56 protein-coding genes (1 of these 56 cut by a window edge) are annotated in these 56,089 nt (G+C 74.1%); 40 read left to right on the top strand and 16 right to left on the bottom strand.

Features of this window, described 5'->3' with window-relative positions:
- From ACFWA9_RS05920 to ACFWA9_RS05955, 8 genes are all read left to right on the top strand, one after another.
- A partial coding sequence (locus tag ACFWA9_RS05920; RefSeq protein WP_380383510.1) for a toxin glutamine deamidase domain-containing protein occupies positions 1–902 on the top strand: 902 nt, incomplete at its 5' end.
- Positions 903–1,064: 162 nt separating this feature from the next.
- A complete protein-coding gene (locus ACFWA9_RS05925) occupies positions 1,065–2,369 on the top strand; it encodes an SUKH-4 family immunity protein (RefSeq protein ID WP_380383513.1) in 1,305 nt (434 codons plus the stop codon).
- Between the two features lie 211 nt (positions 2,370–2,580).
- On the top strand, positions 2,581–3,441 hold the full coding sequence (locus ACFWA9_RS05930; RefSeq protein ID WP_352286162.1) for a glycerophosphodiester phosphodiesterase: 861 nt from the start codon (positions 2,581–2,583) through the stop codon (positions 3,439–3,441).
- A gap of 108 nt (positions 3,442–3,549) precedes the next feature.
- On the top strand, positions 3,550–4,512 hold the full coding sequence (locus ACFWA9_RS05935; protein WP_329488325.1) for a Ppx/GppA phosphatase family protein: 963 nt from the start codon (positions 3,550–3,552) through the stop codon (positions 4,510–4,512).
- Between the two features lie 654 nt (positions 4,513–5,166).
- The gene (locus tag ACFWA9_RS05940; protein ID WP_352286385.1) at positions 5,167–5,970 is read left to right on the top strand and encodes a sugar phosphate isomerase/epimerase; all 804 of its coding nucleotides are present in this window, start codon (positions 5,167–5,169) and stop codon (positions 5,968–5,970) included.
- A gap of 28 nt (positions 5,971–5,998) precedes the next feature.
- Positions 5,999–6,778 carry a class I SAM-dependent methyltransferase gene (locus ACFWA9_RS05945; protein WP_380383516.1) on the top strand — a complete coding sequence of 260 codons (780 nt, stop codon included), beginning with the start codon at positions 5,999–6,001 and terminating at the stop codon, positions 6,776–6,778.
- A 118-nt stretch (positions 6,779–6,896) separates the two neighbouring features.
- Positions 6,897–8,741 carry a dihydroxy-acid dehydratase gene (gene ilvD, locus ACFWA9_RS05950; RefSeq protein WP_329488323.1) on the top strand — a complete coding sequence of 615 codons (1,845 nt, stop codon included), beginning with the start codon at positions 6,897–6,899 and terminating at the stop codon, positions 8,739–8,741.
- Positions 8,742–8,847: 106 nt separating this feature from the next.
- On the top strand, positions 8,848–9,381 hold the full coding sequence (locus ACFWA9_RS05955) for a hypothetical protein (RefSeq protein WP_380383519.1): 534 nt from the start codon (positions 8,848–8,850) through the stop codon (positions 9,379–9,381).
- 4 nt (positions 9,382–9,385) lie between these two features.
- Here the strand turns inward: ACFWA9_RS05955 and ACFWA9_RS05960 are convergent, their stop codons facing one another.
- Both ACFWA9_RS05960 and ACFWA9_RS05965 read right to left on the bottom strand, forming a co-directional pair.
- Positions 9,386–10,735 carry a hypothetical protein gene (locus ACFWA9_RS05960; RefSeq protein WP_380383522.1) on the bottom strand — a complete coding sequence of 450 codons (1,350 nt, stop codon included), beginning with the start codon at positions 10,733–10,735 and terminating at the stop codon, positions 9,386–9,388.
- Between the two features lie 114 nt (positions 10,736–10,849).
- On the bottom strand, positions 10,850–11,299 hold the full coding sequence (locus tag ACFWA9_RS05965; protein WP_352286170.1) for a hypothetical protein: 450 nt from the start codon (positions 11,297–11,299) through the stop codon (positions 10,850–10,852).
- 187 nt (positions 11,300–11,486) lie between these two features.
- On the opposite strand from ACFWA9_RS05965, the gene proC reads away from it, so the two are divergent.
- The 3 genes from proC (at position 11,487) to ACFWA9_RS05980 (ending at position 14,296) form a co-directional block, all read left to right on the top strand.
- A complete protein-coding gene (proC, locus tag ACFWA9_RS05970; protein WP_329488318.1) occupies positions 11,487–12,314 on the top strand; it encodes a pyrroline-5-carboxylate reductase in 828 nt (275 codons plus the stop codon).
- A gap of 22 nt (positions 12,315–12,336) precedes the next feature.
- Positions 12,337–12,990 carry an HAD family hydrolase gene (locus ACFWA9_RS05975; RefSeq protein ID WP_329488317.1) on the top strand — a complete coding sequence of 218 codons (654 nt, stop codon included), beginning with the start codon at positions 12,337–12,339 and terminating at the stop codon, positions 12,988–12,990.
- A 100-nt stretch (positions 12,991–13,090) separates the two neighbouring features.
- Positions 13,091–14,296, top strand: a complete 1,206-nt coding sequence (locus tag ACFWA9_RS05980; RefSeq protein ID WP_380383527.1) for an MFS transporter — start codon at positions 13,091–13,093, stop codon at positions 14,294–14,296.
- 24 nt (positions 14,297–14,320) lie between these two features.
- Here the strand turns inward: ACFWA9_RS05980 and ACFWA9_RS05985 are convergent, their stop codons facing one another.
- Positions 14,321–14,569, bottom strand: a complete 249-nt coding sequence (locus ACFWA9_RS05985) for a hypothetical protein (protein ID WP_380383530.1) — start codon at positions 14,567–14,569, stop codon at positions 14,321–14,323.
- A gap of 144 nt (positions 14,570–14,713) precedes the next feature.
- Between ACFWA9_RS05985 and ACFWA9_RS05990 the strand changes: the two genes are divergently transcribed.
- The 5 genes from ACFWA9_RS05990 (at position 14,714) to ACFWA9_RS06010 (ending at position 18,895) form a co-directional block, all read left to right on the top strand.
- A complete protein-coding gene (locus tag ACFWA9_RS05990; RefSeq protein WP_359834890.1) occupies positions 14,714–15,910 on the top strand; it encodes an acetoin utilization protein AcuC in 1,197 nt (398 codons plus the stop codon).
- Positions 15,911–16,136: 226 nt separating this feature from the next.
- Positions 16,137–16,346, top strand: coding sequence for a helix-turn-helix domain-containing protein (locus ACFWA9_RS05995; RefSeq protein ID WP_148644250.1), 210 nt, complete (start codon positions 16,137–16,139; stop codon positions 16,344–16,346).
- Positions 16,347–16,536: 190 nt separating this feature from the next.
- A complete protein-coding gene (locus tag ACFWA9_RS06000; protein WP_003948845.1) occupies positions 16,537–16,635 on the top strand; it encodes a 30S ribosomal protein bS22 in 99 nt (32 codons plus the stop codon).
- A gap of 147 nt (positions 16,636–16,782) precedes the next feature.
- The gene (locus tag ACFWA9_RS06005) at positions 16,783–17,877 is read left to right on the top strand and encodes an NAD-dependent epimerase/dehydratase family protein (protein WP_380383640.1); all 1,095 of its coding nucleotides are present in this window, start codon (positions 16,783–16,785) and stop codon (positions 17,875–17,877) included.
- Between the two features lie 7 nt (positions 17,878–17,884).
- Positions 17,885–18,895, top strand: a complete 1,011-nt coding sequence (locus ACFWA9_RS06010; protein ID WP_352286180.1) for a lysophospholipid acyltransferase family protein — start codon at positions 17,885–17,887, stop codon at positions 18,893–18,895.
- A 202-nt stretch (positions 18,896–19,097) separates the two neighbouring features.
- Here ACFWA9_RS06010 and ACFWA9_RS06015 read toward each other — a convergent pair whose 3' ends face one another.
- The 3 genes from ACFWA9_RS06015 to ACFWA9_RS06025 form a co-directional block, all read right to left on the bottom strand.
- Positions 19,098–20,396 (bottom strand): DUF5667 domain-containing protein, encoded by a 1,299-nt coding sequence (locus tag ACFWA9_RS06015; RefSeq protein WP_380383533.1) that lies wholly within the window; start codon positions 20,394–20,396, stop codon positions 19,098–19,100.
- A gap of 280 nt (positions 20,397–20,676) precedes the next feature.
- Positions 20,677–21,561, bottom strand: a complete 885-nt coding sequence (locus tag ACFWA9_RS06020) for an ECF subfamily RNA polymerase sigma factor, BldN family (RefSeq protein ID WP_380383540.1) — start codon at positions 21,559–21,561, stop codon at positions 20,677–20,679.
- Between the two features lie 504 nt (positions 21,562–22,065).
- Positions 22,066–23,082, bottom strand: coding sequence for an HAD family hydrolase (locus ACFWA9_RS06025; protein ID WP_380383542.1), 1,017 nt, complete (start codon positions 23,080–23,082; stop codon positions 22,066–22,068).
- 152 nt (positions 23,083–23,234) lie between these two features.
- On the opposite strand from ACFWA9_RS06025, the gene ACFWA9_RS06030 reads away from it, so the two are divergent.
- The 7 genes from ACFWA9_RS06030 (at position 23,235) to hemB (ending at position 30,627) form a co-directional block, all read left to right on the top strand.
- On the top strand, positions 23,235–23,519 hold the full coding sequence (locus ACFWA9_RS06030) for a glutaredoxin family protein (RefSeq protein WP_329488307.1): 285 nt from the start codon (positions 23,235–23,237) through the stop codon (positions 23,517–23,519).
- Positions 23,520–23,699: 180 nt separating this feature from the next.
- Positions 23,700–24,413 (top strand): exonuclease domain-containing protein, encoded by a 714-nt coding sequence (locus ACFWA9_RS06035; RefSeq protein WP_380383545.1) that lies wholly within the window; start codon positions 23,700–23,702, stop codon positions 24,411–24,413.
- A gap of 101 nt (positions 24,414–24,514) precedes the next feature.
- The gene (locus ACFWA9_RS06040; RefSeq protein WP_380383548.1) at positions 24,515–25,414 is read left to right on the top strand and encodes a redox-sensing transcriptional repressor Rex; all 900 of its coding nucleotides are present in this window, start codon (positions 24,515–24,517) and stop codon (positions 25,412–25,414) included.
- 100 nt (positions 25,415–25,514) lie between these two features.
- Positions 25,515–26,849 carry a glutamyl-tRNA reductase gene (locus ACFWA9_RS06045; protein WP_352286190.1) on the top strand — a complete coding sequence of 445 codons (1,335 nt, stop codon included), beginning with the start codon at positions 25,515–25,517 and terminating at the stop codon, positions 26,847–26,849.
- A 41-nt stretch (positions 26,850–26,890) separates the two neighbouring features.
- Positions 26,891–27,904 carry a hydroxymethylbilane synthase gene (gene hemC / locus ACFWA9_RS06050; protein WP_329488303.1) on the top strand — a complete coding sequence of 338 codons (1,014 nt, stop codon included), beginning with the start codon at positions 26,891–26,893 and terminating at the stop codon, positions 27,902–27,904.
- On the top strand, positions 27,901–29,568 hold the full coding sequence (locus tag ACFWA9_RS06055) for a uroporphyrinogen-III synthase (RefSeq protein WP_352286194.1): 1,668 nt from the start codon (positions 27,901–27,903) through the stop codon (positions 29,566–29,568). Before hemC ends, ACFWA9_RS06055 begins: the two co-directional genes overlap by 4 nt.
- 78 nt (positions 29,569–29,646) lie before the next feature.
- Complete coding sequence (gene hemB, locus ACFWA9_RS06060) at positions 29,647–30,627, top strand: porphobilinogen synthase (RefSeq protein WP_352286196.1); 981 nt, start codon at positions 29,647–29,649, stop codon at positions 30,625–30,627.
- A 68-nt stretch (positions 30,628–30,695) separates the two neighbouring features.
- On the opposite strand, the gene ACFWA9_RS06065 is transcribed toward hemB, so the two are convergent.
- From ACFWA9_RS06065 to ACFWA9_RS06075, 3 genes are all read right to left on the bottom strand, one after another.
- Complete coding sequence (locus tag ACFWA9_RS06065; protein ID WP_329488300.1) at positions 30,696–30,953, bottom strand: hypothetical protein; 258 nt, start codon at positions 30,951–30,953, stop codon at positions 30,696–30,698.
- Between the two features lie 221 nt (positions 30,954–31,174).
- Positions 31,175–31,519, bottom strand: coding sequence for a rodlet layer protein (locus ACFWA9_RS06070; RefSeq protein WP_329488298.1), 345 nt, complete (start codon positions 31,517–31,519; stop codon positions 31,175–31,177).
- Positions 31,520–31,594: 75 nt separating this feature from the next.
- Positions 31,595–31,939, bottom strand: coding sequence for a rodlet layer protein (locus ACFWA9_RS06075; RefSeq protein WP_313764319.1), 345 nt, complete (start codon positions 31,937–31,939; stop codon positions 31,595–31,597).
- A 301-nt stretch (positions 31,940–32,240) separates the two neighbouring features.
- Between ACFWA9_RS06075 and ACFWA9_RS06080 the strand changes: the two genes are divergently transcribed.
- The gene (locus tag ACFWA9_RS06080; RefSeq protein ID WP_380383553.1) at positions 32,241–32,897 is read left to right on the top strand and encodes a hypothetical protein; all 657 of its coding nucleotides are present in this window, start codon (positions 32,241–32,243) and stop codon (positions 32,895–32,897) included.
- Positions 32,898–32,987: 90 nt separating this feature from the next.
- Here the strand turns inward: ACFWA9_RS06080 and ACFWA9_RS06085 are convergent, their stop codons facing one another.
- The 4 genes from ACFWA9_RS06085 to ACFWA9_RS06100 all read right to left on the bottom strand — a co-directional run bounded on the left by ACFWA9_RS06085 (position 32,988) and on the right by ACFWA9_RS06100 (position 34,680).
- On the bottom strand, positions 32,988–33,374 hold the full coding sequence (locus ACFWA9_RS06085) for a hypothetical protein (protein ID WP_329488295.1): 387 nt from the start codon (positions 33,372–33,374) through the stop codon (positions 32,988–32,990).
- Between the two features lie 119 nt (positions 33,375–33,493).
- The gene (locus ACFWA9_RS06090; RefSeq protein WP_329488294.1) at positions 33,494–33,763 is read right to left on the bottom strand and encodes a chaplin; all 270 of its coding nucleotides are present in this window, start codon (positions 33,761–33,763) and stop codon (positions 33,494–33,496) included.
- Positions 33,764–33,874: 111 nt separating this feature from the next.
- Entirely contained in the window at positions 33,875–34,117 is a 243-nt protein-coding gene (locus ACFWA9_RS06095) for a chaplin (RefSeq protein ID WP_329488293.1), read from the bottom strand.
- A gap of 311 nt (positions 34,118–34,428) precedes the next feature.
- Complete coding sequence (locus ACFWA9_RS06100) at positions 34,429–34,680, bottom strand: chaplin (RefSeq protein WP_329488292.1); 252 nt, start codon at positions 34,678–34,680, stop codon at positions 34,429–34,431.
- Positions 34,681–34,911: 231 nt separating this feature from the next.
- Between ACFWA9_RS06100 and ACFWA9_RS06105 the strand changes: the two genes are divergently transcribed.
- The 5 genes from ACFWA9_RS06105 (at position 34,912) to ACFWA9_RS06125 (ending at position 40,776) form a co-directional block, all read left to right on the top strand.
- Complete coding sequence (locus ACFWA9_RS06105) at positions 34,912–35,151, top strand: chaplin (RefSeq protein ID WP_380383558.1); 240 nt, start codon at positions 34,912–34,914, stop codon at positions 35,149–35,151.
- A gap of 251 nt (positions 35,152–35,402) precedes the next feature.
- Positions 35,403–37,088, top strand: coding sequence for an RICIN domain-containing protein (locus tag ACFWA9_RS06110; protein ID WP_380383561.1), 1,686 nt, complete (start codon positions 35,403–35,405; stop codon positions 37,086–37,088).
- Between the two features lie 203 nt (positions 37,089–37,291).
- Positions 37,292–38,563, top strand: a complete 1,272-nt coding sequence (locus tag ACFWA9_RS06115) for a hypothetical protein (RefSeq protein ID WP_380383564.1) — start codon at positions 37,292–37,294, stop codon at positions 38,561–38,563.
- A gap of 113 nt (positions 38,564–38,676) precedes the next feature.
- Positions 38,677–39,165, top strand: a complete 489-nt coding sequence (locus tag ACFWA9_RS06120; protein ID WP_380383567.1) for a MarR family winged helix-turn-helix transcriptional regulator — start codon at positions 38,677–38,679, stop codon at positions 39,163–39,165.
- Positions 39,166–39,258: 93 nt separating this feature from the next.
- On the top strand, positions 39,259–40,776 hold the full coding sequence (locus ACFWA9_RS06125; protein ID WP_380383570.1) for a DHA2 family efflux MFS transporter permease subunit: 1,518 nt from the start codon (positions 39,259–39,261) through the stop codon (positions 40,774–40,776).
- Positions 40,777–41,403: 627 nt separating this feature from the next.
- Here the strand turns inward: ACFWA9_RS06125 and ACFWA9_RS06130 are convergent.
- Both ACFWA9_RS06130 and ACFWA9_RS06135 read right to left on the bottom strand, forming a co-directional pair.
- Positions 41,404–42,648 (bottom strand): helix-turn-helix domain-containing protein, encoded by a 1,245-nt coding sequence (locus ACFWA9_RS06130; protein WP_380383573.1) that lies wholly within the window; start codon positions 42,646–42,648, stop codon positions 41,404–41,406.
- A gap of 111 nt (positions 42,649–42,759) precedes the next feature.
- Complete coding sequence (locus ACFWA9_RS06135) at positions 42,760–42,933, bottom strand: hypothetical protein (protein WP_380383576.1); 174 nt, start codon at positions 42,931–42,933, stop codon at positions 42,760–42,762.
- A 193-nt stretch (positions 42,934–43,126) separates the two neighbouring features.
- Between ACFWA9_RS06135 and ACFWA9_RS06140 the strand changes: the two genes are divergently transcribed.
- From ACFWA9_RS06140 to ACFWA9_RS06155, 4 genes are all read left to right on the top strand, one after another.
- Positions 43,127–44,104 (top strand): ParB N-terminal domain-containing protein, encoded by a 978-nt coding sequence (locus tag ACFWA9_RS06140; protein ID WP_352286207.1) that lies wholly within the window; start codon positions 43,127–43,129, stop codon positions 44,102–44,104.
- Positions 44,105–44,314: 210 nt separating this feature from the next.
- Positions 44,315–45,310: an NAD(P)/FAD-dependent oxidoreductase gene (locus ACFWA9_RS06145; RefSeq protein WP_352286209.1), complete on the top strand. Its 996-nt coding sequence runs from the start codon at positions 44,315–44,317 to the stop codon at positions 45,308–45,310.
- 61 nt (positions 45,311–45,371) lie between these two features.
- On the top strand, positions 45,372–45,692 hold the full coding sequence (locus ACFWA9_RS06150) for a hypothetical protein (RefSeq protein ID WP_329488280.1): 321 nt from the start codon (positions 45,372–45,374) through the stop codon (positions 45,690–45,692).
- Positions 45,689–47,125, top strand: coding sequence for a PLP-dependent aminotransferase family protein (locus ACFWA9_RS06155; RefSeq protein WP_352286211.1), 1,437 nt, complete (start codon positions 45,689–45,691; stop codon positions 47,123–47,125). Before ACFWA9_RS06150 ends, ACFWA9_RS06155 begins: the two co-directional genes overlap by 4 nt.
- 16 nt (positions 47,126–47,141) lie before the next feature.
- Here ACFWA9_RS06155 and ACFWA9_RS06160 read toward each other — a convergent pair whose 3' ends face one another.
- A complete protein-coding gene (locus ACFWA9_RS06160) occupies positions 47,142–48,419 on the bottom strand; it encodes an MFS transporter (protein ID WP_359805103.1) in 1,278 nt (425 codons plus the stop codon).
- 87 nt (positions 48,420–48,506) lie between these two features.
- Here ACFWA9_RS06160 and ACFWA9_RS06165 point away from each other — a divergent pair, with 87 nt between their 5' ends.
- From ACFWA9_RS06165 to ACFWA9_RS06195, 7 genes are all read left to right on the top strand, one after another.
- Positions 48,507–49,484: an ArsR family transcriptional regulator gene (locus ACFWA9_RS06165; protein ID WP_380383582.1), complete on the top strand. Its 978-nt coding sequence runs from the start codon at positions 48,507–48,509 to the stop codon at positions 49,482–49,484.
- 53 nt (positions 49,485–49,537) lie between these two features.
- Positions 49,538–50,824 (top strand): MFS transporter, encoded by a 1,287-nt coding sequence (locus ACFWA9_RS06170; protein WP_352286217.1) that lies wholly within the window; start codon positions 49,538–49,540, stop codon positions 50,822–50,824.
- Between the two features lie 355 nt (positions 50,825–51,179).
- Positions 51,180–51,881 (top strand): hypothetical protein, encoded by a 702-nt coding sequence (locus ACFWA9_RS06175; protein ID WP_352286218.1) that lies wholly within the window; start codon positions 51,180–51,182, stop codon positions 51,879–51,881.
- A gap of 89 nt (positions 51,882–51,970) precedes the next feature.
- A complete protein-coding gene (locus ACFWA9_RS06180) occupies positions 51,971–53,227 on the top strand; it encodes an ATP-grasp domain-containing protein (RefSeq protein ID WP_380383586.1) in 1,257 nt (418 codons plus the stop codon).
- Positions 53,220–54,461, top strand: a complete 1,242-nt coding sequence (locus ACFWA9_RS06185) for an acetyl-CoA carboxylase biotin carboxylase subunit family protein (protein ID WP_380383589.1) — start codon at positions 53,220–53,222, stop codon at positions 54,459–54,461. Before ACFWA9_RS06180 ends, ACFWA9_RS06185 begins: the two co-directional genes overlap by 8 nt.
- A complete protein-coding gene (locus ACFWA9_RS06190; RefSeq protein ID WP_380383592.1) occupies positions 54,458–55,198 on the top strand; it encodes a GNAT family N-acetyltransferase in 741 nt (246 codons plus the stop codon). The genes ACFWA9_RS06185 and ACFWA9_RS06190 overlap by 4 nt, the downstream gene beginning before the upstream one ends.
- Positions 55,199–55,341: 143 nt before the next feature.
- A protein-coding gene (locus ACFWA9_RS06195; protein WP_329488269.1) for a hypothetical protein crosses the window boundary here: on the top strand, positions 55,342–56,089 show its 5' portion. The gene runs 593 nt beyond the window's last position; only the first 748 of its 1,341 coding nucleotides appear in the window; the start codon lies at positions 55,342–55,344; its stop codon lies beyond the right edge, outside the window.

A 56,089-nucleotide genomic window follows, 5' to 3' on the forward strand; every position in this document is an offset into this window, starting at 1 on the left:
CGCGGGGGGCCACCGGCACCCCGCACCCGGTCACCGCGCCCGGCCCGGTGACCGTCCTGCCGCCGTCGGCCCCGCCGGTCGCCGGCCCCGGCCGCCCCGAGGAACACCCGGAGGACCACCGCCGGCGCCCCGGCGGCTCCCCGGCCGAGGGCGGGGACAGCCTGGCCTGGGCCGCCGTGCCGGTCGCCACCGCGCACGCCCTGGCGCTCCAGCTGGCCCGGCGCGCCCTGCGCGGCGGCGGCGCCGAGGAGGAGTTCCAGGCGCGCCTGCGGACCATCGCCGACAGCCGCCCCTACGGACTGCCCGGCGGCCTGGCCCCGGTCGATCCGGAGCACCAGCGCGAGGTCGAGCGCCGGGCGCCCCGGGACGCGGCCGGTCTGCCCGTCCGCCACCCCGACCCGGCGGCCGGCGGCTGGACGGAGGTGGTCAACGCCGACGGTCCGCACGCCCCGGGCCGGGCGAACAACAGCCTGGAGATCGCGCTGTCCGCCGTCGACACCTTCACCGGCCGCCCGACCTGCGCCGCGCCCCGGATCCCCACCGAGGGCGACGCGGGGGAGCGCGGCGGCCGGGACCGTGCCGAACGCGAACTCGGCGCGCCCTTCCGCGACCTCGGCGACGGCGGCCCGGCCTTCGGCCGTCTCACCGGCGAACTGCGGCGGGCCGGCCACGGCGCCCAGGCCGTGCTGCTCACCCTGGACGGCTTCGGTCGTCCGCACGCCTGGAACGCCGTCAACCACCGGGACACCGTGACCTACCTCGACCACCAGGTCGGCCGCCGGGGGGCCGAGCCGCTGCACGACGCCGCCCACGGCCTCTGGGCGATCGCCCTCGACCCGGACGGGTGCCCGCTCGACCTTGCCGCGCGCCGTCCGGAGCCGGCGACGAGCGGCGCCCGGTGACCGCCGTCCTGAGCCGTCCCGAGCCGACGGCGACCGCCGGCCGGTGGCCCGCCACCGGGCGCAGCGTCGGGCCGCCGGCCGGCGGTGCCCGGTGACCCTCCGTCCGCCCCTCTCCGCCCGCGCGCCCCTCCCGGCCCGCGTCCATGCAAGGAGCACCACCCTGTGACCACCCGCGCGCAGGCGGTCGAGGCCGCCCACCGCTGGATCAACGGCGAGCTGCCGAGGGCCTCCGCCGACGGCTCGACCGGGAGCCGGCGGGTGCACTCGCACGAGTTCGACCTCGGCTGGGTGGTCTGGGCGGAGCCCTCGCCGGTGGGGGTCGACCCGCTGACGGGGGAGCGGCGCGCACCCGAGGAGGTGGGGGCGGCCTGTGCGGTGGTGGACCGGATCACCGGGCGGTTCACCGTCTGGCCGTCCGTACCGGTGGACGAGGTGACCGCGCTCTACCGGGACTTCGTGGGCGCCGGCGCCCACGACCCGGCCCTGCCGCCGGCCACCGGCCGGGGCACCCGGGCCGAGCTGACCTACCGGGACGACCTCGGCGAGGTCCGCTCGCTGGCGCTGCGCTCGGCGCCCGGGCTGCCGCACCCGGCGCTGCGCGGCTGGTGGTGGCTGCGCGAGCGGGGCGTCCGCCCGGAGGACGTGCTGGCCGTCCGCACCGACCTGCGGCTGAGCGCGCTGCCCGGCGGCTACTGGGCGTACGCGCTGGCCGCCGAGCTGCCGGGCGCCCGGGTGGAGGCCGAGCTGTCCTACGGACCGCGGTTCGACCACCGGGCGGCGGCCGTCCGCGCGCTCCCGGCCGAGCCCGGCGGACCGGTCCGCAACCGGGTGCCCTTCCCGCGCGGCGGCCCGGCCCCGGCCGCCGGAGCGGACGACGGGCTCGCGGCGCTGCTGGTGGAACGCTTCGGCGCCGGCGGCGTCCGGCGCTTCGACCCGGCCGACGTCGCCCGGGCCGACCTGCCGGAGGCCACCGCCCGGGTACTGCTGACGGTCGGCGTGCCCGTCGCGGTCGAGGGGTTCTTCGCGCTGCACCACCCGCGGCCGGACGCCATCGCCGACGGCACCCGGCCCGGTACGGTGCTGCCGCCGCTCGCCGCCCACCTGGCGCAGACCGGCCGCGGCACCCGGGTGGCCGAGCGGGAGCGCCTCGCACTGGCCCCGCAACTGCTGCTCGGGACGGACGGCTGGGCGCTGATCGCCCTGGACACCGCCCGCGGCGCCGTCCGGGCCGTCGACCCCGACTACGCCACCGCCCGGCACTGCAACGCCGGGCCGGCGGCCTTCGTCCGCAGCCTGGCCCTGTTCGCCGGGTGGCTGCCCGGTCTGCCCGGGCTGGACCCGCGGGCCGCCGGCACCGCCGTCGCCGAGCTGCAGCGCGCTCTGGCGGCGATCGACCCGACGGTCTTCGACGACCCGGAGAACTGGTGGGCCGTCATCGTCGAGCAGCTGTGGGACGGTCTGCTGTGACGCCGGGGCGGCGCGTCCGGGTGACCCGCGGTGCGCCGCCGCCGGGCCGGAGCGGGCGGCGGGCGCACGCTGGAGGCGACCGCCGGCACGGTCAGGTTGTCGGACCGGTTCGCTGATCCCCCGCCGACGTGTCGACGATGTCCCGGACGCCCGGCACCCCGCCGGACACCCGCGTCCGCCCGGCGTCCGAACCAGAGCTGGAGCCCGAGCCGTGACCGCCTCGCCCCGCACCGCCCACGCGGCCGTCCTCGCCGCCCTCGCGGTGCTGGCCGGCGGCTGCGCCCCCGCCCCCGAGCTCCGCGCCCACCCGGTCGCGGCCGAGCGGAGCTGCGACGCCCCGACGGTGATCGGCCACCGGGGCGCCCCGCTCGACGCCCCCGAGAACACCATGGGCTCCTTCGAGACGGCCCTCGACCAGGGCGCCGACTGGCTGGAGACCGACGTCCAGACCACCCGGGACGGCGTGCCGGTCCTGATGCACGACCCCACCGTGGACCGCACCACCGACGGCCACGGCGCCGTCGCGGACCTGACCGCCGCTCAGGTCGCCGGGCTGCGGGTGACCGTCGGCCCCGGCCCGGCCGAGGCCGTGCCGACGCTGGAGCACCTGCTGAACCGGCTCGCCGGCAGCCCCGTGACGCTGCTGATGGAGATCAAGTGGCAGCGGGCCGAGGACGTCGCCCGGATCGCCCGGATCGCCGCCGCCAGCGGCGCCCGGGTCTACCTGTACTCGTTCTCCGCCGAGCACCTGCGCCAGGCCCACGCCGCCGCCCCCGCCCTGCCGGTCGTCCTCATCCAGGGCGCCTCGCTCGCCGACGATCCCGGTGACCTGCCGCTGCACGGCATCGCCCTGGAGGGGGCGCTGGCCACCGCCGACCGGATCGCCGCCGAGCGCGCGGCCGGCCGCGAGGTCTACGTCTGGACGCTGGACGACGAGGCGTCCTGGCAGCTGATGACCGACCGGGACGCCGACGGCCTGATCACCAACGCCCCCGGCCGGGCCCGCCGCTGGGCCGACGCCGGCTGCCGCACGCTCCACCCGGCCGCGCCGCGGGGCACCCACGGGCCCTGAGCCGGCGCCGCTGGTCCGGACCAAGTCACCGGGCCCGGACCGCCGGACCAGCACGAATACCGACGCGCCAGGTCTGTCCGGAGGCGGGATCGCGTAGCGTGAAGGGCTATGCGACTCGGTGTTCTCGACGTAGGTTCCAACACGGTCCACTTCCTCGTGGTGGACGCGCACCCCGGTGCCGCCCCCGTCCCCGCCTACTCCCACAAGGCGGAGCTGCGGCTCGCCGAACTCCTCGACGACCGGGGCGCGATAAGTGAGCCCGGGGTGGCGAAGCTGGTCGGCATGGTCGCCTCCTCGCTGCGGGTCGCCGAGGACAAGGGCGTGCTCGACATCCTGCCGTTCGCCACCTCCGCCGTCCGGGAGGCCGCCAACGGCGAGGAGGTGCTGCGCCGGGTCGCCGAGGAGACCGGGGTCGAACTGCGGGTGCTCTCCGGGCAGGACGAGGCGCGGCTCACCTTCCTCGCCGTCCGCCGCTGGTTCGGCTGGTCCTCCGGCCGGCTGCTCAACCTGGACATCGGCGGTGGCTCGCTGGAGATCGCCTGCGGCCTGGACGAGCAGCCCGACGTGGCCTGTTCGCTGCCGCTGGGCGCCGGCCGGCTCACCGGCCGCTGGCTGCCCGGGGACGTCGCCGACCCGGAGGGCCTGCGCGAGCTCAGACGCCACATCCGGGCCGAGATGGCCACCGTCGTCGGCGAGATCGCCCGGCTGGGCTCCCCCGACCACGCGGTCGCCACCTCCAAGACCTTCAAGCAGCTCGCCCGGATGACCGGCGCGGCCCCCGCCGACGCCGGCCCGTACGCCGACCGCCGGCTGACCCGCAGCAACCTCTCCGCCTGGCTGCCCCGGCTCTCCGCGATGACCGTCGCCGAGCGGGCGCAGATCCCCGGTGTCTCCGAGGGCCGCGCCAAGCAACTGCTGGCCGGCGCCCTGGTCGCCGACGCCGCGATGGACCTCTTCGGCCTGGACGAGCTCGACATCTGCCCGTGGGCGCTGCGCGAGGGCATCATCCTGCGCCGCCTGGACACCATGGACGGCGCGGTCGACCGACGCCGGCCCGCGCTCGCCACCTGAGGGGCGGTCCGGCCGGCCCGCGCCGGGAGGGCCGCTCCCCGTTCCGGGCGCGGTCCGCTTACGCTGTCTCCCGTGGCGCAACCAGCGGACGAGGACGGGACGCGGGAGGGCCGCGCTCCCGGGGACGGGCAGCCGCGGCCGGACACCCCGCGCCGCACGGACCCGCCGCCCGCGGCCGCCGGCGGCGAGCCGGCCGGGACCGGCGGTGCCGGACGGGCCCGCAAGCTGGGCAAGGCCGTGAAGGGCGCGAAGAGCGCGCGGAGTGCCAAGAGCGCCGGGTCGGCCGGGGAGGCCAGGACGGCCGGGGCTTCCGGGGCTTCCGTGGCGTCTGAGGATTCTGGTACTTCTGGGGCGGCGGCCGCGGCGAAGTCCGCCCGGGCGGCTCGGAAGGCCACCGGCGGAGCGGTGAAGAAGGCGGCGAAGAAGGCCGCCAAGAAGGCGGCGAAGAAGGCCCCCGGGCAGCCGCCCGCGGCGGGGACCGCGACCGGCGGGACCGGCGCGGCGCCCCGCGGGACCCGGACCGCCCGGGCGGCCGGCGCCGCCAAGGCCGCCGTCCAGTCGGTGAAGTCCGTCAAGGCCGCCCGGCAGGCCGCGGCCCACCCGGCCCCGCTGCTGCGCACCACCGACCGCCTGGTCCTGCCCCCGCACCCCGGCCTGCGCATCCCCGACACCAAGGTCGCCCTCTCCACCGCCTCGGTCTACCCGGCCAACACCGCCATCGCCTTCGAGCTGGCCGAGCGGCTCGGCTACGACGGCGTCGAGGTGATGGTCTGGAACGACCCGGTCAGCCAGGACATCGAGGCGCTGCGCCGGCTCTCCGACGCCCACCGGATGCCGATCCTGGCCGTGCACGCGCCCTGCCTGCTGATCACCCAGCGGGTCTGGACCAGCGACCCGTGGACCAAGCTCGTCCGGGCCCGCGCGGCGGCCGAGAAGCTCGGCGCGAGCGCCGTCGTCGTCCACCCGCCGTTCCGCTGGCAGCGCCAGTACGCCCGGGACTTCGTCGAGGGCATCAACCGGATGGCGGGCGAGACCGACGTCCGCTTCGCCGTCGAGAACATGTACCCCTGGCGCTACCGCGACCGCGAGATGCTGGCCTACGCACCCGGCTGGGACGTCACCGAGGAGGAGTACCGGCACTTCACCATCGACCTCTCGCACGCCGCGACCTCCCGGATCGACGCGCTCGCCATGGTCGACCGGATGGGCGACCGGCTCGCGCACATCCACCTGGCCGACGGCAGCGGCTCCGGCAAGGACGAGCACCTGATCCCCGGCCGGGGCAAGCAGCCCTGCGCCGAACTGCTGGAGCACCTCGCCCGGACCGGCTTCGACGGCCACGTGGTGCTGGAGGTCAACACCCGGCGCTCCGCGTCCCCCGCCGAACGCGAGGCCGACCTCGCCGAGGCGCTCGCCTTCACCCGGCTGCACCTGGCCACCCCCGCCCGGGTACGCTGACCACGAACTGCCGTACCGAGGGGGACATATGACGGACAGCACGGACTACCGTCGGCTCGCCGGCTCGTTCGGCGGGGTGGCCGCCGAGTACGACCGGGCCCGTCCCTCGTACCCCGACGAGCTCTTCGACGCGCTGGAGCGCCTGGCCGGCCGCACCCTGAAGGGCGCCCGGGTGCTGGACGTCGGCGCCGGCACCGGCATCGCCACCCGGCTGCTGGCCGGCCGCGGCGCGGACGTGATCGCCGTCGAGCCCACCCCCGGCATGGGCGCCCAGTTCCTCACCTCCTCGCCGGGCCTGCCGCTGGTCCGGGGCGACGGCGACGACCTGCCCTTCCACGACGGCTCGGCCGACTTCGTCACCTACGCCCAGGCCTTCCACTGGACGCACCCCGAGCGGTCCGTCCCCGAGGCGATCCGGGTGCTGCGCCCCGGCGGCGCGCTCGCGACCTGGTGGAACGTGAAGGACAGCGGCGTCGCCTGGGTGGCGGCGATGGGCGAGCGGCTCGCCAAGGCGCTCACCGGGACGTACCACGGCTACGGCGCGGTCAACGAGATCGTCTCGCACCTCGCCCCCCACGACCTGCGGATCGGCACCGCCACGCTGCGCTGGGAGCGCCGGGTCACCGTCGACCACGTGATCACCGACCTGGTCTCGCGCTCCTACCTGGCCTCCCTCGCCCCCGAGGAGCGGGCGCCGCTGCTGGCCGTCGAGCGCGAGGCGCTGCTGGCGGAGTTCCCGGACGGCTGGGTGGTCGAGCCGTACGTCCTGGACCTCACCGTGGCCCGGACCCAGGACGCCACGGCCTGACCGCATCGCGGACGCGGTGTCCGCCCGCCGGACGGCGGGCGTAGTCTCGAAAGACACAGCGGCCGCGCACCCTCCTCACCGGCGGGGCCGCCAGCAGCCTCCGAAGGAGTGGAGCACAGTGCCCGAGCTGAAGTCCCGTACGGTCACCCACGGTCGCAACATGGCAGGCGCCCGGGCGCTTCTCCGGGCCGCCGGCGTAGCCCGCGAGGACTTCGGCAAGCCGATCATCGCGGTCGCCAACTCCTTCACCGAGTTCGTCCCCGGGCACACCCACCTCCAGCCGGTCGGCCGGATCGTCTCCGAGGCGATCAAGCAGGCGGGCGGCATCCCGCGCGAGTTCAACACCATCGCGGTGGACGACGGCATCGCGATGGGCCACGGCGGCATGCTCTACTCGCTGCCCTCGCGGGACCTGATCGCCGACTCGGTGGAGTACATGGTCAACGCGCACTGCGCGGACGCCCTGATCTGCATCTCCAACTGCGACAAGATCACCCCGGGCATGCTGATGGCCGCCCTGCGCCTCAACATCCCGACCGTCTTCGTCTCCGGCGGCCCGATGGAGGCCGGCAAGGCCACCCTGGTCGACGGCACCGTGCGCAGGCTGGACCTGGTCGACGCGATCTCCCAGGCGGTCAACGAGAACGTCTCCGACGAGGACATCGCGATCATCGAGGAGAACGCCTGCCCGACCTGCGGGTCCTGCTCGGGCATGTTCACCGCCAACTCGATGAACTGCCTGACCGAGGCGATCGGCCTCTCGCTGCCCGGCAACGGCTCGGTGCTCGCCACCCACACCGCCCGCCGGGCGCTGTACGAGAAGGCCGGGCGGACCGTCGTCGAGATCACCAACCGGCACTACCAGCAGGACGACTACAGCGTCCTGCCCCGCTCGATCGCCACCCGGTCCGCGTTCGAGAACGCCATGGCGCTGGACATCGCGATGGGCGGCTCGACCAACACCATCCTGCACCTGCTCGCCGCCGCCCAGGAGGCCGAGCTGGACTTCGACCTGCGGGCCATCGACGCGGTCTCCCGCCGGGTGCCCTGCCTCTCCAAGGTCGCGCCCAACGGCTCGTACTACATGGAGGACGTCCACCGGGCCGGCGGCATCCCCGCCATCCTCGGCGAGCTCTACCGCGGCGGCATGCTCCACGAGGACGTGACCACCGTCCACTCCGACTCGCTCGCCGAGTGGCTGAAGACCTGGGACGTCCGCGGCGGCTCGCCGTCCGCCGAGGCCGTCGAGCTCTGGCACGCCGCCCCCGGCTGCGTCCGCTCCGCCGAGGCCTTCTCCCAGTCCGAGCGCTGGGAGTCGCTGGACACCGACGCCGCCAACGGCTGCATCCGCAGCGTCGAGCACGCCTACTCGGTCGAGGGCGGCCTGGCCGTGCTGTACGGCAACCTCGCCGAGGACGGCTGCATCGTGAAGACCGCCGGTGTCGACGAGTCGATCTGGACCTTCAGCGGCCCCGCGGTCGTCGTCGAGTCCCAGGAGGACGCCGTCGACGCGATCCTCACCAAGCGGATCAAGGAGGGCGACGTCGTCGTCATCCGCTACGAGGGCCCCAAGGGCGGCCCCGGCATGCAGGAGATGCTCTACCCGACCTCGTTCCTCAAGGGCCGGGGCCTCGGCAAGGCCTGCGCCCTGGTCACCGACGGCCGCTTCTCCGGCGGCACCTCGGGCCTGTCGATCGGCCACGCCTCCCCGGAGGCCGCCTCCGGCGGCACCATCGCGCTGGTCGAGGACGGCGACATCGTCGCCATCGACATCCCAGGCCGGACGATCTCGCTGGAGGTCCCCGCCGAGGTGCTGCACGAGCGCCGGCTGAAGCTGGAGGCCGGGGGCGGCTACCGTCCGAAGAACCGCGAGCGCCAGGTCAGCCAGGCGCTGCGGGCCTACGCCGCGATGGCCACCTCCGCCGACAAGGGCGCCGTCCGCGACGTCTCCAAGCTCGGCTGACACCCCCGCGCCACGAGGAGCCGTCCCGCCCCGGGCGGGACGGCTCCTCCCGCGTCGGCCGCCGGATGCTGTCTCGCGGGCGGGGCGCCGGGTGATAATCGGCCGTGTGAACGAGGACCCCACCCCCACCCCCAGGCCCGCCGGCGCCCCCGAGCCGGAACCGATCCGCTGGTTCGGCACCAGCTGGGTCGGCCGTGGCACCGACTACCGGCTGCGCCGGGTCGTGGTGCCGCTCGGCGCCCTGCTCGCGGCGGTGGCCGGGGCGTTCGTCCTGCGCTTCGCCGTCGAGGGCGTCCAGCTGTCCGACAACGGCGGGTTCGTCAACGGCCTGCTGGTCGCCGCCGTGGCGATCTGCTCCTGCCTGGCCGGGCTGCGCAACTGGAAGCTGCTCAGCGAGGGCAGGGACCAGCTGACCGGCTGGATGGCCGAGGACAAGTCGCTCGGCGTGGTCTGGGTCATCGGCGGGGTCGGCGCGCTGTTCGCCTACTTCCTGCGCGGCCTGGTCGAGGCCCCCGGCGAGGCCGTCAAGCGCGCCCGGTACGAGCGCGCCACCGCCCAGTACGAGCGGCGGCAGGCGGGCCGCGGCGGCCGGCCCGGCGCGAAGAAGGCGGCGCCGGGCCGGGGCGGGCGCAAGCGCTGAGCGCTCAGCTGCGGGTGATCGTGCCGCACTCGCCCCGCGCGGTCAGCTCCTTGGAGCGGTCGTACGGGTCGGTGGCCGGTCCGGTCCGCTCCGGGTCCGGCTGGGCGAACTGGGGGAACCGCGGGTGGAGGAAGCCGTCGTAGACCTCGCAGGCGGTGTTGCCGACCTCGGACCGGCGCTTGCCGAAGTTGATCTTCTTCGGGTTGTTCTGGTACTTGCCCGGGTCGTAGAACCGGAAGTCCTCCGTCTTGCGCACGATGGTGCGGGCGGTCCGGGTGTCCCCGGGGACGTCGGCCACCGGGAGCAGCAGGCCGACCGGCTTGACCGCGCCGTCCCCGGGCGCGGGCGGCGCGGGCGGCGCCGACCGCGGGGACTGCGCCGGGGCGCCCGGCGTCGGCCGCTGGGCGGTGGCGCGCTGGGCCGCCTCCGGGCCGGGACGCAGCGCGTAGACGTAGGTGAAGTCGGTGTGCACCACGACCCCCTTCTCACCGTCGCCCTCGACGCTGATCCGGCCCTGCAGCCTGACCCCGTCGGCCACCTGGACCGCCTCGCGCGGATCGAAGCGGTCGAACGCCGAGGTGGGGTCGTCCTCCTTGCTGGGGCGGGCCAGCGCGATCTCCAGCTTGTCCCGGCTCTCCCGCTCCAGCATCGCCAGCGCGGCGTCCGGCCGGCCGCCCGCGATCACCTTCGGATCCAGGTTGGCCGCCGCCAGGTAGTCCTTCACCAGCTTGACCTGGGCGGCCACCTGCTCGGCGCCGAACACCCCGATGGCGCCGGGGGCCTGCGGCAGGTCGAAGGCGTCCATCGTGGTCGGCCAGTCCTTGGCGGGGGAGCCGGCCCACGGGCGGTCGACGGTGGGCTGTTCCTCGTCGACCGCTGAGGGCGCGCCGGTCGGCCGCGCGGTCTCCGGGGCGACCGGCGCGGCGGACGTGCCGGACCGGTCCGGGGCGGCGCCGAAGGTCGTCGAGAACCAGGAGCGCACGCCGTCGACGTTGAGCGCGCCCAGCAGCACGACCACCGTCAGCAGCACGTACAGCGGTGCCTGCCACCGCGGCCGCGGGCGGGCGTTGCCCCAGGGGTCGACCGGCTTCGGGGCGCGCCCGAAGCGCCCGGCCTTCCTCGGGCCGTCGTTCACCGAGCGCCGGCCGCCCGGGTCGACCGGCGGGGTGTGCTGCCACCGGGCGGAGAGCATCCGGGTGCGGCCCGCGGGCTCCTTGACGGCGGCCCCGCGGACGAACTCCTCGTCCAGGACGAGGTCGGCGAACGGGTCCTTCCCGCCCGCTCCGGACGGGTCCGCCCCGTCCGGGGCGCGGCCCTCGGACGGGCGCGGTTCTGGATCTTCGGCTATCGGCATCGCGCCAGTATGCCGACGGGGTGTGACAGGGAATCGATCGGGGGCACACCGTGTGGTGAACTCGGGTGCGGCGTGCGGGAATCACCCCGTTTTGTCCGGCTCGCGGGCCGGTACTCAGCCCTTGCCGCGGGCCTGCTTCACCGAGCCGACCACGCCCGCGACGGCCAGCAGGAGACCGGCCGGCAGCAGCGAGAGGAAGAACGCGCCGAACAGGCCCGCGTCCCCGAGGATCGTCTGCGCCAGCATGTTCAGCACCAGCAGCCCGCCCGCGGCCGGCAGCGCCGACTTCCACGGATGCGCGTCCGCCCACCGGCGCAGCCGCCGGTCGGCGGTGTCCTTGCGCAGCTGGCCGCCCACCGTGCCGACCAGGAAGAAGAAGAACAGGGCCCAGCCGGCCGGTCCGGCCAGCATGCTCAGCGACCAGTCGCCGGTGATCGCGTCGATCCCCAGGGCGGTCGCCCCCACCACCGCACCGACTCCCGCGGCCGTCCGCCACGGCCCCAGCGTCGCGGCGGCGACGGCGGCTTGCCGGTTCTCACGTCGGGACATCTCTCCGTGTGCCATGCCTCCACGGTGCGCCCGCGCACGGCCCGAAGCCATAGGGGAGAACCCCGAGTTTCTCCCTAGGGCGGACGCCCCCGGGCCCGGCCCCGGGGCGGACGCCGCCGTGCCCTTCCGCAGGGTGGACGGTCCCGCCGCGGGCGGGGGACCGGTGCGAGGATGGCGGCAGGAACGGATGCAAGGAGCGGGCATGGGCAGCGGCGCGGCGCACGGGCAGAAGATCGCCTTCCTCGGGACGGGCAAGATCGGGGAGGCCCTGCTCTCCGGTCTGCTGCGGGCCGGCAAGGACCCGGCGGACGTCCTGGTGACCGCCCGCCGGCCGGAGCGGGCCGCCGAGCTGGCCGCGAAGTACGGCGTCGGCGTGGTGGCCAACCACGAGGCCGCCAAGCTCGCCGACACCCTGATCCTCGCGGTGAAGCCGCAGGACATGGGCACCCTGCTGGACGAACTGGCGCCGCACGTCGGCGCGGACCGGCTGGTCATCTCGGCCGCGGCCGGCATCCCCACCGCCTGGTTCGAGGAGCGGCTGGCGCCCGGCACCCCGGTGGTCCGGGTGATGCCCAACACGCCCGTCCTGGTGGACGAGGGCATGAGCGTGATCTCCGGCGGCTCGCACGCGACCGAGGCGCACCTGGAGCGGGCCGAGGAGATCTTCCGCTCGGTCGGCAAGGCGCTGCGGCTGCCGGAGTCCCAGCAGGACGCGGCGACCGCGCTCTCCGGTTCGGGCCCGGCGTACTTCTACTTCCTGGTCGAGGCGATGACGGACGCCGGCATCCTGCTCGGCCTGCCCCGGCACGTGGCGCACGACCTGATCGTGCAGTCCGCGATCGGCGCCTCGGTGATGCTGCGGGACTCCGGCGAGCACCCGGTGAAGCTGCGCGAGGCGGTCACCTCGCCGGCCGGCACCACCATCGCGGCCATCCGCGAGCTGGAGAACCACGGGGTGCGGGCCGCGCTGCTGGGCGCCCTGGAGGCGGCCCGGGACCGCTCCCGGGAGCTGGCCTCCGGCGGCCGGTAGGCCGCCCAGTAGGCTCGGCCGCATGGCCTACGACCTGGTGATCTTCGACAACGACGGCGTGCTGGTGGACAGCGAGCCGCTCTCCAACCGGTTGCTCGCCGAGTACCTCACCGAACTCGGCTACCCGACCACGATCGAGGACTCGTACCGGGACTTCATGGGCACCGCGGCCCACCGGATCCATGACGTGATCGCCGAGCGGCACGACGGCGCGAAGCTGCCGGAGGGCTTCGACGAGCTGTTCCACGGCCGGGTGTTCGCCGCCTTCGACGCCGAACTCACCGCCGTGCGGGGCGCGGAGACGCTGCTGAAGGAGCTCGGGCAGCGCTCCGTGCCGTTCTGCCTGGCCTCCTCGGCGCACCACGCGTGGATCCGCACCGCCCTCGACGTCACCGGTCTGCGCGGGTACTTCGCCGAGGAGCGGATCTTCAGCGCGCAGGACGTCGGCGTCGGCAAGCCGGCCCCCGACCTCTTCCTGCACGCCGCCCGCGCCCTCGGCGTCGACCCGGCCCGCTGCCTGGTGCTGGAGGACAGCGTCAACGGCGTGCTGGCCGCCCGGGCGGCCGGGATGGACGTCTACGGCTACACGGCGCTGACCGACCCGGCGCGGCTGACGGCGGCGGGCGCCACCGGTCTGATCGGGGACCTCGCCGAGGCCGCCGCGCTGCTCGGCTGAGCGGCCGGGCCCGTACCGGCGTGCGCACCCCCTCCCCAAAAGCCGCGCCACCCCCTACGCTCTCGCCAACATCGTTGTACCGGCCAGTAGCGAGGTGTGCGTGAAGATCGGGACGGCGCCCGGTGCCGCGGCACCGCCACGGCTGCGGGCGGGCCGGGCCGCGCTCACCGCGAGCTTCCTGCTCCAGGGCGTCACCTTCGCGCTGCTGGTCACCTGCATCCCCGAGATCCAGGACCGGTACGGGCTGAGCGACGCGCTGCTGCCGATCTTCCTGGCCGCCGTGCCGATCCTGGCCGGCGTCGGGTCGATCGTCTCCGAGCAGCTGGTGCGGCGGGCCGGCGCGCGGGCGGTGCTGCGGGTCGTCCAGCCCGCCGTCTGCCTCAGCCTGGCCGGCGCCGGGTTCGGCCGCACGCTCTGGCAACTCGCGCTCGCGCTCGGCGCGTTCGGCCTGCTGGTCGGCGCGCTGGACGCCAGTATGAACATGCTCGGGGTCGGCCTGCAGCGCCGCTACGGGCGCTCGATCATGCTCGGCTTCCACGCCGCGTTCAGCCTCGGCGGCATCCTCGGCACGGTGGTCACCGGCCTCGGTTCGCACTACCACCTCGGCCTGCCCGTGCTGTTCGGGACGGCCGCCCTGGTGATCGCTCCGCTCGCGGTGCTGGCCGGGACGCGGTTCGCCGGGCCCGCCGAGCTCGGTGACGCCGTCCGGGAGGCCGCCGAGGCCGCGGCCCGGAGCGTCCCGTGGCGGCCGCTGCTGCCGCTCTGCCTGGCGATGGCCTTCGCGTACATCGCCGACGCCTCGGTCTCCAACTACAGCGTCAAGTACCTCACCGACGGCCTGGGCAGCGCCGAGGACGTGGCGAAGCTGTCCTACCTCGGCTACATGGTGGCGATGCTGCTCGGCCGTGCGCTGGGCGACCGCGCGGTGCAGCGCTGGGGCGCCGTCCCGGTGGTCCGCGGCGGCGCCGCGCTGGCCGCGCTGGGCTTCGCGATCGCCGCCGCCGCGCCCGGTGCGGCCGCCGGCATCGCCGGGTTCACCGTGCTCGGCTTTGGGATCTGCGCGATCATCCCGCAGGTCTTCGCGGCCGGCGGGCGGCTCCTCCCGGACGACTCGGACGCCGCCGTGGCCCGGCTCAACCTCTTCAACTACGTGGGCTTCCTGATCGGTTCGCCGCTGGTGGGCGCGATCGCCGATGCCAGTTCGTACCGCTGGGCGCTGCTCGCCCCGATGCTCCTGGTGCTCGCCGTCCTCCCGCTGGCCGACCGCTTCGCCCCCGCCCCGGCGCTCGTCCCGGCGCGGGCCTGACGGCGACGCCGCGCCGCGTGGCGCTCAGCCTTCGCGGATCTCGTCCAGCGACTCCCGCAACAGGGCCTTGGCGCGGGTGAACCAGTCCGCGAGCACGGCGATCTCGTCCGGGGTGTAGTCGGCGAACAGGCGGCCGAACCGCTCGTACATCGGGCCGTAGACCCGGAGGATGCGGGCCTGCGCGGAGTCCTCCATCACCACCCGTACCCGGCGGCGGTCGGCCGGGTCGGCCTCGCGGCGGGCGTACCCGGACTTCTCCAGCCGGTTGAGCACGCCCGTCACCGCGCCGGCGCCCGCACCGGGCCCGGCCGCCCGGCTCTCCCGGAGGTAGGCCCGCGCCCGGGCGGGCCGTTCACCGACCCCCGGGGGTGTGACCTGGCGGCGGTCGCGGCGCGCGCACGCACTACCGTGGACGCCATGCCCGAAGCCGAGCGTGACACCCCCTGCGGCCTGCACCTCTTCTGGGACGAGGCCGTCACCGCCTACGACTTCGGTCCCGGCCACCCGATGGACCCGGACCGGCTGGCGCTCACCATGCGCCTGGTGGAGTCCCTCGGGCTGAGCGCGGGGCCCGGCGTCACCGTCCGGTCCGCACCGCCCGCCGGCGACTCCACCCTGCGGCTGGTGCACACCCGGGAGTACGTCGCGGCGGTCAAGCACGCGGCCGCCCACCCCGAGGAGGTGGACCTGCGGCACGGGCTCGGCACCGACGACAACTGGGCCTTCCCCGCCGTCCACTCCGCCTCCGCGCTGATCGCCGGGCAGTCGGTCGCCGCCGCCGAGGCGGTCTGGCGCGGCGAGACCCCGCACGCCGTCAACTTCGCGGGCGGACTGCACCACGCGATGCCCGCCCGGGCGTCCGGCTTCTGCATCTACAACGACCCCGCGCTCGCCATCGCCCGGCTGCTCGAACTCGGCGCCGAGCGGGTCGCCTACGTCGACGTGGACGTCCACCACGGGGACGGCGTCCAGCAGGCGTTCTGGGACGACCCCCGGGTGCTCACCGTCTCGCTGCACGAGCACCCCGCGACGCTCTTCCCGCAGACCGGCTGGGCCACCGAGACCGGCGGCCCGGCCGCGCCCGGCTCGGCGGCCAACCTGCCGCTGCCGGCCGGTACCGGTGACTCCGGCTGGCTGCGCGCCTTCCACGCCCTGGTGCCCGAACTGCTGGCCGCCTTCCGCCCGCAGGTGCTGGTCACCCAGCACGGCGCGGACACCCACCTGGAGGACCCGCTCGCCCACCTCGCCGTCACCGTGGACGCCCAGCGGATGATCGCCGAGGAACTGCACGCCCTGGCCCACGAGCACGCCGACGGCCGCTGGATCGCCCTGGGCGGCGGCGGGTACGCCGTCGTGGACGTCGTCCCGCGGACCTGGACCCATCTGGTCGCCACCGCCGCCGGCCGGCCCGTCGACCCGGCCACCGAGACCCCGGAGGCCTGGCGCGCCGAGGTCTACCGGCGCACCCGCCGGCCGGCCCCGCTGCGGATGACCGACGGCGCTCGGCCGGTCTGGCGGGACTTCGACGCGGGATACGATCCGGCCGACCGCCTCGACCAGGCGATCCTGGCCAGCCGCCGCGCCGTGCTGCCGCACCACGGCCTGCTGCCCTGAACCCCGGCCCCCGGTTGTGGAGGCGCCGGGCGGTGCGCACGACCCCTGCGACAGACCGCCGAGTGACTACGTAATGCAACAGGACTATCTCTCACCGTACGAGGACTGGGCTTCTCCCTCTTCCCACTGGTACCACCCATAACTACTCTGGGGATACACGTGTGCCGGTGGAGTCACCGGAGGGGAAGCCGGTGCCTTGCACACGGGTAAGGGTCGGGTGATGGTCATGAGTTCCGGCGAACGCCCCCTGCAGGAAGTCGTCTTCCTGACCGTGGCCGAAGTGGCCGCGGTCATGCGGGTGTCGAAGATGACGGTGTACCGATTGGTGCACAGCGGAGAGCTGCCGGCCATCCGGGTCGGTCGGTCCTTCCGGGTGCCCCAGCAGGCGGTGCACGAGTACCTCAAGGAGTCCTACGTGCGGCTCGAAAGCGCGTAGGACTCGGCTGACGTGGGCGGGGGTCACAGCCGGTGGCCCCCGCGCTCGTTTGCCGCGGATTTCCCGCGAGTTTCCCGGTCCGGGGAGCACGATTACGGCCCTGGCCGCGTGGACGGTAGGCTAGGCCCTCCGTCAGTCGTATGGACTCCGTCTCTCACGGACGGGAGTCTCAGTGAGCGAGGGTTGTTCCGTGGGCTCTGTCATCAAGAAGCGTCGTAAGCGTATGGCCAAGAAGAAGCACCGCAAGCTTCTGAAGCGCACCCGCGTGCAGCGTCGCAACAAGAAGTAAGCGCCCGCCGCGCCCTGCGCGCCCGGTGCTTCCACCGCCCGTCCAGGCCCTCGTGGCCCGGGCGGGCGGTGTCGTCTCACGGCCCGCCACGGCGGCGCGGTACGGTGCACGCAGGCCCGCCGAGGCCGAGGAATGGGGTGCAGCACTGTGGGCATGGTCGTGCTCGTCACCGGCGTGGCGCGCCACCTCGGAGCCCGGTTCGTCGCGGAGCTCCGCCGCCGGCCCGACGTCGACCTGGTGGTGGGCGTGGACGTGCAGCCGCCCCGGCACCCCGTCGAGGAACCGGACGGCCCCGCCGCCCCGTACCGCTTCCACCAGCTGGACCTGCGCCGCCCGGCGGTCGCCCGGGTGATCGCCGAGCACCGGGTCGACACCGTCGTCCACCTCGCCGTCAGCGCCACCGGACTGGGCTCCACGAACCGCTCCTCGGTCAAGGAGTCCAACGTCATCGGCACCATGCAGCTGCTCGGCGCCTGCCAGAAGGCCCCCGGAGTGCGCCGGCTGGTGGTGAAGTCGACCACCGGCGTGTACGGCTCGGCGCCGCGCGACCCGGCCGTGTTCACCGAGCGGACCCAGCCCAAGAACCTGCCGGGCGGCGGCTTCGCCAAGGACGCGGTGGAGGTCGAGGGCTACGTCCGCGGCTTCGCCCGCCGCCGCCCCGACGTCGCGGTGACCGTCCTGCGGTTCGCCAACATCGTCGGCCCCGGCGCGGACACCCCGCTCGTCGAGTACTTCGCGCTGCCGGTCCTGCCCACCGTCCTCGGCTACGACCCCCGGCTGCAGTTCGCCCACGAGGACGACGTCGTCGAGGTGCTCTGCCGGGCGGCGCTGCCGCCGGAGCCGGACACCGTCAACACCGGCACCTTCAACGTGGCGGGGGAGGGCGTCCTGCTGCTCTCCCAGTGCGCCCGCCGGCTCGGCCGGCCGACCCTGCCGCTGCTGCTGCCCGCGATCAGCTGGATGGCGGCGCTGGCCCGGCAGACCAGGATGGTCGACTTCTCGCCGGAGCAGCTGCGGCTGCTCACCCACGGCCGGGTGGTGGACACCGCCCGGCTGCGCGAGACCTTCGGCTACCGGCCGCGGTTCACCACCGCCGAGGCCTTCGCCGACTTCGCCGCCGCCCAGTCCGCCGGCCTGCTGCCGCCCGCGCGGCTCGCCGCCGTCACCGACGGGCTGGCCGCGCTGCTCGGGCCGGAGTACGCGCGGGCCGCCCGTTCCCATGCCAGCCGACCCAGGAGCTGAACCCGCGATGAGTGCCGCTGCCGAGAACGCGCCGGGCCAGGCCAAGGTCATCCCGATCGAGTCCGCGCCGAGCTGGAGCGAGCCCGACCGCCCCGCCGGCCTGGCCGACCAGCTCGCCGACGCCGTCGGCGGGGCGCTGGCCGGCCGGCTCGGCCCGGCCGCCACCCGGCTGTTCGGCAAGGGCTGGGAGGGCCGGGCCGCCGAGCGCCTCGCCTTCCTGCGCCGCCGGGTCACCGGTGACTACGAGGTGGACGAGTTCGGCTTCGACCGCGAGCTCACCGAGGAGGTGCTGCTCTCGCTGCTGCGCCCGCTCGCCGAGAAGTACTTCCGGGTCGAGGTGCGCGGGATCGAGAACATCCCGGCCGAGGGCGGCGCGCTGATCGTCGCCAACCACTCCGGGACGATCCCGTTGGACGCCCTGATGACCCAGGTCGCCATCCACGACCACCACCCGAGCCGGCGGTACCTGCGGATGCTCGCCGCCGACCTGGTGTTCGTGCTGCCCGGCATCAACGAGCTGGCCCGCAAGGCCGGTCACACGCTGGCCTGCAACGAGGACGCCCAGGCGCTGCTGGAGCGCGGCGAGCTGGTCGGGGTCTGGCCGGAGGGCTTCAAGGGCATCGGCAAGCCCTTCTCCGAGCGGTACAAGCTGCAGCGCTTCGGGCGCGGCGGCTTCGTTTCCTCGGCGCTGCGGGCCCGGGTGCCGATCGTCCCCTGCGCGATCGTCGGGGCGGAGGAGACCTATCCGATGATCGGCAACTTCCGGACGCTGGCCCGGCTGCTGGGGCTGCCGTACGTGCCGGTGACGCCGACCTTCCCGTGGCTCGGACCGCTCGGCGCGGTGCCGCTGCCGACCAAGTGGACGATCCAGTTCGGCGAGCCGATCGCCACCGACGGCCACCCGGTGGAGGCGGCGGACGATCCGATGCTGACCTTCGACCTCGCCGACGAGGTGCGCGAGACCATCCAGCACACCCTCTACAAGCTGCTGGTGCAGCGGCGTTCGGTGTTCTTCTGAGGCCGTCCGCGGGTGCCCGTGAGGCACGGACGCGGGAGGGGCTCGGCGGATGCCGCCGGGCCCCTCCCGCGTCGCGGGGCCGGTGGTGCGGGGCGGCTCACGCCGTACCGCACCACCGGCCCGTCGACCGTCCGGCAGTTCGGCCGGATCGGCCCGTCCGGCCGGTCGAGCTGATTCAGCCGATGCAGCCGAGGCAGCCCGTTCAGCCGCCGAGGATCCGCAGACCGGGCAGCAGCCCGGGGATCAGCGGCGGCACGTCGACACCCTGCGGTGCCGTGCCGGGCGCGGCACTGGGCGAGCCGGACGGCTGCGGGGCCGCCTGGTCCGGTGCCGGGTCCGCGCTCGGCGAGGGCTTCTGACCGGTCAGCCCGCTGGTGAGGTTGTCGACCAGCCCGCCGACCGCGCCCGCCGCGTTGCTCGGTGCGCTGCTGGGCGCACCGGCGCCGCCACCGGGCGTGCTCGCCCCGGCGGACGGTGCCCGCTCGGTGCTGCCGGGCTTGCCACCGTTCGCGCTGCCCGCGCCGCCCTGGGCCGTCCCGGCGCCCGGTGCGGCGTTGCCGCCGACGGCCGGGGCGTCGCCCTGCGAGCCGCCGTCGGCCGGATGACCCGCGCCGCCGCCCGCCCCGCTGCCGGCCGGTCCACCGCTCTTGGCGGGGGGCTGGGCCAGTCGCAGGGGCGCGACGTCCTCGCTTATGTCGTCGAACAGCTGGTCCACCAGGTGGGCCTGCGAGGTCAGCTGGACCGGCAGCTTGCTCTGCAGCTCCGTCCAGTGGCCGTCCTCGTCCTGGGCGAAACCGGCCAGGGCCCGCATCGGGTCCAGCGAGCCGTTGCTGCGGTAGACCGAGCGCAGCAGGTCGCGGCCCTTGAGGGCGTCGGCGTGCATGTCGTCGAGCGCCCTGCGGACCTGGTCGACGGTGCCCGGGCTGAGCGAGCCGCCCGGGTCCGTCCGGCCGACCAGGCTCTTGGCCTCGCCGAGCCGGGTGGCCGCGTTGTCCAGCAGCAGCTCGCCGCGCTCGCTGTCGGTGTCCGCGAGGTCGAGCCGGAGCCCTTCCAGACCGCGCTTCATGCCGTACAGCGTGTCCCCGGGGAGGGCGTTGGCGCTCGCGGCGGCCGCGCCGGCGAGGCTGCCGACGGCGAGCCCGGCGACCAGGCCGCCGATCGCGAACCGGCGGCTCCAGCGGCCGCGGGGGGCGGTCCGGACCGCCCGGTGGCCGCGCTGGCGGGGCACCGCGGCACCCGGCCCACCGGCGAAGACCTGCTCGAACGCGGCCATCAGCTGAGCGCGTTGGACCGTTCGGACCTCCTGGTCCAGTGCCGGTCCGGGCAGCGCGCCGAGTGCGCCGACCATGCCGACCAGCTCCGCCATCGCGGTCGAACCGGCGCCGGTGGAAGCGGCGTTGGCCGCCGCGGAACCGGCGGCGCCGCGTTCCTCTGCCTGGTGGGCCTCCAGCGCCTCGGCGAAGGCCTTCGCCCGCCGGTGCTCCAGCACGTTTGCCGTCACGGGCCACACCTCCCTTCGTCGTTGTCGACACCCCGGCCTGCCGGACGGTTGCCTCGGCGGGCCAAAGCCACTCCATCGGGTGAGAGGTCGCAATTCGACTTGACCGTACGCCTGGTGGAGGCTTGCACGCTGGCCAACGAGCGGTGCGGGCGGTCGGTTACGCACGGCTGATCATCGGATCGACCGTTCACCCGGACGTGTCGGACCGCCGCCGTCGGTGACGGCCCGCCGGATATCTCGCCGGTGCCGTCCGCGGCACCGCCCCCGGTCCTCGCGCCGCTCACCGCGCGTCGGGCGGCAGCAGCCGGGCCAGCGTCCGTACCGCGCGGTACTGGAGCGTCTTGATGGCGCCCTCGTTCTTGCCCATGATCCGGGCCGTCTCGGCCACCGAGAGCCCCTGCAGGAAGCGGAGCGTGACGCACTCCTGCTGCTGCGGGTTGAGCCGCCGCACCGCGTCCAGCAGCGCCGCGTTGGAGAGCGACTCCAGCACCGAGTCCTCCGGGCTGCGTTCGCACTCGTTGGAGTCGAGCATCTCCCCGGTGGTGACCTCCAGCCGGAACCGGCTGGACTTGAAGTGGTCGGCCACCAGGTTGCGGGCGATGGTCACCAGCCAGGCGCCGAAGTCGCGGCCCTGCCAGGTGAAGGTGCCGATCCGGCGCAGGGCGCGGAGGAAGGTCTCGCTGGTGAGGTCCTCGGCGGTGGCCCGGCTGCCGACCCGGTAGTAGATGTAGCGGTAGACGGTGTCCGCGTAGTGGTCGTAGAGGCTGCCGAAGGCGTCGCTCTCGCCGGCCTGGGCCCGCTCGACCAGCTCCATGATCGGGTTGTGCTCGGTCTCGTAGCCGGGGGCCGGGGCCGTCCGGGCCCGGCTGCGGCCGCTGCTGCCGGTGGCTCCGGTCCGTCCGCGCGAGCCGGTTCCGGTGGAGCCGGCGGCCGTGGTGCGCAGGGCGAGACCGGCCGGCTGCGGCTGCTGGCCGCACGGGACTCCGGCGGGCACCAGTTGGGGTGAGGTGGCGAGCTGGCTGCGGAGCAGGGTGCGCAACAGGTCCAGGCCGGTGGAGATCTGCCGGGCCGAGGCCGGGCGGCCGCGCAGGCTGGTGCGGGAGCGCAGGGTGGCGGGCGACGGGCGGGAGGGTGCAGGCGCGTCGTTCCGGACGGGTGGGTACACGGGACTCCCAGAGGCAGAACTGTGGACGGATCACCTCCGCCTGCGCGGAGAGCACGCCCGCGCCGCCCGTTCGAGCGGGGCGCGTGGGTGACGTGCATCCAGGAGAGAATAACGCTTTGTGCAATGACAGCTACACCGTGTGGTCGAAGTGGTCGTTTGGGATCCACATGGCGTGCATATTCGGCTGACACTGACCGAACGTGTCATCGTTCATCCGGCTCAACGTGATCGAACATGTGCACCGGGTGACCAATTAGGCGGTCGGACGGCCGGTTTCCCCTTGGTTGGCCTTGGTAATCCCCGACTTTCCCCGTCTGACGAACGATCAGAACCGGTCATCCAGTGGCAGCTTCGTTCAGGCTCTTCGGGCTCCCGGCCGGCGGAGGGGAGTTAGCCCGTACGGGGGCCGTGTTCGGTGTACGGATTGACGGCCGGTCACCCTCGCAGGGGGGTGGTTCGGCGGTGGCCGCCGGGCGTGGCCCCCACCCCGGTCCGGTCCGCGGTTCAGGCGCGGTGGCGGCGCTGCAGGGCGATGCCGGCGGCCGTCGCCCCGGCGGCCACCCCGAGCGCGGCGGCGGCCGGGAGCCCGACCCGGGCCGCCTTGCGCCCGGTCCGGAAGTCCCGCACCCGCCAGCCCTGGGCCCGGGCGTGGCGGCGCAGCGCGCCGTCCGGGTTCACCACGTACGGATGGCCGACCAGCGAGAGCATCGGGATGTCGTTGGCCGAGTCGCTGTACGCGGCGCAGCGCTCCAGGTCGAGCCGCTCGCGCCGGGCCAGCGCGCCGACGGCGGCCGCCTTGGCGGGCCCGTGCAGCAGGTCGCCGACCAGCCGGCCGGTGTACAGGCCGCCCCGGGCCTCGGCGACGGTGCCGAGCGCGCCGGTCATGCCCAGCCGCCGGGCGATCACCCGGGCCACCTCCAGCGGTGCGGCGGTGACCAGCCAGACCCGCTGGCCGGCGTCCAGGTGCATCTGGACCAGGGCCCGGGTGCCGGGCCAGATCTTCTCGGCGATGACCTCCTCGAAGACCTCCTCGCAGATGGCTTCGAGTTCGGCGGTGCGCTTGCCGGCGACGAGGCCGAGCGCGGTGTGCTGGGCGTCGGCCATGTGGTCCGGGTCCTCGGTGCCGTGCAGCCGGAACCAGGCCTGCTGCCAGGCGAACCGGGCGATGTCGCGGCGGGTGAGGAAGCCGCGGCGGTAGAGGCCGACGCCGAGGTAGAAGATCGCGGCGCCGCGCAGGATGGTGTTGTCGCAGTCGAAGAAGGCGGCGGCGCGCGGGTCGTCCCGCTCGGGGGTGTGGTTGCCGGCGGGTGCCTTGGGGGCCTTCGCGGGCCGCTCGTCGGAGCCAGCCGGGGCGGTCGCCGCCTGCGCGGCGGTCGGCGTGGCGGGGGCGTCCGGGTCGTGCGGGGCGTCCGTGGCGGCCCGCAGGGCGGCCTCCGCGGCCTCGGCGGCGGCCTCGCCGGCCAGGGCGTTCCGCTCGGTGGTGGAACGCCTTGACTGGGTGAGCCTTCGGAGCACGGCCATGCCGTCGAGCATATCGAGCCGGGCCGGGAGGGGCCGTGACGGCGACGTGCCCACCGGGTGAACAGCGACCGGTCCGGCGCCGGGTCCCGGGCGGGCGGTGCCCGGGCCGGCCGGGCGTCGGGGCCGGGGTGGGGCGGGCGCACAATGGCGGGGTGAGCCCACTGCTGCGACGTGACAAGAACCAGAGCCCCGAGCCGGCCGACCGTACCGTGACCCTGGTCGGCAAGCCGGGCTGCCACCTCTGCGACGACGCCCGGGAGGTGATCGTGCGGGTGACCGGCGAGCTGGGCGCGACCTTCGAGGAGAAGGACATCACCCAGGACGAGGAGCTGTACCGCGCGTACTGGGAGCAGATCCCGGTCACCCTGATCGACGGGCGTCAGCACGACTTCTGGCGGGTCGACGAGCGCCGCCTGCGCGCCGCGCTCGGCGCCTGACGGCGGCGGACCGCCCCCGCCGACCGGCGGGGGCGGTTCGCCGAATCGTTGTGAAGAATCCCGTACCGGGCCTGGGAACGGCGATGTTCGTCGGCTTACGATCGAACTCGTCTGCGCCCATGGGGGGCTGAGCACACGAGGAGTGCCGCCATGCTTCCCGGTCCGACCCCAGGGACGCCCGTGCCCGCAGCCGGCGGGGGCTTCGCGGTGGTGGACGTGGAGACGACCGGCCGCAGCCCGTGGCGGCACCGGGTGGTCGAGGTCGCCGTCGTCCTGCTGGACGAGCGGCTCCGCGCCGAGGGCGAGTTCTGCACCCTGCTGGATCCGGCCGGTCCGGTCGGCCCCACCCATGTGCACCGGATAGCCCAGGCCGACGTGGTGGGCGCCCCCCGGTTCCGCGAGGTCGCGCCGCGGCTGCTGGAGCTGCTGGCCGGCCGGGTGCTGGTCGGCCACCACGTGACCTGCGACCACGCCTTCCTCGATCGCGAGTTCGCCCGGATCGGGGTGGCCCTGCCGCCGGTCCCGCTGCTCTGCACGATGCGGCTGGCCCGCGCGCACCTGTCGGAGGCGGGCGGCTTCGGCCTGGCGGCCTGCACGGAGGCGGCCGGGCTGGGCCGGTTCCCCGCGCACACCGCGCTGGGCGACGCCCGGGCCACCGCCGGGCTGCTCCGGCACTGCCTGGACGCGCCGTCCTGCCCGCCCGACGACTGGGCGGCGCCCCTGCGCGAGGCGGCCCGGGTGCCGTGGCCGAGGCTGGGCCGGGCCCGCTCGGACGCCGCCGGGGCGGTCGTCCCGCAGCTCCGCCGGGAGCCGCCGTACGGCCTCCGGCCGCCCGGTGCGCAGCCCCCGGCGGCGGTGCCGACGGGGACCGGTGCTATGGACTCGTCGGCGTGATGCGCATCACTGTGCGGGGACAAATCGGACACCATCTTTGTGCACACGTTCACAAACGCATAGCCTGGCTGCCAAAGCCCAGCTTCACCCACAGGAGCACCGTGGCAATCGGCCGATCATCACAGAGCAGTTCGCAGACGCCCGACCAGGGCGCCGCGCGCCGACCCTCGCGTGCCCGGGGCATCCCGGAGGCGACCGTCGCCCGCCTTCCCCTCTACCTGCGGGCACTCACCGCGCTCTCCGAGCGTTCCGTGCCGACCGTCTCCTCGGAGGAGCTGGCGGCCGCCGCCGGCGTGAACTCCGCGAAGCTGCGCAAGGACTTCTCCTACCTGGGCTCGTACGGGACCCGCGGCGTCGGCTACGACGTCGAGTACCTCGTCTACCAGATCTCCCGCGAGCTGGGCCTGACCCAGGACTGGCCGGTCGTCATCGTCGGCATCGGGAACCTCGGCCACGCGCTCGCCAACTACGGCGGCTTCGCGTCCCGCGGGTTCCGGGTGGCGGCCCTGCTGGACGCCGACCCGGCCGTGGTCGGCAGCAGCGCCGCCGGGCTGCCGGTGCGCCACATGGACGAACTGGAGTCCATCGTGGAGAACCAGCACGTCTCGATCGGCGTCATCACCACCCCGCCCGGCGCCGCCCAGCAGGTCTGCGACCGCCTGGTCGAGGCCGGTGTCACCAGCATCCTGAACTTCGCCCCGACGGTGCTCACCGTTCCGGACGGCGTGGACGTGCGCAAGGTGGACCTCTCCATCGAGCTGCAGATCCTGGCCTTCCACGAGCAGCGCAAGGCGGGCGAGGAGCCGGACCGCACCGAGTCGGTGCTGGACCGCGCCCCCGGCCCGGTCCGCGCGGCCGCGGCCAAGCTGCGCCGCGCCGCGGCCGGCTCCGGCAAGGCCCGTCCGGCCGCCGAGCCGGCCAAGGACGACGAGGCGCCGGCGAAGGCCAAGCCCGGCAAGGCCGGCGGCGAGGGCGAGCTCTCCGCGGTGATGCCGGCGTGAGCGAGCGAACCATCGGGAAGGTGCGCGTGGTGCGGAGCGGTCGTCGGTCGCAGCGGGCCGGGCGCGTGCGGTGCGGGATCCGTGGCACCGGGGGGCGGGCATGAGCCTCCTCGTCGTAGGCCTGAGCCACCGCACCGCCCCGGTCGGCGTGCTGGAGCGCGCCGCCCTGACCGGTGACGTCCCGACCCGGCTGCTGCACGACGCGGCGGCCACCGCGACCGTCGCCGAGGCGGCGCTGCTGAACACCTGCAACCGGATCGAGCTGTACGCGGACGTGGACAAGTTCCACGCCGGCGTCGCCGAGCTGTCGCTGCTGCTGGCCCACCACAGCGGGGTGGACCTGGAGGAGCTGACCTCCCACCTCTACGTCCACTACGAGGACCGCGCCGTCCACCACCTCTTCTCGGTGGCCTGCGGCCTGGACTCGATGGTGGTCGGCGAGGGGCAGATCCTCGGCCAGCTGCGCGACGCGCTGGCCAAGGCCCAGGAGCAGCACACCGCCGGGCGCGGCCTGAACGAGCTGTTCCAGCAGGCCCTGCGGGTCGGCAAGCGGGCGCACAGCGAGACCGGCATCGACAAGGCCGGCCAGTCGCTGGTCACCTTCGGCCTGGAGCAGGTCGCGGCCGGCGCGGGCGAGATCGCGGGCAAGCGCGCCCTGGTGGTCGGGGCGGGCTCGATGAGCTCGCTGGCCGCCGCCACGCTGGTCCGCGCCGGCGTCACCGATCTGCTGGTCGCCAACCGGACCCCCGAGCGCGCCGAGCGCCTGGTCGAGATCCTCGGCGCCGACGTGGCGCGGACGGTCGAGCTGGCCAAGGTGCCCGAGGCGCTGGCCGATGTCGACCTGGTGATCTCCTGCACCGGCGCGGCCGGCGTGGTGATCGGGGCCGAGGACGTCGCCGCGGCGGTCGCCGCCCGCGCCGGCGGGACCCCGCTCGCCCTGCTCGACCTCGCCATGCCGCGGGACGTCGACCACGCCGTGCACGAGCTGCCCGGCGCGCTCCTGGTCGACCTGGAGAGCCTCTCGCAGGCCCACGCCGCCACCCCCGGCGCGGGCGACGTCGACGCCGTCTCCGGCATCGTCGCCGACGAGGTCGCCGCCTTCGGCGCCGCCCAGCGGGCCGCCCGGATCGCCCCGACCGTGGTGGCGCTGCGGGCGATGGCCTCCGACGTGGTCGCCGCCGAGCTGGGCCGTCTCGACTCGCGGCTGCCCGCCCTGGACGAGCGGTCCCGCGCCGAGATCACCCAGACCGTCCGCCGTGTCGTCGACAAGCTGCTGCACGCCCCCACCGTGCGGGTGAAGCAGCTCGCCGCCGAGCCGGGCGGCGCGTCCTACGCGGACGCGCTGCGCGAGCTGTTCGACCTCGACCCGGCGGCCGTGCACGCGGTCTCGGGCACCCCGATCGGCACCCAGCCTTCGGGCGGGGGCGCCAGATGAACCGTCAGCCATCCCACGAGTACCACCGGGACGATCACCTCATGAATGGTCAACCGCTCACCGACCAGGCCCCGGCCGCCACCGCAGCAGCGCTGCGGCTCGGCACCCGGCGCAGCGCGCTCGCCATGGCCCAGTCGGGCATGGTCGCCCGCGAGGTGACCAGGGTCACCGGGCGCCCCGTCGAGCTGGTGGAGATCACCACCTACGGCGACACCTCCAAGGAGGCGCTGGCGCAGATCGGCGGCACCGGCGTCTTCGTCTCCGCCCTGCGGGACGCGCTGCTGGAGGGCCGGATCGACTTCGCCGTGCACTCGCTGAAGGACCTGCCCACCGCCGAGCCCGAGGGCCTGGCGCTGGCCGCCGTCCCCGCCCGCGAGGACGCCCGCGACGCCCTGGTGGCGCGCGAGGGCCTGGCCCTGGACGAGCTGGTGGAGAAGCTGGCCGGCGCCGGGCGCACCGCCCGGATAGGCACCGGCTCCCCGCGCCGGATGGCCCAGCTCAACGCCTGGGCCCGCGGCCGGGGCGCCCAGATCGAGACGGTGGCGATCCGCGGCAACGTGGACACCCGGATCGGCTTCGTGGCCTCCGGCGAGCTGGACGCGGTGGTGCTGGCCACCGCCGGCCTGAACCGGCTCGGCCGCGCCGCCGAGGTCACCGAGCACCTCGACCCGGAGCTGATGCTCCCGGCACCCGGCCAGGGCGCGCTCGCCATCGAGTGCGCCCGCGCCGACGGTGAGCTGGCCGCCGCGCTGTCGGCCCTCGACCACGCCCCCACCCGGGCCGCGGTCGCCGCCGAGCGCGCCCTGCTGGCCACCCTGGAGGCCGGCTGCTCCGCACCGGTCGCCGCGCTGGCCACCTGGGGCCACGAGTACGAACTGCGGCTGGAGGGCGTGGTCGGCACCGTCGACGGCGCCACCCTGCTGAAGATGTCCGCCAACGGTCCGATCGTCCTCGACGAGACCGCCGAGCGGCAGGCGGCGGCCCTCGGCCGCGCGCTGGCCGCCCGGCTGCTCGACGCGGGCGCGGCCGCCCTGATGGGGGAGCGAGCCCGATGAGCCCCACCGCCGCCACCGAGACGCCGTTCCCGGCCGACAGCCCCTTCCCGGGCGGGACGCCCGCCGCGGGCCGGTGCACCTTCCTGGGCGCGGGCCCCGGGGACCCGGGCCTGCTGACCCTGCGCGCGGTCGAGGTGCTGTCCTCGGCCGACGTCCTGGTCGCCGACCCGCTCACCGCCGCCGCCGTGCGCAGCCACTGTCCGGCCGGTGTGCAGGTGCACACCCCCGGCGCCGAGGGCCCGGAGTTCGACCTGGCCGAGCTGGTCGCCGAGGCGGTCCGCTCGGGCAAGCACGTCGTGCGCACCGTCGACGGCGACCCCGGCCTGGACGGCTGCGCCGCCGAGGAGATGCTCGGCTGCGCGGGCCACGGCATCCACTTCGAGGTGATCCCGGGCGTCGCCCAGTCGGTCGGCGTGCCGGCCTACGCGGGTGTCCCGCTGCGCGGGGTGGGCGGTACCGACGTCCGCTTCGTGGACGGCGCCGCGCTGCTCGCCGGCAGCCCGGTGGACCTGGGCGCGCCGGAGACGACCCTGGTGGTGCGCACCACCCTGGGCCAGCTGCCGGCCACCGCCAACGCGCTGGTCTCCAACGGCCGCAAGCCGGAGTCGGCGCTCAGCGCGACGCTCTCCGGCACCACCACCCGCCAGCGCACCTTCACCGCCACCCTGGCCACCATCGCGGCGGACCTCAAGGCGGCCCGGGTACTGCCCTCGCCGGTCTCCGCCCCGGTGGACCCGGCGACCTCGGTGATAGCCGTGGTGGGCGAGCAGGTCGCGCACCGCGCCTCGCACTCCTGGTTCGAGACCAAGCCGCTGTTCGGCTGGAACGTCCTGGTGCCGCGCACCAAGGAGCAGGCCACCGGCCTCTCCGAGCAGCTGCGCTCGTACGGCGCGGTGCCGCAGGAGGTGCCGACCATCGCGGTCGAGCCGCCGCGCACCCCGCAGCAGATGGAGCGGGCGATCAAGGGCCTGGTCACCGGCCGCTACGAGTGGATCGCCTTCACCTCGGTGAACGCGGTGCGCGCCGTCCGCGAGAAGTTCGAGGAGTACGGCCTGGACGCCCGGGCGTTCGCCGGGATCAAGGTGGCGGCGGTCGGCGAGACCACCGCGCAGGCCCTGGTGGACTTCGGCGTGAAGCCGGACCTCGTGCCGTCCGGCGAGCAGTCCGCCGCCGGGCTGCTGGAGGACTGGCCGCCGTACGACCCGGTGTTCGACCCGATCGACCGGGTACTGCTGCCGCGCGCCGACATCGCGACCGAGACCCTGGTCGCCGGCCTGGTCGAGCTGGGCTGGGAGGTCGACGACGTGACGGCCTACCGGACGGTGCGCGCCTCGCCGCCGCCGGCCGAGACCCGCGAGGCGATCAAGGGCGGCGGCTTCGACGCGGTGCTGTTCACCTCGTCCTCGACCGTGCGGAACCTGGTCGGCATCGCCGGCAAGCCGCACAACGTCACGGTCATCGCCTGCATCGGCCCGGCCACCGCCAAGACCGCCGAGGAGCACGGCCTGCGGGTCGACGTGATGGCCCCGGCGCCGTCGGCGGCCGCGCTGGCCCAGGCCCTGGCAGACTTCGGGGCCAGGCGTCGCGACACCGCGACCGCGGCGGGCGAGCCGGTCTACCGGCCCAGCGAGCGCCGTCCCGGTTCGCGCCGCAAGGCGCGCTGAGGCCGGCGCCCACCAACCGGGGCCGGGGGCGGCCGACCGTCGCCCCCGGCGCCGCCCAACCGTTCGGAGAGAGAAGCCGTGTCCGCTGAATTCCCGTACGTTCGCCCGCGCCGGCTGCGCTCGACCCCGGCGATGCGCCGGCTGGTCGCCGAGACCCGGCTGCACCCGGCGGAGCTGATCCTGCCGCTGTTCGTCCGCGAGGGCGTGCGCGAGCCGGTCCCGGTGTCGTCGATGCCCGGCGTGGTCCAGCACACCCGCGACACGCTGCGCAAGGCCGCGGTCGAGGCGGCCGAGGCGGGCCTGGGCGGCCTCATGCTGTTCGGCGTGCCCGCGGTGCAGGACGCGGTCGGCAGCGAGGGCACCAACCCGGACGGCATCCTGCAGCAGGCGATCCGGGACGTGGTCGCCGAGGTCGGCGACTCCCTGGTGGTCATGTCCGACCTCTGCCTGGACGAGTACACCGACCACGGCCACTGCGGCGTGCTGGCCGCCGACGGCAGCGTGGACAACGACGCGACCCTGGAGCGCTACGCCGAGATGGCCCGCGTGCAGGCGGACGCGGGCGTCCACCTGGTCGGCCCGTCCGGGATGATGGACGGTCAGATCAGGGTGATCCGCAAGGCCCTGGACGAGGCCGGGCACCAGGACACCGGCATCCTCGCCTACACCGCCAAGTACGCCTCGGCGTTCTACGGCCCGTTCCGCGAGGCGGTCGGCTCCTCGCTGAAGGGCGACCGCAAGAGCTACCAGCAGGACCCGGCGAACGCCCGGGAGTCGCTGCGCGAGCTGGAGCTGGACGTCGCCGAGGGCGCCGACCTGGTGATGGTCAAGCCCGCGATGGCCTACCTGGACATCCTGCGCCAGGTGGCCGACGCCTCGCCGGTGCCGGTCGTCGCCTACCAGGTCTCCGGCGAGTACGCGATGGTCGAGGCCGCCGCGGCCAACGGCTGGATCGACCGGGAGCGGATGATCCTGGAGACGCTGACCTCGATCCGCCGGGCCGGGGCCGAGCAGATCCTCACCTACTGGGCGCTCGAAACCGCCGCGATGATCAAGTAGTCGGAGCCGTGAGCACGACGGAGGCCGGACCCCGGGCGGGGTCCGGCCTCCGTCGTACCACCCGGGCGTCAGCCGACGTGGGCGAAGCCCTCCAGGCCACCGAGCGCGTCGGTGGAGGTGGCGGCGCCGAACGCATGCGCGCCGGTGTGGATGTGCGAGGTGTGGGCGAGGCCGTACCACTCACCGGCGGCGAACACCGGGTGCGCGGAGGCGACGAACTCGCCGCCGCCGGCCAGGCCGACGTGCGCGAACGCCGGGGTGGCGACACCCGCGAGCGCCAGCGCGCCGAAGGCGGTCAGCGCGGCCTTGCCCAGCTTGTTCTTCATTGGATCTGCCCTCTCTTCCGGAGCGCTCGGTCGGAGCGCCCTGCCACTGACACGTGAACACACGCTGCCGTCGGCCGCGGCGCTCCACGCGCCGCCCCGACGGCCTGTCACCCGGACGGCCCGCGCCCGTGGGTACGGGCCGACCGGACAGTCGATCCACCGAAGCCCGGAGGGCCCGGGGACACGTCCCCGGGCCCTCCGTCGCTGTCCTGTGGCGGCAATCAGCCGATCAGGTGCGAGACGCCCGCGTCGCCCGAGGACTGGGTGTTCTGGCCGACGTTGCAGATCTGCTTCGGGGTGCTGTTCAGGACCGGGACCTCGACCGGAACCGCGACGCCGATGACGGCGACCGCGATGTTGTGGACCTCCGGCAGGCAGATGTTCGCGTTGTCCAGGGTGTGGAAGTTCGGCGAGCTGTTGCCGTGGGTGCCGGTCTGGTTGGTGCCGCCGTTGCCCTGGGCGGAGACGGCCGAGCCGTCCGAGTCGGCGATGGCGGAGGCCGAACCGGCGGACATCGCGATGGCGGCGGCGGCCAGGCCGGCGGCGGCGAGGGTCTTCTTGATCATTTCGGGTTTCCTCTCGGGGGATGAATCGGGGAGCGATTCGAAGGGTGGTTCAGGAGGTGGTGCGGGGTCGGCAGGTCAGCCGATGAGGTGGGAGACGCCGGAGTCGCCCTTGCTCTGGGTGCCCTGGCCCTGGGTGCAGTACTGCTTGCCACCGCTGTTGGCGATCGGGACCTCGACCGGGACGGCCACACCGAGCACGCCGACCGCGATGTTGTGGATCTCGGGGAGGCAGACGTTCGCGTTGTCCAGGAAGTGGAAGTTCGGGCTGTTGTCACCGACGGTGCCGGTGAAGTTGGTCCCGCCGTTGCCCTGGAGGGACGCGGCGGAGCCGTCCGAGTCCGCGATGGCCGAGGCCGGCGCCGCAGCGGCGGCCAGCGCGGCGACGGCCAGGCCGGCGGCGGCGAAGGACTTCTGGATCATGGGGAGATCCCTCTCTGGAATGCTTTTGGTTTCCGTGCGTACAACGCGTAGAACGCTCAGGCCCGGTCTGCGGTCACTGACATTCAGATCAAAGAATGACGCCACGGAAGGTTACGGGGATTCTTGAAAAGAGTCCGGGAGGCGCGACTTCCGGGGGATTCCGGTCGGATTATTAGGCCGAACCGGTTAACGGCCGCAATCAGGGCTCCGGGTGTCTCGTTGAGACAGAGTGCTTTCGGCTGCGCCCTGCGCGCGGCCGACCCCCAGATCCCCAGTACGGACAGGCAGAACGGTGAAAAGCATGAAGTTCTCCAAGCGGGCCGGCGCGATGCTGCTGGCGGTCGGTGCGGGCGTGCTCGCCTCCCAGGGCGCGGCCTCCGCCGCCGCGGTCAGTCCCGACCAGGTCGGGGCCCTGGAGGACCGGCTGGCCACCCAGCAGGTCCCCCTCGACGTCCCGCTCGCACCCCTGGACAGCCGGATCTCCGGCGGCATCCCCACCTCCCTGGTGATGCCGGCCGTGCCCGGCCGCACCACCGGCAACGAGCTGCTCCCGGAGCGGATCGTGCCCCAGCTCGGCACCGGCAAGGTGGGCCCCTCGGCCAAGGCGGAGCTCCCGCTGCCGCTGGTCGACCAGGGCGCCGACCTCGGCGAGCTGCTGCTGGAGGCCCCGGCCGCCCCGCTGCGCGCCGACACCCCCGGGATCGGCCTGGGCAAGCCGCTCGCGCTGGCCCAGGACGGCACCGGGCAGCTGGCCGACGGCACGCTCAAGGTCGGCGAGATCGACCCGCGGCTGGTCACCGGCGCGGTGCAGGCCGTCCCGGGCGCCAAGGCGACGCTCGGCAACGAGGACGAGCGGATCTCCGTCACCGACTCGGTGGGGGACCTCGCCACGACCGCCACGGCGACCACCACCGGTGTCGTGGAGCAGAGCGGTCTGACCGGGCTCGCCCAGCTCTGAGCCGGTCCGGACCGACCCGGCGCGCACGGGAGCCCGGCGCCCCCTCCCCGCGGAGGGCGCGCCGGGCTCCCGGCCGTGCGGCGCCGGTGCTCAGCCCGGCAGGGCGCCGAGCAGCTGACCGACGACCGGCAGGTCGCGCGGACCGCCGCCGGCGCTCAGCGGACCGGTCAGCGTGCTGGTGCTGACCGGGGCCAGGCCGGTGTCCTCCGGCTGGACGGTCGCGCCGTTGTTCAGCACGTCGGCGGAGGAGTTGGCCCAGGGGTCGACGCGCAGGTCCTTGACCGGCGCGATGCCGTAGCCGAGACCGGTGGTGGTGCCGCCCAGCGCCTGGGCGAGGTCGGTCTTGGCCAGGCTGGCGCCGCCCTCGGCCGGCGCCGCGTGCGCCGTGCCGGCGCCGGCGCCGAGCAGCATCGCGGCGCCCAGGGCGGCGGCCAGGCCGGCCCCGCTCTTCATCGAAACCATGCTCTTCGCAACCATGCTCAGTCACCTTCGGGAGATCGGGTCCCCGGGCGGCCGTACTGCGCCCGGGTATGCCGAACTGCCCCCCGACCGGCTGGACGGGGGGCAGTTCGGCCGGTACGCGTGCCGATCGGGGATCAGCAGTCGTCGGCGGGCTGCGGGTGCGCCTCGACGTTGGCGCAGCTGTTGCCGAACGCCGGGTTCAGGGCGCCGATCACGTTGACGGAGTTGCCGCAGAGGTTCACCGGGATGTGCACCGGGATCTGCAGCTGGTTGCCGGAGAGCACGCCGGGCGAGCCGGCGGCCACGCCCTCGGCACCGGAGCTGGCGGCGGCGGAGCCCGCCGCGCCCAGCACCAGGCCGGCAGCGGCGGCGGAGAGGACGGCGGCCTTCTTCACGTTCTGCATGGGGGTTGATCTCCTCGATCACACACGGGTTGAGCGGGCCGCACCCCGCCCGGGGGCGGGATGCGGCGCGGACTCGGTGGAACTGCCGTCGCCGGTGCGGCGACCGCCGGTTCAGCCGATGTTGGCGCAGTTGTTGCCGAACGCCGGGTTCAGGATGCTGATGACCCCGATGGAGTTGCCGCAGACGTTGACCGGGATGTGCACCGGGATCTGGATCTGGTTGCCGGAGAGCACACCGGGGGAGCCGGCGGCGACGCCCTCGGCACCGGAGCTGGCGAACGCGCCGCCGGCCGCGCCGACGACCAGGCCGGCGGCGGCGAGGGACAGGGCGGCGGCCTTCTTGAGGTTACGCATGTGGTTCTTCCTCCGTTTTCTGCCCGACCGTAAATGGAATGAGTCGGGAGCCGGGCGAAGGGAAATCATCGCCCGCTGGTTTCTGGTATTGCCGTGATTGTCACTCTGGCGGCCCAAGTGGCGCGTGTCGCCCGTGGCTTGGACGATGGGAGGCCGCCGCTGCACCCGCGCGTCGCGGGGAATTCCCGCACGGCCGGGAACAACTCGCGCAGACGCGCGACCAGGAGCGATTCCGGACGGGCTCGGACCGGCGGCGGATCTCCCGGAGTCGATGGGTCGCCCGGTGGGCCGGGCGGCCGTTCCGCGCCGGCTCAGGCGTTCGCGCAGTGGTTGCCGAAGGCCGGGTTGAGCAGGCCGGCGACGTCGACGGAGTTGCCGCACAGGTTCACCGGGACGTGCACCGGGATCTCGAACTGGTTGCCCGAGGCCACCCCGGGCGAGCCGGCCGCGACGCCCTCGGCGGACGCGCCGTGGGCGTGGTGGGCGACGGCGACGCCGGCGCCGGCGGCCAGCAGGGCGGCGGTGGCCGCCGTGCCGAGGGCGCCGTGGGCGAGCTTGCGCATGTGCGGTACTCGATTCGTCTCGTGGGCCTGTGCGGAACGGGTTCCGAGAGGGAGAACGAGGCAGTGGCCGGAGGGAAACGGTCGGGTCCGGTGATCACCCGAATGCCGGGAGGCCCGGGCCTGTTGGGCCAGTCGGGTGACAAAGGGGGCGGTGCAGCAACCGGGCCGGACGGGTGTCGTTCTAGATGTCGCACTCCCCGTGCAGTTCTGTCGATCAGTCAGGAGGCTCCTATGAGCATCAAGAAGACGGCCGCCGTCGGTGCCGCCGTGGTAGGCATCGTGGCGGCCGGTGCCGGCACCGCGATGGCCAGCTCCGGCGCCGAGGGTGTCGCCGCGGGTTCCCCCGGCGTCATCTCCGGCAACCAGGTCCAGGTGCCGGTCCACGTTCCGGTCAACCTCTGCGGCAACACCATCGACATCATCGGTCTGCTGAACCCCTCGTTCGGCAACCACTGCGTCAACGCGGGCTGACCGACGCCCGGTTCGGCCGGCGCGAGCCGCCGTTCCGCGCTTCCCTCCTGGGGCGCGGGGCGGCGGCTCTCCGCGTTCTCCGGCGCCGCCGGCGGACGCGGGCCCGGCCCGGGGGCGTCCCGGCCGGTGCTGTCCGGAGCCTTGTTGCGTTACTTGTCAGTACCTAGAATATGAGACCTGCTCACCTTTCTTTGCTCCGAACCGTCCGGCGTCCCCGGTCGGGCGGTCCCCCACCCCGCAAGGAGTCACGAGTGATCAGGTCACCCCTGTCAGGCACGCGCGGATCCCGGTCGGTCGCGCGCCGCTCCCCCTACGGCGCACTGCTCGCGACGGGCGCCCTCGTCGCCGCCCTCGGTCTGGTCGGCGCCCCCACCGCCCTCGCCGACTCCGGCGCCTCCTCCGCGGCCTCCGCCACCGGCCGCCCGGCCGCGGTCGTCGCCCTCGGCGACAGTGCCATCTCCGGGGAGGGCGCCGGCACCGACACCGGTGACGGCTACTTCCCCGAGACCGACTCGCCCACCAACTACTGCCACCGGCACCCCAAGTCGGAGATCTTCGTCACCGGCATCCCCGACGTCACCCCGATCGACCTGGCCTGCTCCGGCGCCCAGACCGGCGACCTGGTCAGCGACCCCGCACTGGCCGCCATCACCGGCTCCGGCAGCGGGGACTTCGGCGAGCCCAAGCAGGACGTCCAACTCGCCGACGTGGCAGGCCGGTACGACGTCAAGATGGTCGTCGTCACGATCGGCGCCAACGATGACTTCGACTTCAGCGGGATCATGATGCACTGCCTCGCGCAGTACTTCCCCGTCCCCAAGGACCAGGGCTGCCGCGACACCATCGGCAGCGCGGAGATCGCCGAGCGGGCCAGGGCGGTCCAGCCCAAGGTGGTCGCGGCGCTGCGCGACATCCGGCAGACCATGCGCCGGGCCGGCTACGCCGACAACGCCTACCAGCTGGTCTACCAGTCCTACTTCAACCCGATCACCCCGGACATCCGCCGCAACGACTACGTCGGCAAGGTCGCCGACGGCTGCCCGGCGTTCCCCGAGGACCTCGCCTGGGGCCACAACTGGGTGGTGCCGCTCTTCAGCGACACCCTGCGCGCCGCGGCCGAACAGGTGCCCGGTGTCCGGTACCTGGACCAGCGCCGGGTCGCCTTCGGCCACGAGGTCTGCGCCGAGTGGACCAGCTCGCCGTACGAGTACACCAACGGCGATGTGATCAACCTCGCCGAGTGGATCCGCAACGGCTGCGACCAGCAGATCGGCATCCCCGGCCTCTGCATGAACATGGTCCGCCAGTCCTACCACCTGCGGGTGGCCGGCTACCGCGGTGAGGGCGTCTGCCTCGGCCAGTTCTACGCCAGGCCGGACCAGCAGCAGGCCTACTGCACCCTCGACCAGCGGAACACCACCTCCATCCAGCCGCTCACCCCGGGGAAGCCGTTCGGCGACGGGCCGGAGGACGGCGCCTGGTACCAGCTCACCTCCGCCGCCGACGGCAAGGCGCTCGACTTCTCCGGCGGCGGCACCTACGGCGACTCCACCAACGGCCGCGGCGCCCTCACCTACACCCCCACCGGCGGGCTGAACCAGTCCTTCGTCCTGGAGGCCCAGCAGGGCGGCGGCTACGAGCTCGACTTCAGCGGCAACCGGAACATGTGCCTGGACGCCGACGCCGGCTCCACCGCCCCCGGTACCCGGCTCCAGCAGTGGGGCTGCAACGGCGGCGGCAACCAGCACTGGGTCTTCGAGCCGGCCGGCGACGGCCTCTACAAGCTGGCCGACTCCCAGGACCGCACCAAGGTCGCCACCGCCGGCGGCAGCCGCGACGCCAAGGGCAACACCCTGGTCGAGCTCGCCGCCGACACCGGCGCCGCCAACCAGCTCTGGCGGCTCACCAAGCTCGGCATCGTCTACCTGCACGGCTGACCCGCCCCGCCCACCCCGCCGCCGCCCCACCCGGGCGGCGGCGGCCCGCTGCCCGGGGCCGCGCCCGGTCCGGGGCGGGTCCGCGACCGGCCCGGGGCGGCACCGGAAGGTCGGCCGGAGAGGCCCGATCCCGTGCCGTAGGCTCGCTCGGCGGCACGATCGTGGCCGCGCCGACCACGAGCGGGGGCGGGAGTCCAGAGCTGATGAGCACGGCATCGAGTACATCGAGCGCGGAGCCGGCGAGCGCCGAGCCGTCCGGCACCGGCGCCCCCTCGGCCGAGGCCGGGCGGCAGGGCCGCCTCGGCGCCGTCGTGGACCGGTTCGCGCCCGCGCTCGGCGCGTACGCGGTGGTGAAGGCCACCGGCCTGGCCGTGCTCCTGCTGCTGCTCTCGCACACCGGTGACTTCCTCCGGAAGGAGCCGGGCCGCGGCGGGGGCGCCCAGCCCTGGGACGTGCTCGGCACCTGGGACGGCGTCTGGTACCAGCGGATCGCCGAGAACGGCTACCACCCGCAGCTGGTCCCGCTGCACGGCTTCCCGCTCGCCACCTACTACGAGAACTCGGCCGCGTTCTTCCCGCTCTACCCGTGGCTGATGCGCCTGGTCGGCGCCGTCACCGGGCTCGGCCCCTACGGGTCGGGCATCGCGGTCTCGGTGGTGGCCTCGTTCGTCGCGGCGGCCGGCGTCTTCGCCGTCGCCGAGCGGCTCGGCGGGTTCCGGGCCGGGGTGATCGCGGCGGTGATCTGGGGCCTCTTCCCGGGGTCGGGCGTCGAGTGGGCGGTCTACTCGGACTCGTTGTTCGTCGCCATCTCCGCCTGGGCCTGCTACTGCGTGATGACCCACCGCTGGCTCACCGCCGGCCTGCTCGCCTTCGCGGCCGGCCTCAACCGGCCCACCGCGGCCGCGCTGATCGCGGCCGTCTCGATCTCCGCGCTGGTGGCACTGGTCCGGCGCACCGACGGCGTCGCGCGACCGCTGACCGCGATGCTGATCACGCCGTGGGGCCTGGTCTGGTACGTCGGCTGGGTCGGCTACCGGATGGGCGACTGGGGCGGCTACTTCAAGCTGCAGCGGGGTGCCTGGAACCGCTACTTCGACTGGGGCGCCTCCACCTCGCGCACCTTCCTGGACGTGATCACCGGGCACTGGGACTTCTGGCAGTCCAACCCCGCGCCCGACCTGATCGCGGTGGCCCTGCTGATGCTCCTGCCCGCGCTGCTGGTGCTGCTGCTGCGCATCCGGCCGCCGCTGGTCCTGGTGGTCTACACGCTGCTGACCGTCTTCACCGCGCTGAGCAGCAACCAGATCTTCGGCAACATCTCGCGCTACCTGCTGCCCGCCTTCCCGCTCTTCATCGGGCTGGCGGTCGCGCTGCGCCGGGTGAAGGTGCCCACCCTGCTGGGCCTGGGCGCGATGCCGACGCTCGCGGCGGGCTGGTACGCCGGGTACGCGCTGTTCGAGCTCGGCATTCCGTAGACCGGGCCGCGCCCGCCGCCCTGCCTCGCCCGCCGGTACCGTGGGCCGCCGCCCCGCGGGATCGTTGTTCACGGGATCATCTGCCGGCAGACGGCCTTGCTACGCTCGGACGTATGACGACGAGCCCGCCGGTGCGCCGGATCCGAGACCTCTCCGGCCTGCTGGACCACGCCAGCCATGTCCTGGCGACCCGGATGGCGGCCGCCTTCACCGAGCTCGGGGTCACCCCGCGCGCCTACTGCGTGCTGTTCCACGCGCTGGAGACCGAGCGCACCCAGATCCAGCTGGCCGAGCTGTCGGACCTGGACAAGACCACCATGGTCGTCACCGTGGACGAGCTGGAGAAGGCGGGCCTGGCGGAGCGCCGCCCGTCCGCCACCGACCGCCGGGCCCGGATCATCTCGGTCACCGAGGCGGGCGAGCGCGCCGTCGAGGAGGGCACCGCGATCGCCGACCGGGTGCACCGCGAGGTGCTGGAGTCGCTGCCCGAGCCCGAGCGGACGGTCTTCGTCTCGGCGCTGACCCAGCTGGTGGGCGGGCATCTGGCGGAGCCGGTGGAGAGCGACCGGACGGTCCGGCGAGCCCGTCGCTCCCGGAGCTGAGCATCTCGAAAGAGACCTTCCCGAGAAAGATAGTCCTGAACAAAACAATCTGCTAGCGTCATACCCGGTACTCGACGAACCGGGAGACCCGCCATGACCACGCACGCCCCCAGCACGCCCACCCCGGGCGCACCGGCCCGGAGCGCATCCGCCCCGGACGCGCCCGCCCCGACCCGGGCCGGCTCGGCCCGTTCCCGTGCGCTCGCCCTGGCGGTGCTCTGCGCGGGGATGCTGATGATCATCCTGGACGGCTCCATCGTCACGGTGGCGCTGCCGGCCATCCAGGCGGACCTCGGCTTCTCGTCGGCCGACCTGACCTGGACGGTCAACGCCTACCTGATCGCCTTCGCCGGACTGCTGCTGCTGGCCGGCCGGCTCGGCGACCTGATCGGCCGCAAGCGGGTCTTCGTCGCCGGGCTCGCCCTCTTCACCGCCGCCTCGGTGCTCTGCGCGGTGGCCACCGGCCAGGGCATGCTGATCGCGGCCCGCTTCCTCCAGGGCGTCGGCGGGGCGATGGCCTCCGCGGTCAGCCTCGGCATGATCGTCACGCTCTTCCCCGAGCCGGGCGAGCGCGGCCGGGCGATCGGCGCCTTCAGCTTCGTCGGCGCGGCCGGCGCCTCGATCGGCCAGGTCCTCGGCGGCGTCCTCACCCAGGCCCTGAACTGGCACTGGATCTTCCTGATCAACCTGCCGCTCGGCCTCGCCGCCGTGCTGCTCGCGGTGCGGGTGCTCGACACCGACCGCGGCCCGGGCCTGCGGGCCGGCGCCGACACCCTCGGCGCCGTGCTGATCACCGCCGCCCTGATGCTCGGCATCTACACCATCGTCGGTACCGGCGAGCACGGTTGGGCCTCCGCCCGCACCCTCGGCCTGGGCGCGCTCGCCGCCCTGCTGCTGGCCGGCTTCCTGCTGCGCCAGGCCCGCGCCGCCCAGCCGCTGCTGCCGCTGCGGATGCTCCGCTCCCGGACCGTCGCCGGGGCGAACGTGGTGCAGGTCCTCGCGATCTCCGGGATGTTCGGCTTCCAGATCCTGCTCGCGCTCTACCTGCAGAACGTGCTCGGCTACGGCGCGGCCGCGACCGGTCTGGCCATGCTCCCGGCGGCGGTGTCCATCGGAGCCGTGTCGCTCTTCCTCTCCGCCCGGCTGAACGCCCGCTTCGGCGAGCGCAACGTCCTGATGGCCGGACTGGCCCTGCTGGTCGCCGCGCTCGGGCTGCTCGTCCGGCTGCCGGCGGACGCCGACTACGCCGTCCACCTGCTGCCGACCATGCTGCTGATCGGCGGTGGCGGGCTGGTGCTCTCCGGCCTGACCGCGCTGGGCATGTCGGGCGCCGGCGCGGCGGACGCGGGCACCGCCTCCGGCCTCTTCAACACCACCCAGCAGGTCGGCGCGGCCCTCGGCGTCGCCGTCCTCACCACCCTCGCCGCCGCCCGGACCGGAACCCTGAGCGGTGCCGGACACTCCGCGGCCGAGGCGCTGACCGGCGGGTTCCGCCTGGCCTTCGCGGTCGCGGCCGGGCTGCTGGCGCTGGCCCTGCTGGTCACGGCCGTCGTCCTGAAGCCCGCCGGGGCCGCGAGCTCCGCCGAACGGCCCGCGGCGGCGGTGCTCTGACCCGCCGAACCGGACGGGCCACCGGGGCATCCGCCCCGGTGGCCCGCAGGGCTGTCGCGGCGTGGACGGGGCCGGCTGTCAAGGATTCGGAAGGGATTCCGGGGCAATTCTCATGTCGCCCGTCGGGACATGTCGGCTATGCCGGTCTTCGTGGGTTCGCGGAACGGTGCTAAGTGGCCGGAGATCTTCCGGATATGGGCATTAGGTGTGATCATCGCCAAATTCAGGACGGAATCCGTGGCGAGGGGAAAAGGCACCCGGCCGTCCTCCCGCTCCGGAGCGCGGCGCGGCGGCGGGGGAGCCGCAGGGAGCGCGGAGGAGCGCGGGAGCGCACGAAAGGGCACCGCGAGCCGTGCGACGGGGCAGTACGCGAGGGCAGCGTGAGGGCGGTGCGGGGGCAGCACGAGACGACCGGCGGCGAGGAACGGCGACGGCGGAGGAGGCGGGGTGCTGCGCGGGTGGCGGCCGGCGGGGTCGGCACGGGGGCCACCGAGGGGGCGCGGTGCGCGAGTGCTGAGCCGGGTTCTCCGGCCGCCGGCACATCGCGTCGCGACGTTCGAGCGGGGTCCGTACTCCACCGGTGGGTCGGATCGTGACCGACGGCGACCGGAAGGCGGACCGGTCGGCTCAGGCGGGGCGTTCGGCCTGGGCCAGCGTGACGGCGAGGGAGCGCCAGACCTCGGAGGCGAGGTCGATGTTGGCCGCTTCCTGGGCCTGTTGGGCGAGTTGTTCGAGTGCCCGGATGGCGGCGTCGCGCTCACCGTTCAGGATGCGCAGCTGGTTGCGCAGCATGAGGTGCCGGACGCGGTCCCGAAAGGACAGGTGCTCGGGGTGGTCGCCCAGCCGTTCGCAGAGCTCCCGGGCGGCCGGGTGGTCGTCCTGGTGGAAGGCCAGGTGGGCCCGGAGGGTGAGGAACTCCTGCTGGTGGACCGGCAGGTTCAGCAGCTCGACGGCCGGGGCGGCCTCGCGGAGCCGGCGTTCGGCCTGGTCGGTGCGGCGCGGGTCCATCCGCAGGTAGAGCGAGGCGGCGGCGAGTCTCAGCCGCATCCAGAGCACGAGTTCCTCGTTGCCGGCGCCCAGCAGGTCCATGGCCTGTTCCAGCAGGGCGGCGGCCTCGGCGTGCCGGCCCTGGCGGATCCGGATGCTGCCGGCCGTCCAGAACGTCTCGGCGCGCAGGGTGACCGGGAGTTCGTCGACGAGCCGGAGCACCTGGTCGGTGTGGTCCAGGGCCTCGACCAGCCGGCCGGTCTCGGCCTCGACGGAGATCAGGACGAGCAGGGTGCGGGTCAGGTCGCTGCGGGAGAGCTGGTGCTCGGTGGCGAGTGCGTAGGCCTCGGTGGCCATCCGGTGGGCGGCGGGGACGTCGCCGGTGGTCCTCTGACATCGGGCGAGCTGGACCCTGGCTCTGACCTGCAGATGCGGGTGTTCGATCTGGTCGCTCAGCTCGGTGAGCGACTGCAGGGTGCGCTGCTGGTCCTGGCGGGCGCCGCTCTTGCGCTGGTTCTCGGCCAGCATCCAGAGGGACTGCCAGCGCAGCGCGGGGTGGGTCGGGACGCCCTGCTGCACGGTGTCCAGCAGCATCCGGGTGGCGTCCTCGGCGTCGCTCCCGGAGACCACCATGGCGAGCGTCTCGGCGGTGCGGTCGGTCGGTTCGGCCTGGAACGACGAGAGCGGCAGGTCCAGCTTGTCGCAGAGGTAGGCCACCGCGCGGTCGGTCGGCGGGCGGCTGCCCGACTCCAGACGGGAGAGGTAGGCGGCGGACATGCCGGGCCCTGTCAGCTGGGCCTGCGAGATGCCTCGGTTCTGCCGGATCGTCCGTAGCCGGATGCCGAAGTAGGGCTGTGGCAGGGTTTGGAGGGACGTCTGGAGCATGGCGACGACACTGCCACAGCGCCACCGTCATTTGTCAAGCCCGCACCGGGGCCCCGGCAATTCTGTCAACCGGGGCCCGCGCGCAGTGGAATCAGGGCTGGTCGGAGCGGCTCACGGCCACTCGATGTCGCCCTCCTTGCCGTCCGGTACGACGATCGTGATGTCCTTTCCGGCCGTGGCGGCGGAGCCCGAGTGGGCTGTCAGGGCATGGATGCTCTGGGCGGCGCCGAATGCGAGGACCACCGCCAGTCCGGTGAGCGCGAGCGTGCGGCGGAGTGTGTTCATCGTGCTTTCCCTAGGGTTGTTCAGCAGTGAATCCTGGCGGCGGTACGGGCCGGCTTCCCCCCGATCACTCCGCAGCGGCAACGTAGCCCACCTGGGGTTCTTTGACAAGCATCTGCCAAAGAGATTGACAAACTTGGCAAGCGATCGAAGGGTGCTGTCTTATGAGGCTGTAGCGGAGAAGGGGGTGGTGGCAGTGACGGGGGCTGTCACGTCCGAGGTCAACAGCGTGCCGATCGCGGAGTTGAGGCCGGCCGACTCGCCGCGGCTCGCGGGCGAGGACAGCGGACATGTCGAGACGCTTGCCCAGAGCGGGACGGCCTTCGACCCGATCCTGGTGCACCGGGCCACCCGGCGGGTGGTCGACGGCATGCACCGGTTGCGCGCCGCCGCCATGCGCGGCGAGCGCCAGATCAGGGTGCGGTACGTGGACGGGCCGGAGGAGGAGATCTTCATCCGCTCGGTGGAGGCCAACGTGGCGCACGGCCTCCCGCTGACCCTGGGGGACCGCCGGGCGGCGGCCACCCGGATCCTCGCCTCCCACCCGGGCTGGTCGGACCGGGCGATCGCCCGCACCACCGGGCTGTCGCCGAAGACCGTGGGGGCGATCCGGCGCCGGTCGAGCGAGGAAAATCCTCAGTCGAGCGCCCGGGTCGGCCAGGACGGGCGGATCCGTCCGGTGGATCCGGTCGAGGGGCGCCGGGCCGCGGTCGCGCTGCTGACCGAGCGGCCCGAGGCGACCCTGCGGGAGATCTCGCAGGCCGTCGGCATCTCGTCCAGCACCGCGCACGAGGTGCGCCGGCTGCTGCGGCAGGGCGAGGACCCGCTCCGGCTGGCCGGCCGGGTCCCGCGGCAGGACCGCCGCGCCCTCCCGGCCCGGACCGCCCAGCGGTCCCGGACCCCGGAGCCGGCCGACCGGTCGGGCATCCTGGAGCGGCTCGCCAAGGACCCGTCGCTGCGGTTCACCGAATCCGGCCGGCTGCTGCTGCGCTGGCTGGGCACCCACGACTTCGACGCGCGGACCGGTCAGGAGCTGATCGCCGCCGTGCCGCCGCACTGCGCCGCCGCCGTGGCCGACCTGGCGAGCAGCTTCGCGCGCGAGTGGAGCCGTTTCGCCGAGGAGCTCGCCCAGCGCGCCGACGTCCCGGACGATGGCCGACCCAAGGCTTCTTGACGCTCGATCAGGGGCGTTGCGAGGATCGACGCGCTGCTGCCGTGAGTGCGACGAGAGCCACCGGCGCGGTGGCTCTCCGCGCGTCCGTCCCGCCTTCTCCCGTGCCCGGCGCCCGCAGCGCGCCGGCACCGCCGGCCCCGGATCCCGGGCCGGCGCCCTGGCCGGCCGGACCGCGACCATCCCTGCTTCCGAACACCAAAGGAGACGGCCGTGGCGCCAGCCACCGAGTCCACTGTCGACATCGCCATCGTCGGAGCCGGCCCCGCGGGCCTGTACGGCGCCTACTACGCCGGCTTCCGCGGCCTGACCAGCGCGGTCATCGACGCGCTGGAGCAGCCGGGCGGCCAGGTCGCCGCGCTGTACCCCGAGAAGCGGCTGTACGACGTGGCCGGCCATGTCGCGGTCAAGGGGCGGGAGTTGGTCGACAACCTGCTGGAGCAGGCGGCCACCTTCGACCCCCGCTACCTGCTCGGGCAGACCGCCACCACCCTCACGCCGAACGGCACCGGGTGGGAGATCACCACCGACGCGGGCAGCCGGGTCCTCGCCGGGGCGGTGGTGATCTCGGCCGGCATCGGCCGCGTGGTGCCCCGCACCCTGCCGTGCTCGCTGCCCTTCGAGGGCCGGGGCGTCGCCTACCACGTGCCCCGGCTGGAGGAGCACCGCGACCGTGACGTGGTGATCGTCGGCGGCGGCGACAGCGCGGTGGACTGGGCGCTGGCACTGGCCCCGATCGCCCGGTCGGTCACCGTCGTCCACCGGCGCGGCAGCTTCCGGGCCCACGAGCACAGCGTGAAGCAGCTGTACGCCGCCCCGGTCCGGGTCGTCACCGACGCCCAGGTCACCGCCTGCCACGGCGCGGACCGGCTGGAGGGCGTCACCGTCCGGGGGGCCGAGGGCGAACTGGAGCTGCCCGCCCAGGCGCTGGTCGCCGCGCTCGGCTTCTCCTCCCAGCTGGGCCCGATCGCCGACTGGGGCCTGAAGCTGGAGAACCGCCAGATCCTGGTCGACCCGGCGATGCGGACCAGCCTGCCGCAGGTCTACGCGGTCGGTGACGGCTGCACCTACGAGGGCCGGGTCCCGCTGATCTCGGTCGGGTTCGGCGAGGCCGCCACCGCCGTGAACCACGCGGCCGTGGCGCTGCGCCCCGGCGCCCAGCTGGCCCCGGAGCACTCCTCCGACTTCCCGCAGTCCGGTCCGGCCTGAGCCGACGACCGCCCCGACGCGCCCCGGCGCGTGCCGCCACACCGATGAGAGGAAGCCAATGATGACGACACCTCAGATTGATTCGGGCCAGTTCAGCGACGTGATCCCCGGAGTGGTCGACGGGACGGTCACGGCCACGCTCGACGCGGAGGGCAACGTCTCCCTCCACGTCCTGGTCGGCCGGCACGGCCGGAACTCCGAGCGGTGCGACCGCATCGAGTTCATCCTCACCGAGGAGAACGCCCGGCAGCTGGGCGAGATGCTGACCAACGCCACCGCCGCCCGGACCGGTCCGGTGCCCTGCTCGGTGGGCGTCCGGCTGAACTCCCCCTTCAGCGGGACCGAAGCGGACCTCGCCTCCGCCGGTCCGTCGGCGCGTTGAGCTACGCGCTGACGGCCTCCCAGGTCGTGCGGATGCTCGGCGAGTGGAGAGCGGCCGGCCCGGCCTACGCGGACCTCGCGGAGGCCTTCCAGGTGCTGATCTCCGACGGCCGGCTGCCGGCCGGGGCCCGGCTCCCGGCCGAGCGGACCTTCGCCGTCCAGTGCGGGCTCAGCCGCAACACCGTCACCGCCGCCTACCGGATCCTGCGTGAGCGGGGCTTCCTGGCGAGCGACCGCGGGGCGGGCTCGTTCGTCCGGCTGCCGGAGCCCGGCCGGCGGACGCGGGCCCCGTACTCGCTGGCGGCCCGCAGCGCCGGGTCGATCGACCTGGCGGTGGCCTCGCTGCCCGCGCCGGAGGCCGTCCTCGGCACCGCGACCCGGCTGGCCGCCGGTGACCTCGGCCGCTACTCCCACCTGCTCGGCTACGACGTGGCGGGGGTGGCCGACCTGCGCCGGACGATCGCCGAGGACTTCACCCGCCGGGGTGCGCCGACCGACCCCGGCCAGATCCTGGTGACGGCCGGCGCCGACCACGCGCTCGGCCTGCTCATCCGCCTGCTGTCGCGCCCGGGCGAGGCGGTGATGACCGACAGCCCGACGTACCCCAACGTGCTCGACCTGACCAGGGCGCTGGGCCGCCGGCTGCTGACCGTGGGCCTCGGCGCCGACGGCTGGAACACCGACGTCTGGAAGTCCGCGCTGCGCCAGGAGGCGCCGCGGCTGGCCTACCTGATGCCGGACTTCCACAACCCGACCGGCCTGGTGATGCCGGACTCCGCGCGGTCCGCGATCGTCGACGCCTCGCGCCGCTCCGGGACGTACCTGGTGGTGGACGAGGCGCTGCGCGAACTCGCGCTCGACGGCGGCGAGCTTCCGCCGCCGATGGCCGCCTGGTCGACGCCCGATCACGTCATCACCATCGGCACCATGAGCAAGACCTGCTGGGCCGGCCTGCGGGTCGGCTGGATCCGCGCCTCCAAGTCGGTGATCGCCCGGCTGATCGGGCTGCGCAACCTCGTCGACACCGGCAACTCGCTGCTCACCCAGCTCATCGCGCTGCGGGTGCTGGAGGCCGGCGCCGGCCTGCTGCGGGAGCGGCGGGAGCTGCTGCTGGAGCGCCGCCGGGTGCTGGTCGACCTGCTGGCGCGGGACTTCCCCGACTGGCGGTTCACGCTGCCGCACGGCGGGCTCTCGCTCTGGGTGGACCTCGGCGCCAGGCTGGGCTCGCCGCTGGCGCAGGCGGCGGGCCGGCGCGGGCTGGAGATCCTCTCCGGCGGCCGGTTCGGCGTGGACGGCACGCTGGAGAGCCATATCCGGATCCCCTTCGTCGCCGACGAGCGGACGCTGGTCGCGGGCTGCGAGCGCCTCGCGGAGGCCTGGCGGGAGGTCCAGCTGACCGGCCGGGGGAGCCGGCGGACGCAGGCGGCGGCCTGATGCCGGCGGGCCGGCGTCACGGGGCCAGCGCCAGCGGCGCCCCGCCCGCCGGCGCGGGTGCGACCGGCAGTTCGCGCATCCGCCGCAGCGGCGAGAGGAGGACCGGCAGGACGGCGAAGAGCTCGCCGATCACGCCCACCCACATCGCCTGGCGGACGCCGATGCTCTGTCCCAGCACCCCGCCGATCAGCGCGCCCAGCGGCATCGCCCCCCAGACCAGGAAGCGCACCGTCGCGGTCATCCGGCCCAGCAGCGGCTTCGGGCAGAGCTGCTGGCGGAACGCCACCCCGGTGATCTTGAAGGTCATGAAGACCACCCAGCCCAGCGCCTGGAGCGCCAGCGCGACCGCGAACCGCCAGTCGGCCTGGTACATCGGCAGCGCCAGCAGCCAGAGCACGGCGCTGGTGATCATCGCCGCGCACATCGCCGGCCCCTGGCCGAACCTGGTCACGATCCGCACCGTGACCAGGCTCCCGATCAGGCCGCCGACGGCCTCCGCGGTGAACACCAGACCGCACAGGAACGGCGACAGGTGGAGCTCGCCGGCCAGCAGCACCAGCAGCATCGAGGCGCCGATGGTGCCGCACATGTTGGAGATCGCCGCGGTCAGCGTGATCGAGCGCAGCAGCCGGTCGCCGAAGACGAACCGCAGCCCCTCGCCGATCTCGGCCCGCAGGCTGGCGTCCGGGTGGATCTCGGGCCGCTCCTCGGGCCGCTTGATCCGGCCCACGAAGAGCGCCGAGAGGACGAAGCTCACCGCGTCGACCACGATCGCGACCGGTGCGGTCAGCGCGCCGACCAGCACCCCGCCCGCGCCCGGCCCGCCGACCTGGATGGTGCTGCGGCTGGCCTCGATCTTGACGTTGGCCTCCACCAGCTGGTCGTCCTCCACCAGGTGCGGCAGGTAGCTGCCGTGCGCCGCGTCGAAGAACGCGGTGCAGACCGACATCCCGAAGGCCACCCCGTACAGCTGGAGGAGCGTCAGGCAGTCCAGCCAGGAGGCGATCGGGACGGAGGCGAGCAGGGCGGCCCGGCCGAGGTCGCCGACGACCATCACCCGGCGCCGGCGCACCCGGTCCACCCAGGCGCCGGCCGGCAGGCCGATGAGCAGGAAGGCCAGGTACTCGAAGGTCACCAGCAGACCGGCCTGGAAGGGCGTGGCCTTCAGCGTGCCGATCGCGACGAGTGGCAGGGCGATGAGCGTGACGGCGGTGCCCGCCTGGCTCACCGAGTCGGCCGCCCAGAACCGACGGAAGTCGGTATGGCGGAGGAGACTGGTGCGAGGCGGCGTCATGGCGGCCAACACCACCACCCTGGAGCCGGAACGGCCATTGTTTTAGTCTGGGCGAAAACCTCGCAGGGGCGGGCGGAGGACGAGGCCATGGGTGAACTGCGGTTCGGCGTGCACGACATCGTCAACATCAGGTTCGCGATCTCGCCGCTCTGGGAGACGGTCGCCAGCCTCCGGGCGGTCGCCGACCCGGGCCGGCACGTGGTCCATCTGCCGTGGATCAGAAGGGCGCTGGCGCTGCGGCAGGACCGCTCGCTGGTCGTCCGCACGGCGGCGCTCTCCGCCCTGCTGCCGAGGCGCGACCACGGGCCGGCCTTCCTGACCCCGTCGCCGCGCTGCCCGCTGGCCGAGATCGAGGAGGAGCTGGCGATCATGCTGGCCACCCCCGCGGAGGAGGTCCGGGCCGGCCTCGACCCGGCCTGCCCGGGCCGGACCACCCCGCCGTTCGAGCGGCTGCTGGCCGAGGACCCGGAGCGGGCCCTGCCCGAGCTGGCCGAGGCCGTGCACGCCTGGTGGCTGGCGGCGGTGAAGCCGCACTGGCCGCGGATCCGCGCCGTCCTGGAGGCGGACATCGCCCACCGCACCCGCCAGCTCGCCGAGGACGGCATCCAGCAGGTGCTGGGCGGCCTCCACCCGAGCCTGCACTGGGTCGGCGACCGCCTGGTCTCGCCGGACCTCCCGGCCGCCGGGCTCGACCTCGGCGGCGCGGGCATCACCCTCACCCCCAGCGCCTTCGCGGGCCGCTGCCACCTGCTGACCGCCCGTCGGGCCACCCCGCCCGGCGCGGTCTACCCCTCCCGGGCGCTCGGGGTGCTCTGGGAGCGCCGGGAGAGCGCCGGCGACGGTCTGGCCCGGCTGCTCGGCCGCAGCCGGGCCCAGCTGCTGGCCTGCACCGCCTCGCCGGCCACCACCACCCAGCTGGCCGCCCGCACCGGGCTCAGCCTGGGGGCGGTCTCCCAGCACCTCGCGGTGCTGCGCGACGCCGGACTGGTCACCAGCCACCGGTACCGGCGCGAGGTGAATTACACGGTCAGTGACCTGGGGACGGCCCTCTTGCAGCAGGCGTAGTTCCGGGCGGTATCGCGTTGACAGACCGACCGGCCGCGCAGCATGCTCCTCTGGTGTCCCAATCGAGCCCGGCGCCCAAAAAGAGCCTGATTTCCCACCACGATTTCCGGCAACTCTGGGCCGGCCAGTCCATCAGCCAGATCGGCTCGGCGGTCACGCTGCTGGCCCTGCCGTATCTGGCGATCAAAGAGCTGGACGCCACGCCTTTTCAGGTGACACTGCTCACGATGTTCCAGTACCTCGCATTCCTGCTGCTCGGCCTTCCGGCCGGCGCCTGGGTCGACCGAATGCGGCACCGCCGGGTGATGATCGTGGGCGATGTGGGCCGCGCGATTCTGCTCGGCTCCATTCCGGTCGCCCACGCCTTCGACGCGCTCACGCTGACGCAGCTCTACGCCGTCACGTTCGGCACCTCGGTGCTCACCCTGTTCTTCGACGTGGCCTACCAGAGCGTGCTGCCGTCGCTGGTGGCCGACGAGCAGCTGGTCGAGGGGAACGCCAAGCTCGAAGCGACCCGCAAGGTGGCCGAGGTCGGCGGGCCCGGGCTGGCCGGCGCGGTCATCAACGTGCTCAGCGCGCCGCTGGCCATCGCGATCAACTCGGTCAGCTTCCTGGGCTCCGCGTTCTTCCTGACCAGGATCCGCCGGCCCGAGCGGCGCGCCGAGCCCCGCCCGGACAGCAACCTGCGCAAGGAGATGGGCGAGGGCCTGCGCTTCGTGCTCGGCCACCCGATCCTGCGGCCGATCGCCGCCACCGCGACGATCTCCAACCTGTGGGGCACCATCGGCATCTCCCTGCTGGTCGTCCTGCTGGCGGACACCCTGCACCTGTCGGCGCTGCTGGTCGGCCTGGTGTTCAGCGCCGCGGCGGCGGGCGGCATCGCCGGCGCGGTCCTGGCGGAGCGGGTGGTCGCCCGGCTGGGCCAGGGGCCGGCCATCTGGATCTGCATGGTGGCCAGCACGGTCTGCTGGTTCCTCGCCCTCCCGCTGTACCAGGACGACTGGCGGCTCGCCCTCGGCATCGTGCTGCACGGCCTGGGCTGGATCCCGTTCATCATCTACAACGTCACCCAGGTCAGCTTCCGGCAGCGGGTGACGCCCAAGCACCTGATGGCCCGGATGAACGCCACGATCCGCTTCATGGTCTGGGGCGTGGTGCCGATCGGCGCCCTGCTGGCCGGTGTGCTGGCCGAGAAGTACGGAGTCCGGGCGGCGATGTGGGTGGGCGTGGTCGGCGAGCTCTTCGCCGTCCTGCCGGTGGTGGTCTCGCCGCTGCGCTCGATGCGGGAGCTCCCGACGGCGCCTGAGGACGAGCCCGCGGCGGCCCCCGCCACCGTCTGACCTCCGCTTTCCCCGCATTCCCCGGCCGGATGATCTCCGGCCGGGCCGCGGCGACCCCGTGCCATTCGCGCACGGTTTCTCCGGACGCCGCCCGATTTCTCCCGCGGGTGGTTTCTCCGGACCCCGGTATTTCCCGGCCGGTGGCCGGCTCGATCCGTCGAGCCGACCACCGGCCTTTTCGCGTCCTGGCACCCGGCGGGGCCATGGTGCCAAGCATGGTGAATTGGCACTGTCCGACCACCGCGCCGGTTGCTAGCGTCCTTATCGACGGGGAATGCGCCATTGAGCCGCACATTCGGAGCAGTATGTGGCGTCTCCCTGGCATGGCAGCGCATTGGTACTAGGAGGAAAACAAGTGGCAGCGGAAACCCTGGACCGCGAGAAGCTCGAAAACCTCGCGGCCGAGCTGATCGAGAAGCAGTTCCAGCGCGTCCCCAAGATGCGCGAGCTGCACGCCGGCGAGTGGACGGACCGGGACTTCTACATCCGTCACATCACCGAGACCGTGCTTCGCATCCGGCTGAACAACGAGGTCGACACCTACGCCCTCTTCAAGGTCGGTTCGAAGGACGACACCCTCGCCGCCCACCTCGCCAAGTACCTGGCGGAGGAGTTCGGCCACGAGAGCATGTTCACCCGTGACCTCTTCAAGTTCGGCCTCACCCAGGAGGACATCGACGCCACCGATGTCTTCCCGTCGACCAAGAAGCTGATGGGTTACCTGCGTCTTGAGGCCGACTCGCGCGGCCCGGCGCCCACGACGGTCTGGGACTGGCTGGTCGAGTGGTACTCCGACCGCTACAACCCGATCATCACGAACAAGGCCGCCGAGGACTTCGGCCGCGAGTTCGTCGCGGGCACCGCGACCCACATCGAGTTCGACGAGTCGCACGACCACGACGAGCTGATGTTCCGTACGGTCGCCCGCGCGGTCGAGGTGTTCGGCACCCCGAAGCAGGCGTACCAGGACCTCACGACCTTCGTGGAGCTCATCGGCGACTACTTCGCCGAGCTCTACGAGCTGACCGTGGGCAGCAAGCAGCCCGCCGGGGTCTGAGTGAGAACGGCACGGGCGCGGCCTCCCGCCGCGCCCGTGCCGGCCGCCCCTGATCATGTCGCGCACCCGTCCGTGAGGGTTGAACACTGATGTCTGAACAACTGCCCGCCTCGCGCGGGCGCGTCCTGATCGTCGAGCCGAGTTCGTCAGGGGTCGCCCTGCTCGCGGAGGCGCACGCGCTCGGTTTCGAGACCGTCGTGGCGTCGGCGGACGTCGACGACCGGCGCCTCCCGGACGCGGCCCGCACCCACGTCGACCGCCTGGTCGTGGTGGACACCAACGACGAGCAGGCGCTGGCCGAGGTCGCCGCCGCGCTCCACGCCGAGCGCCCGCTGGCGGGCATCGTGCCGGGCTTCGAGTTCTACGTGGACACCGTGGCGCGGCTGGCGCCGGCCCTGGGCCTGCCCGGTCTGCGGGCCGACACCGCGCGCGGGCTGCGCAACAAGGCCACCATGCGCCGCCTGGTCGAGGCGGCCGGGCTGCGGGTGCCCCGGCACGCCGAGGCCACCGACGAGCGGGAGCTCCTCGCCGCCGCGGCCCACGTCGGCTACCCGGCGGTCCTCAAGCCCACCGAGTCCGCGGGCAGCATCCACGTCAGCCGCGTCGACTCGCCCGAGCAGCTCCTCGCCGCCTTCCGCAGCCTGCGCGCCGACCACCGCACCGACCTCGGCCGGGTGCTGGACGGCCCGGTGCTGCTGGAGGAGTACCTGGACGGACCCGAGGTCAGCGTCGAGGGGTACGTCGAGAACGGCCGCGCCGTCGTCCTGGCGGTCACCACCAAGATGCTCGGCCCGGAGCCCTACTTCGTGGAGCTCGGCCAGATCATGCCGCACCCGGCGGCCCCGGAGGCCCGGGCGGCCATCGACGCGTACGTCGCCGGCGTCTGCGAGGCGCTCGGCGTCACCCGGGGACCGTTCCACTGCGAGCTGCGGCTGCCGGCGGGGGAGCCGGTCCTGATCGAGCTCGGCGCCCGGCTGGCCGGCCACCGCATCCCGAACCTGGTGGAGGCCGTCACCGGGATCTCCCAGGTGCGGATCATGCTCGCCGGCTACACCGGTCTGACCGCCGAGGAGGTGGGCGCCGAGTCGGCGCCGACCGCCAAGTACGTGGGCATCGCCTGCTTCACCGCCCACGGGCTGACGCAGTATCAGCACATCGAGGGGCTGGACGAGTTGCGCGACCACCCGGACACCCTGGAGGTGAAGCTCTACGTCCGGCCGGGGGAGCCGATCCTGCCGGCCGAGGACTTCCGCTGCTTCCTCGGCCACGTGGTCTACAAGGCCGAGTCGTACGAGGACGCCGCGACGCGCTGGCACGCCGTCCGGGACGAGGTGCGCTTTGTCTAGTCGAGAGATCCCCCAGTACCTGGTCGTCAACCGGTTCGACGACGAGTTCGGCGAGTACCACCGGTTCGTCGAGCCGGGCAGCTGCCGGCTGGCGTACATCACGCTGCCGTGCGGCCTGCCGATCCTGGACGAGGAGAGCGCCCTCGACCTCGTCGTGGTCGACGACCTGGAGATCGGGACGCTGCTGCCGATCGCCCGCCGCCTCGCCGAGCTGCACGGCGGCTTCGACGCGATCGTGGGCCCCTCGGAGTACGACGTGCTCTCCACCGCGCAGCTGCGGGAGGAGCTCGGAGTCCCGGGCTGGCGGCCGGAGTTCGTGACGGCCTTCCGCGACAAGGCCCGGATGAAGGACCTCGTCGGCGGCGCGGGCCTGCGGGTGCCGCGGTTCCGCCGGCTGGACGCGGGCAGCACCGCCGCCGGGATCGCCGCCGAGGTCGGGCTGCCGCTGATCCTCAAGCCCCGGGCCGGCTGGTCGGCGCGCGGTGTGGTGCTGGTCCGCGACGAGGCCGAGCTGGCCGCGCTGCTGGTCGAACAGGGCGCGGAGCTCGAAGGCTTCGAGTGCGAGGAGTACGTCGAGGGCGCGATCCTGCACGTGGACGGGATCCGCCGGGACGGCAAGTTCCACTTCGTCAGCGCGTCGGAGTACATCAACACCTGCCTGGACTTCCTGACCGGCACGCCGCTCGGGTCGGTCCTGCTCGACCCCGGCGCCCGGCTGGACCGGGTCACCGAGTTCACCGGCGGCTGCCTGGACGCGCTGGACCTCGTCGACGGCCCCTTCCACCTGGAGCTCTTCGACACGCCCGGCGGCGAGCTGGTCTTCCTGGAGGTCGGTCTGCGCCCGGGCGGCGCGGAGGTGCCCTTCGTGCACCGCGACCTGTTCGGCATCGACCTGTTCGCCGAGGCGTTCCGGGCCACCATCGGCCTGCCGCCCGCGGTGCCCGCCGAGGCGCTGCCCGACGGGGTGGCCGGCGGCTGGGTCAGCATCCCCGAACCGCGGCCGTACCCCAGCACGGTGGTGTCCCGCAGCTCCCTGCTGGACACCGTCGACGAGGTGTACGCGGAGGTCGTCCCCGACGTCGGCACCGTCTTCGACGGCAGCGGCGGGTACGAGCACATCGGCGGCCGGTTCCGGCTGCGCGGCACCGACCACGCCGCCGTGCGGCGCGCGGCGCTCGCCGTGATGGACCGCTACCGGCTGGTGGTCGAGCACGAGGGGCCGGACGCCCGATGACCTCTGCTCTCACCAGTCCGGTCGGGATCCTGATCGCCCGGGGCGGGCCGGACATCGACGAGGTGAAGATCCGCCGGGCCGGCGCCGCGCACCTGGCGGCGGTCCGCGAGCTGACCGGGGCGACGGGCGCCGCCCTGCCGGTCCGGCCGGAGGCGTTCCACGCCGAGCGGATCGAGGAGTTCTGCCTGATCGAGCAGCTCGGCACGGTGATCGCCTGCGTCGGCGTCCACCGCACCGACGAGGGCGCCGAGCTGTACGACCTGGCGGTGGCGCCGGACCGGCGGGGCATCGGCCTCGGCCGGCTCCTGGTCGCCGCCGTGCTGCTGATGCTCAGCGGCGAGCCGGTGGCGGAGGTCCGGGTGGAGCCGGGGGAGGCCCGGGAGTGGTTCACCGGGCTCGGCTTCACCGAGCTGTCGCCGACGGTGCTGCGCCGGGACACCGCCGGCGGCTACGACGCGCTGGAGACCCTGGGCCGGATCGCCGACCTCCAGATCGAGTTCCAGCGCTCGGGCCGGACGCTGCGCTGGGAGCCGTCCTCCACCGCGCTGCTGATGTTCGCGCAGCGCGGCGGGCTGAAGCCCGAGTCGCTCTGCTGGGCCGGGGTCTGCGGGACGTGCGCCGTCCGGATCAAGCGCGGCACCGTCAGCTACAACACCGACCCGGGCGTCGACCCCGAGGACGACGAGGTGCTGCTCTGCATCACCCGGCCGGTCACCGACCTGGTGCTCGACCTCTGAGCGGACCGTGGCCGGCACGGGGGCCGGTACGGGGGTGGCCGCGGACAGGGGCGCCGGCACCGGGGGTGCCGGCGCCCGTGGGCGGCCGTGCGGGACGCGAGTACGGAAGCGAGTACGGAGAACGTGATGACGGAGAACAGACGATGACCAACCGCGTGACCGAGGCGTACAACGCCGCCTGCAAGATCCCGGGCAACGGCCTGGTCGACGTCATGCGGACGCTGGCGGCGAACCCGGCGATCCCGACCTGGAAGCGCCCCTACCCGCCGCGGCCCAACTTCGTCGAGGAGCGCGAGATCCGCGCGTTCGCCGACGACCTGATGGCCCTGCTGGGCATGCTCACCACGCTGCCCGACCGGCTCTTCGACGGCGACCTGGACCGCTTCCTCGACGCCGTCGGCGTGCACGGCGCCCGCGCCGAGCTGATGCGCCGCCACGCGCACCAGACCCCGGTGGTCTTCGGCCGCGCCGACGTCTACCACGACGGCGACGCGTTCAAGCTGCTGGAGTTCGGCATCGGCAGCGACCTCGGCGGCTGGGACTGGGCCGGCGAGGTGCCGCGCGGCCTGCTGGAGATCGACGCCTTCGCGGCCTTCGCGAAGGAGCACGGCCTCGGTTACGTGCACACCGGCCGCGAGACGGTGCGCACCATCAAGGAGGCCGCCAAGGCCGTCGCGGGCGACCGCGAGCCGGTCGTCGCGATCATCGAGGGCCCGGGCGGCCTGGACACCTTCGGCGCGGCCACCTGGTACAACGTGCACCGCGTGATGCGCGGCCTCGGCCTGGACCTCCACCTCGGCGAGCTCGACGACCTCCAGGTGAAGGACGGCCGGCTGGTGCTGGACGGCCACGTCATCGACGTGGTGTGGCGCGCCTTCGACACCGACCAGC

It is taken from the genome of Kitasatospora sp. NPDC059973, assembly GCF_042737525.1.
Taxonomy (GTDB): Bacteria; Actinomycetota; Actinomycetes; order Streptomycetales; family Streptomycetaceae; genus Kitasatospora.

Coding starts and splice junctions, on each gene's coding strand:
- ACFWA9_RS06180 (WP_380383586.1), top strand. CDS start 51,971: ATGTCTGAACAACTGCCCGCCTCGCGCGGGCGCGTCCTGATCGTCGAG.
- hemC (WP_329488303.1), top strand. CDS start 26,891: ATGAATGGTCAACCGCTCACCGACCAGGCCCCGGCCGCCACCGCAGCA.
- ACFWA9_RS06190 (WP_380383592.1), top strand. CDS start 54,458: ATGACCTCTGCTCTCACCAGTCCGGTCGGGATCCTGATCGCCCGGGGC.
- ACFWA9_RS06010 (WP_352286180.1), top strand. CDS start 17,885: ATGAGTGCCGCTGCCGAGAACGCGCCGGGCCAGGCCAAGGTCATCCCG.
- ACFWA9_RS06165 (WP_380383582.1), top strand. CDS start 48,507: ATGGGTGAACTGCGGTTCGGCGTGCACGACATCGTCAACATCAGGTTC.
- ACFWA9_RS06120 (WP_380383567.1), top strand. CDS start 38,677: ATGACGACGAGCCCGCCGGTGCGCCGGATCCGAGACCTCTCCGGCCTG.
- ACFWA9_RS05945 (WP_380383516.1), top strand. CDS start 5,999: ATGACGGACAGCACGGACTACCGTCGGCTCGCCGGCTCGTTCGGCGGG.
- ACFWA9_RS05990 (WP_359834890.1), top strand. CDS start 14,714: ATGCCCGAAGCCGAGCGTGACACCCCCTGCGGCCTGCACCTCTTCTGG.
- ACFWA9_RS06125 (WP_380383570.1), top strand. CDS start 39,259: ATGACCACGCACGCCCCCAGCACGCCCACCCCGGGCGCACCGGCCCGG.
- ACFWA9_RS06115 (WP_380383564.1), top strand. CDS start 37,292: ATGAGCACGGCATCGAGTACATCGAGCGCGGAGCCGGCGAGCGCCGAG.
- ACFWA9_RS06070 (WP_329488298.1), bottom strand. CDS start 31,519: ATGATCAAGAAGACCCTCGCCGCCGCCGGCCTGGCCGCCGCCGCCATC.
- ACFWA9_RS06105 (WP_380383558.1), top strand. CDS start 34,912: ATGAGCATCAAGAAGACGGCCGCCGTCGGTGCCGCCGTGGTAGGCATC.
- ACFWA9_RS05965 (WP_352286170.1), bottom strand. CDS start 11,299: ATGGCACACGGAGAGATGTCCCGACGTGAGAACCGGCAAGCCGCCGTC.
- ACFWA9_RS06150 (WP_329488280.1), top strand. CDS start 45,372: ATGACGACACCTCAGATTGATTCGGGCCAGTTCAGCGACGTGATCCCC.
- ACFWA9_RS06085 (WP_329488295.1), bottom strand. CDS start 33,374: ATGGTTGCGAAGAGCATGGTTTCGATGAAGAGCGGGGCCGGCCTGGCC.
- ACFWA9_RS06045 (WP_352286190.1), top strand. CDS start 25,515: ATGAGCCTCCTCGTCGTAGGCCTGAGCCACCGCACCGCCCCGGTCGGC.
- ACFWA9_RS06095 (WP_329488293.1), bottom strand. CDS start 34,117: ATGCGTAACCTCAAGAAGGCCGCCGCCCTGTCCCTCGCCGCCGCCGGC.
- ACFWA9_RS06075 (WP_313764319.1), bottom strand. CDS start 31,939: ATGATCCAGAAGTCCTTCGCCGCCGCCGGCCTGGCCGTCGCCGCGCTG.
- ACFWA9_RS06130 (WP_380383573.1), bottom strand. CDS start 42,648: ATGCTCCAGACGTCCCTCCAAACCCTGCCACAGCCCTACTTCGGCATC.
- ACFWA9_RS05975 (WP_329488317.1), top strand. CDS start 12,337: ATGGCCTACGACCTGGTGATCTTCGACAACGACGGCGTGCTGGTGGAC.
- ACFWA9_RS06065 (WP_329488300.1), bottom strand. CDS start 30,953: ATGAAGAACAAGCTGGGCAAGGCCGCGCTGACCGCCTTCGGCGCGCTG.
- ACFWA9_RS05995 (WP_148644250.1), top strand. CDS start 16,137: ATGAGTTCCGGCGAACGCCCCCTGCAGGAAGTCGTCTTCCTGACCGTG.
- proC (WP_329488318.1), top strand. CDS start 11,487: ATGGGCAGCGGCGCGGCGCACGGGCAGAAGATCGCCTTCCTCGGGACG.
- ACFWA9_RS06100 (WP_329488292.1), bottom strand. CDS start 34,680: ATGCGCAAGCTCGCCCACGGCGCCCTCGGCACGGCGGCCACCGCCGCC.
- ACFWA9_RS05935 (WP_329488325.1), top strand. CDS start 3,550: ATGCGACTCGGTGTTCTCGACGTAGGTTCCAACACGGTCCACTTCCTC.
- ACFWA9_RS06055 (WP_352286194.1), top strand. CDS start 27,901: ATGAGCCCCACCGCCGCCACCGAGACGCCGTTCCCGGCCGACAGCCCC.
- ACFWA9_RS06080 (WP_380383553.1), top strand. CDS start 32,241: ATGAAGTTCTCCAAGCGGGCCGGCGCGATGCTGCTGGCGGTCGGTGCG.
- ACFWA9_RS06135 (WP_380383576.1), bottom strand. CDS start 42,933: ATGAACACACTCCGCCGCACGCTCGCGCTCACCGGACTGGCGGTGGTC.
- ACFWA9_RS05960 (WP_380383522.1), bottom strand. CDS start 10,735: ATGCCGATAGCCGAAGATCCAGAACCGCGCCCGTCCGAGGGCCGCGCC.
- ACFWA9_RS06160 (WP_359805103.1), bottom strand. CDS start 48,419: ATGACGCCGCCTCGCACCAGTCTCCTCCGCCATACCGACTTCCGTCGG.
- ACFWA9_RS06025 (WP_380383542.1), bottom strand. CDS start 23,082: ATGGCCGTGCTCCGAAGGCTCACCCAGTCAAGGCGTTCCACCACCGAG.
- ACFWA9_RS06090 (WP_329488294.1), bottom strand. CDS start 33,763: ATGCAGAACGTGAAGAAGGCCGCCGTCCTCTCCGCCGCCGCTGCCGGC.